Origin of the sequence: Pseudomonas sp. FSL W5-0203 (genome assembly GCF_001896155.1) — a bacterium.
Classification (GTDB): domain Bacteria; phylum Pseudomonadota; class Gammaproteobacteria; order Pseudomonadales; family Pseudomonadaceae; genus Aquipseudomonas; species Aquipseudomonas paracarnis.
This window is the reverse complement of sequence record NZ_MPOR01000017.1, coordinates 1-55,972: the sequence shown is the minus strand read 5'-3', so window position 1 is coordinate 55,972 and position 55,972 is coordinate 1. Positions and strand designations below refer to the sequence as shown.

Here is a 55,972-nt window from a genome sequence, read left to right as displayed (position 1 = left end):
CGTGGGAGCGTCGCTACGGTTTGATCCAGCCTTTACGCACCGAAAGTGGGCACAGGCTGTACTCAAGCACCGATATCGACACCGTGCACCGCATCCTCGACTGGATCGAACGTGGCGTGGCGGTGAGCAAAGTCGGCAAGCTTTTGGCGCGCGACCCACAGCCCAACGAACCGGCTACCGCGTCACGCAGCGATACCGAACTGGAGTGGCGCCAATGGCAGGCGCAATTGCGGCAGGCCATCAGTGCCTTTGATGATCGTGAGCTCGACCGGTTGTACGGCCAGATCTTCAGCGTCTATTCGACGGCCGTGGTGTTCCAGGACATTCTGGTCCCGCTGTGGCAGCAGTTGTTACGTCACCAAGGCCGCTTTGGCCAAGCCAGCGAGTGGCTGTTCTTCGATAATTTCCTGCGCTCGCGTGTCGCACGGTGCCTGCAAATGGCCTGTGCCTCGCCAGCGCCCAGGGTATTGCTGTCAGCCATTGCCGGAGAGTGCCGTGAGCTGGAGTTGCTGGTGGCGGGCTTGTTGATGTCGAGCGAGAAACTGGCGGTCAAGGTCCTGGGCGTTGGCCAGCCACTGGATGAGTTGACGCTGATCTGTGAGCGCACTCGGCCGCAAGCCCTGGTGCTGTTTTCCAACCATGCCCCTGGCGCAGAGCTGGCGTCGCGGCTCAATCGCCTGGCCTTCACCCTCGACTGCCCGTTGCTGCTGGCTGGAGAGGCGTCAGAGCTGGCGGAACACAGCCTGGAGGGGGCATCGATTGGTTGTCTGGGCAATGACGGGCGCTTGATGCCGCGCCGCTTGCAGCAACTGCTCAGCGGCCATCTGGAGTCTCAGGCATGAACGTGAGGATGAACCAGGCGATGCTGGTGCAGGATGAACTGGCGTAACCGTTCGATCTCATCGGCATCGCTCTGGCTGAGGCGATAAGCGAACAGGCCGCGGGCGGTTTCCCGCTCCAGCGTACCGCGCAGGGCGATGCGTTCGTAGCCGGAAGGGCTGAACCACAGGGAAAACGTCTTTGGCGGTTTGACCCGGCCACGCACTTCTACCAGCACCCCTTTGAATGACACTTCGTGCACCCACAGCGCGCTGGAGTAGCCCTTGATGTTTTCCAGCGCCACCGGCGTTTCAAGCGCCAGGCGCCACGGGCGGATCATCGGCCCATCTTCAAAAATGCTCGGTACGCCCAGGCGCAAATGCACGGCATGAAACTCATCTTCCACCAGGTGCAACGGGAAGGTGAGTTGCTGGTTGTCGAACTGCGCCTGGATGGTGACCTGGTCGTGAGCCGCTAGCCGCGTGAGCAAATCGCGAATCTGTGCGCCGCCATTAACCGTCAGGCTCGACCATGCATCCCGCAGGTTGAGCTGCGGGTTGTGCTGCATGTCCTGGATAAAATCCAGCTCGTCCTGCGTCAATAGCGTGTCGCGTTGCATTGATCTGGCTCAAGGCTGAGGCATTAAAAAGCCATTATCGCTCTAAAGACCGCGTTTTTTACAGTTTGTTAAATCCACTCGTCGCCTTGAGTGCCGCGAGCTCACTTTTGAGCTCGGCTAACTGGGCTTCCAGCTGGGCGACGCGCTGTTGGGCTTTGACTTGAGTGGTGACGTCTTTTTGCACGCCGACGAAATACGTTTGCTTGTCGACCTCGTTGTACACGGTCGAAAGCGACAGTTCGTTCCAGAAAGGCGTGCCGTCTTTGCGAAAGTTGCGCAGGATCTCCCGGCAGGCGCCGCCGCTGTCGAGCGCGTCACGGATGGCGATCAAGGCCGGTTGGTCGCGGTCGCCCGACTGCAGGAAGCGGCAGTCCTGATACAGGATCTCGTCGAGGGTATAGCCGGTCAGCCGTTCGAAGGCCGGGTTGACGTAGATCAGCGGTTTGTCGTTGCCTTCGCGCTCGGCAACAACGATTCCGTCGTTGGACGCATTGACGACCATTTGCAACAGTTTGGCGTTAATCATAGAGCGGTCCATGGCCTGGTTTTGACCTTGCCAGTTTATGGCAAGTCTGGAATGTTGCACGGCGCGCACTGAAATATTGGCACAGGCTGCTAATATCCCACGCTTTCACTCAACCACAGGATCAGATTGATGAAAGTCGCCATCCTCTCCGGCTCGGTCTACGGTACGGCTGAAGAAGTCGCTCGCCACGCGGAAGAAATCCTCAAGGACGCAGGTTTCAACGCCTGGCACAACGCACGTGCCACGCTGGCAGACGTGCAGGCCTTTGCTCCGGATGCATTCCTGGCAGTGACCTCGACCACCGGCATGGGCGAGTTGCCCGACAATCTGCAGCCTCTGTACTCAACCATCCGCGACCAACTGCCCGCCGCCTGGCGCGGCCTGCCGGGAGCGGTCATCGGCCTGGGCGACGCCAGCTATGGCGATACTTTCTGTGGCGGCGGTGAACAAATGCGCGAATTGTTCGCCGAACTGGGCATCCGCGAAGTGCAGCCGATGCTGCGCCTGGACGCCAGCGAAAGCGTCACCCCGGAAGCTGACGCCGAGCCTTGGCTGGCCGATTTGATCACCGCGCTGCGCGGTTGAGCCCCAGGGAGCGCCGTTATTGACGGCGCTTGTTTGACACGTATTTGTACTATTCTCTTGACTGACTCGCTCAGTCATCAAGCTGGCTGCCAAGGAAACTCCTTGCGCCTCGGCGTCTGACTAGACTGGCTCTCACTTTAGACACCATAAGAAGTGCGCCAAGGAGGTCATTGCCATGAGCCTAGCCCCTGCTCCATCGCCACAAAACGTCAAAGCCCAGGTCAGCGCCGCCGAATGGCAAACCCGCGTGGACCTCGCGGCCTGCTATCGCCTGGTGGCCATGCACGGTTGGGATGACCTGATCTTCACGCATATTTCGGCCAAGGTGCCGGGCACTGAAGATTTCCTGATCAACCCCTATGGGCTGATGTTCCACGAGATCACCGCGTCGAGCCTGGTCAAGGTTGACCAGGCCGGCAATAAGCAAATGGACAGCCCCTACGAGATCAACCCCGCGGGCTACACCATCCACAGCGCCATCCACGAAGTGCGCCACGACGTGACCTGCGTGCTGCACACCCACACTGCTGCGGGCGTGGCGGTGTGTGCGCAAAAGCAGGGTGTGTTGCCCATCAGCCAGCAATCGCTGTTCGTGCTGTCGAGCCTTGGCTATCACGCCTATGAGGGCGTGGCGCTCAATCACGAGGAAAAGGCCCGGCTGCAAGCGGATCTGGGCCAGAACAATTTCCTGATGCTGCACAACCACGGCCTGCTGACCTGCGCCGGCACCATCGCCGATACCTTCCTGATGATGTTCACCTTCCAGCGCGCCTGCGAGATCCAGGTGCTGGCCCAGAGCGGCGGCACCGAGTTGATCGCCATCGAACCGCAGATTCTCGCCGGTGCCAAGGCGATGGTGGCAGCTGTCACAAAAAGCGCCCAAGGTATGGGTGGTGCGCTGGCCTGGCCGGCGCTGCTACGCAAATTGGACCACCAGGACCCCGGGTATAAAAGCTGATGCCACTCGCCGAGATACCGCTCAGAGCCTGGCGCAAGCGCGGCCAGGACTTCGTCTTTCGTGGCCACACCGTGCGATATTGGATGGCCGGGCAGGGCGAGCCGTTGCTGCTGATCCATGGTTTCCCCACGGCCAGTTGGGACTGGCACTACCTGTGGCAACCCCTGGCCCAGCGCAATCTGGTGATTGCCTGCGACATGCTCGGCTTTGGCGACTCGGCCAAACCCATGGACCACGACTATTGCCTGTTGGAACAGGCCGATCTGCAACAGGCGCTGCTTGAGCACCTGCGCGTAGAGCAGCCGGTGCATGTGTTGGCTCATGACTACGGCGACAGTGTCGCCCAGGAATTATTGGCTCGGCATTACGAGGGCCGGTTCCCGATGGCGAGTTGTGTATTTCTCAACGGCGGGCTGTTTCCGGAAACCCATCGGCCGGCGCTGGTGCAAAAGCTGCTGCTCAGCCCGTTGGGCTGGATGATCGGTCGGGCCTTTGGGCGCAATGCCTTGGCCAGCAGTTTCAACCAGATCTTCGGCCCCCAGACGCGGCCCAGTGAAAGCGTGCTGGATGATTTCTGGAGTTTGATCAGTTGCAACGACGGCCCGCGTATCCTGCACAAACTCATCGCCTACATCCCCCAGCGCCGTCGTCTGCGCGAGCGCTGGCTCACGGCCATGCAGCGAGGTGAAGTGCCGCTGCGGGTGATCGACGGCGAAGTAGACCCGATTTCCGGGGCTCATATGGTCGAGCGCTATCGCCAACTGGTGCCCGCGCCCGACACGATAAGGCTGGCCAATATCGGCCACTACCCGCAGATCGAGGCGCCGGTCCAGGTGCTCAAGCATTACCAGGCGTTTCGTGAGCGCATCAGCCAGCCTTCACCGCGCGCGGCCTATTCCTGATTCCGCGCATCATCCCGCTGCCTTATCAAGCACCATTCAGCCCCGGCCGTCTTTATTGTGACCAAAGGCTGCGTGCGTGACACTCTGCCTATCCCATTGTCGCCAGCGGAGTTCGGTATGAGTGAGTCAGTGCAGTTCCAGGATAAGGTCGTGATCGTCACCGGCGCCGGTGGTGGCTTGGGCCAGGCCCATGCGCTGCTGTTCGCCAAGCACGGGGCCAAAGTGCTGGTCAACGACCTCGGTGGCTCAACCCAAGGCGAGGGCGCCAACGCCTCGGCGGCCGACCGGGTGGTGGCGCAGATCCGCGCGGCAGGCGGTATTGCCGAGGCCAACCATGACTCCGTCACCGACGGCGACAAGATCGTACAGAACGCCCTGGATGTTTTCGGCCGGGTCGACGTGGTGGTCAACAACGCCGGCATCCTGCGCGACAAGACCTTTCACAAAATGGACGACAACGACTGGGACCTGGTTTACCGGGTGCATGTCGAAGGTGCCTACAAAGTCACCCGCGCCGCCTGGCCGCATTTGCGCGAGCAGGGTTATGGCCGGGTGATCTTCACGGCGTCGACGTCAGGCATTTACGGCAACTTCGGCCAGTCCAACTACGGCATGGCCAAGTTGGGCCTGTATGGCTTGACCCGCACCCTGGCGCTGGAAGGGCGCAAGAACAACATCCTGGTCAACGCGATTGCCCCCACCGGCGGCACGCGCATGACCGAAGGGCTGATCCCGCCGCAGGTGTTCGAGCGCCTCAAGCCGGAACTGGTCAGCCCGCTGGTGGTGTACCTGGGCAGTGACGCCTGTGAAGAAACCGCAGGCTTGTTTGAAGTGGGTGGCGGCTGGATCGGCAAGACCCGTTGGGAGCGCAGCCTGGGTGTGGGTTTTGATCCCGAGGCCGGTTTTTCGCCGCAGGATGTGGCCGCGCACTGGCAGCAGATCTGCGATTTCGAAGGGGCTGCGCACCCCAAGGACAATATCGAGGCACTGAAGGAAATGATGGCCAACTTGCAGAAGTTCAGCCTCTGATCATTGCCGGTAAATCAATGAATCCCACGGGGCGTCGATGACGCCCCGTTTTATTGCAGGCATAAAAAAGGCCGCTGCATAGGCAGCGGCCGAAGTAAGACGTTGGATCAAGGAGCGACAAATCAACGTCAGTGAACACCGGGAACAGACTGATTACGGGATCAATCCGTTATAAATCAGCTTTTCTCCCCAATGCGGGAGCGGGCTGTTTGCCCTGAAAGCCAGGCAAGAATAGTCGGTTGTAACAAAATGAGTAATAGCGAATCAGGACAAGGACTATTACCAGATCGGCAATAATTACAGGGCGCCATCGATCCTTCTGATAACCCTTCATCCATCGCATGCATGTCATCAAGCCAACGCCCGGCCAGAGAACCCCGTCATCCTTTCGAGCGACAACACGAATACCTCCTTGGTGCGCTTATCGCTCCTCAAGGGCGGCAGTAGGGTGGGGCCTTCTGTCACTCACCGGGGAAGACGCATGACAAAAACAATAATGCGCGCCATCTTCACGCCACAGGCGCTGGCCACTGCGGTTGCGCTGGGCTGCTGTGCCCAGGCGCAGGCTGTTTCGTTCAACATCGGCGAGATCGAAGGGCAATTCGACTCCTCGCTGTCGGTCGGCGCCAGTTGGGGCATGCGCGATGCCGATAAAAGCCTGGTCGGCACGGTCAATGGCGGGACGGGCCAGGCGTCCACCGGGGATGACGGGCGCCTCAACTTCAAGAAGGGCGAGACCTTCTCCAAGATCTTCAAGGGGCTGCACGACCTTGAGTTGAAGTACGGCGACACCGGGGTATTCGTGCGTGGCAAGTATTGGTACGACTTCGAGCTCAAGGACGAAGACCGCGAGTTCAAGCCCATCAGCGATCACAACCGCAAGGAAGGCGCCAAGTCCAGCGGTGCGCAGATCCTCGATGCCTTCGTCTACCACAACTACTCCCTGGGCGACCTGCCCGGCACCGTGCGCGCCGGCAAGCAGGTGGTCAGTTGGGGCGAAAGTACCTTCATCGGTAACTCCATCAACAGCATCAACCCGATCGACGTGTCGGCGTTTCGCAGGCCCGGTGCCGAGATCAAGGAAGGCTTGATCCCGGTGAACATGCTGTTTGCCTCCCAGAGCCTGACCAATCAACTGACAGTGGAAGGTTTCTACCAACTGGAATGGGACCAGACGGTGCTCGACAACTGCGGCACCTTCTTCGGTGGGGACGTGGCGGCGGACGGCTGCACCAATAACTACACCGTGGGCAGCCCGGCGATCCGACCGCTGCAACCGGTGGCCGCTGCCTTTGGTCAAGGGTTTGGCGTGACCAATGAAGGCGTGATCGTGCGGCGTGCCGGTGACCGCGATGCGCGTGACTCCGGCCAGTTCGGCGCGGCCCTGCGCTGGCTGGGCGATGACACTGAATACGGCCTGTATTTCATGAACTACCACAGCCGTACACCGACCGTCGGCACCCTGACCGCCAATACCAACCTGGCCACCATCGGGCGCATCATCAACACCGCCAACGCCCTAGCACCCGGTTCCGGGGGCGGTTTGGCGCAAAGCACCATGCTTGGCCGCGGCCAGTACTACCTGGATTACCCGGAAGACATCCGCCTGTTCGGCGCCAGTTTCTCCACCACCTTGCCCACGGGCACGGCGTGGACCGGCGAAATCAGCTATCGGCCCAATGCGCCGGTGCAGCTCAACACCACTGACCTGACCCTGGCCCTGGTCAATCCCATTGCGGGCCAACTCGCCTCACCCATCCGCAGCAATTTCGGCGATGACAACAAAGGCTATCGCCGCAAGGAAATCACCCAGATCCAGAGCACCATGACCCAGTTCTTCGACCAGGTACTGGGCGCCGAGCGCCTGACCCTGGTGGGCGAAGCGGCGGTGGTGCACGTCGCCGGCCTGGAAGACAAAACCAAACTGCGTTACGGCCGAGACTCGGTGTACGGCGCCTACGGTTTTCAAGGTGACACCGACGGTTTTGTCACCTCCACCTCGTGGGGCTACCGGGCGCGGGCGATCCTTGACTACAACAACGCCATTGCCGGTGTGAACCTCAAGCCCAACCTGTCCTGGTCCCACGACGTGGCGGGCTACGGCCCCAACGGCCTGTTCAACAAAGGCGCCAAGGCCATCAGCGTCGGCGTGGATGCGGACTATCGCAGCACCTACACCGCAAGCCTGAGCTACACCGACTTTTTTGGCGGTGACTACAACACCCTGACCGACCGCGACTTCCTCGCCCTCAGCTTCGGCGTGAACTTCTGATCTGGCTTAAAAGAAGGACAAGACCCTATGCGTAAGATGATTGCAATGTTGGCCCTGAGCGTATTGGCCGCCAACGTAATGGCGGCGGTATCGCCCGAAGAAGCAGCCAAGCTCGGCACTTCCCTGACCCCGGTCGGCGCGGAAAAAGCCGGCAACGCCGATGGCTCGATTCCGGCCTGGACCGGCGGCATCCCCAAGAATGCAGGCGCGGTGGACAGCAAGGGGTTTCTCGCCGACCCCTTCGCCAGTGAAAAACCACTGTTCGTGATCACCGCTGCCACGGTGGACAAGTACAAGGACAAGCTCTCCGACGGCCAGGTGGCGATGTTCAAGCGCTACCCCGAGACCTACAAGATTCCGGTGTACACCAGCCACCGCACGGTCAACTTGCCGGCGGACATTTACGAGTCGATCAAGCGCAGCGCCGTGAATGTGAAGGCGATCAACGATGGCAACGGCCTGGAGAATTTTACCGGCAACCGTTACTACGCGTTCCCTATCCCGAAGAATGGCGTGGAGGTGCTGTGGAATCACATCACCCGTTACCACGGCGGCAACCTGCGGCGCATCATCACCCAGGCCACGCCACAGACCAATGGCAGCTACACGCCGATCCGTTTCGAAGAAGAAGTGGCGGTGCCGCAAGCCATCCCGGATATCGACCCGGCCAAGGCCGCCAACGTGCTCAGCTATTTCAAGCAATCGGTCACCGCCCCGGCGCGGCTGGCGGGCAACGTACTGCTGGTGCATGAAACCCTCGACCAGGTGAAGGAACCGCGCCTGGCCTGGATCTACAACGCCGGCCAGCGCCGTGTGCGGCGCGCGCCGCAGGTGTCCTACGACGGCCCAGGCACCGCCTCCGACGGCCTGCGCACCACCGACAACTTCGACATGTTCTCCGGCGCACCCGACCGTTATGACTGGAAACTGGTGGGCAAGAAGGAGATGTACATTCCCTACAATAGCTACAAGCTCGATTCGCCAAGCCTCAAGTACGACGACATCATCAAGGCCGGGCATATCAACCAGGACCTGACCCGTTACGAGTTGCACCGCGTGTGGGAAGTGGTCGGCACCGTCAAGCCCAGCGAGCGGCACATCTATGCCAAACGCCATATGTTCATCGACGAAGACAGCTGGCAAGTCGCCCTGGTGGACCACTACGACGGCCGCGGCCAACTGTGGCGCGTTGCCGAAGGCCATGCGCAGTTCTACTACGACCACCAGGTGCCGGCCTACACCGTGGAAACCCTGTACGACCTGATTGCCGGACGCTACATCGCGCTGGGCATGAAGAACGAGGAGAAAAGCAGTTTCGTGTTCGGTTTCGCAGCCAAGGCGGCGGACTACACCCCGGCTGCACTGAGGTCGGCGGGCGTTCGCTGATTCCACACTGAAATGAGGTTGGAAATGTGGGAGCTGGCTTGCCTGCGATGGCGGTGGGCCAGGCCGCTCATCGATTGCTGTTGCACCGCCATCGCAGGCAAGCCAGCTCCCACACTGAAGGACGTATACCTTGGTTTTTATGGTCTTCAATCAACCCGCTGAATACTTCTTCAACAACCGCCAACCACAGGTCTAGGGTGACGCAACAATAAAAACAGCAGGATGCAGCAATGACCGCCATGACCGGCTGCCTGGACCGTTCTGGATTTATGCCACGGCTGTCCGCCCACCATGTGTTGCGTGCGCGGCTGACTGTGCCGCTGCTGACGGCGCAGGCGCGGGTAAGGTTGCTGTGCGCGCCGGGTGGCAGTGGCAAGAGCGCGTTGCTCGCCGAGTGTGCGTTGCAGGCGCCGAAGGGGTGTCAGGTGGTGTGGATGCCACTCAACGGTGCCGCGCTCAGCCCCTTGGAATTCTGCGCACGGCTGGCGCAGCAGCTTGGCTTGCCGTTTGTGGATGAAGCCACGTTATTGCTCGACTTGGGCCGTTGGCCACACACCACGTGGTTGTTTCTGGATGATTTCTGTCGCTCACCTGCGCCTGAGCTGGATGCGCTGCTGGACCGTTTGCTCGCCGCTGGCAGCCCGCAGTTGACCTGGTGGCTGGGCGCGCGACGGCGCCCGTTGTGCAATTGGCCACGCCTGTTGCTCGACGATGAGTTGCTGGAGTGCAGCGAGTTGTTTTTCAGCGCCGAGGAAGTCGAGCAACTGCTCGCCCCGGGGCATACCGTCGACAGCCTGATGCAGTTCAGCGCCGGTTGGTGCGCCGGTGTGCGTATCGCCTTGTTGGGCGACGGCCACCCCGACAAGACCCTGCTCGATTACCTGCAGCATGAGCTGTTCAACACCTTGTCGGCACCATTGGCTGAGGCCTGGCGGGTGTTGGCCCATCTGCCGCGTTTCAACCTGAACCTGTGTGAGTACTTGTTCGGTGGTGGTGACGGCGCTGAGCATTTGCGCGAATTGCAGGCACTGGGTGCGTTTATCCAGCCCTGGGAAGACACCAGCGACTGGCTCCACATTTTCCCACCGTTGGCGCGACTGCTGCGCGACGAACCCTGGCCGGCCAAACGCTCCTGGCACCGACGCGCGTGCCAATGGTTCAGCGCCGAGGGTGACTGGCAGGCCGCGTTCGAGCAGGCGTTGCTGGCGCAGGAATATGAAGTGGCGGTGAGCCTGTTGCAGCACTTCAGTTTCGAGGATTTGTTTCGCCAGCAGAACGCCGTGCTGCTGTTGCGCCTGCATGAACAGCAGGGCGATGAATTGATGTTGGGGTCGGCGCAACTGGTGGGGCTGCTCACGGCCGCGTTGTTGTTTGCCGGGCGCTTCGAACAGGCGGCCTTGTGTATCGACCAACTGGCCCGGTTCGCCCCGCAACCGACGCCCGCCGCGCAGCGCTATCTGCTGGCGCGCTGGCAGGCGCAGTGGGGTTGGTTGCTGCATTTGAGCGGTGATGCCGAGCGTTCCCGCGAACACTTGCTCGAAGCGCTGCAAGCCTTGCCTGACAGCGCCTGGACCTCACGCCTGATGTGCCTGTCGGGCCTGACCCAGCAAGCCCTGCTGCGCGGTGAGTTGGATGTCGCCCAGAGCTTGAGCCGCGAAGCATTGTGCCTGGCACGTGCTCACGGTTCGCTGGTGCTCGAATCCCTGCTGGAATTGGACCACGCCCAGTTACTGGAGCAGCGCGGCGCGCCGTATCGGGCGCAGAGCCTGCTGGAAACGGTGCAGGCGATGCTGGCTCGCCAGCGGCTCAGGGCCGGGCCATTGGTGGGGCGCATCGTCCTGCGCCGTGGGCACCTGGCCTTGCGGCAAGGCCAGGACGCCCTGGCGTGCGAATGCTTTGAGACCGGCTTGACGCTGTGCCTGCAAAGCCAGGACAAGCGCGTGCTATATGGCTATCTCGGCCTGGCGCTGCTGGCGGCCAATCGTGGCGACTACGCCCAGGCGTTCATTCAATTGCGCGACGCCGAGCGCCTGATGCAGCAGCGCCATGTCCCGGAGACGGTGTATCGCGCGGTGTTGTTGTTGGTCAGCGGACACCTGTGGCTACAACAGGGCCGGGCTGAGTTGACGGTACAAGCGGTGCGCCGGGTGTTGCGCCATTTCCGTGGGCCCAGTGCCAAGCAGGCACCGCCGGCGACCCTGGAACTGATCCCGCGTCTGGAGTATTTGCTGGTGCTGGCCGAGGTCAGGCTGGGCTGTGCCGAGCAACCTATCGCACGGCTCAATGCCTTGCTCGAAACCTCCCGGCAGCGCGGCATGCTGTGTCTGGAAACCGAACTGCACCTGGTGTTGGGTGAGGTGACCTGGCAACTCGGTGACCCGGCGTTGGCCCGTCGTGCATTGCAGGCCGGGCTGGCGCTGGCGGCTCGTTGCCAGGTACAGCAGGCGATTCGCGAACTGCGCTTGCGTGCACCCGGGCTATTGAGTGAGCTGGGCCTGGAGCCTCAGGTCACGCCTGCCGGTGCGACGCAAAACCCTCTGAGCCAGCGCGAACTCGAAGTGTTGCAGTTGATCGCCCTGGGCAACTCCAATCTGGAAATCGCCGACCGCCTGTATATCTCCTTGCACACCGTCAAGACCCATGCACGGCGCATCCACAGCAAACTCGGGGTGGAGCGCCGCACTCAGGCGGTGGCCAAGGCCAAGACGCTGGGCTTGATGGCCTAGGCGCGCAGTGCCTGGCGATATTCACCCGGGGTGGCGCCCATGGCTTGGCGAAAGCGTTGGTTGAAATGGCTGGCGCTGGAAAAACCGCACCTCAAGGCGACCTCACCCAAGGGCAACGAGCCGCTGCGCAGCAAAGTTTGCGCGCGTGCCAGGCGGCGTGCCAGCAGGTATTGATGGGGCGGCACGCCGAAGCTCTGACGGAACATCCGGGCGAAATGGTATTCCGACAGCGCGCACATCGACGCCAACTGGCCGAGGCTGATGGGATCTTCAACATGGTGGTCGATGTACTCCACCAAACGCCGCCGTTGGTGCGCCGCCAACCCGCCTTTGAGGCGCAGGCCGTCGCGCACGCCGACCTGGTTGAGCAGGGTGTGGCTGAGCAGTTCATGGGCCAGGCTGCTGGTCAGCAGGCGCTCGCCGGGTTCGAGCCAGTTGAGGCTAATCAACTGGTGAAAGCGTCGGGCCTGACGGGCGTCCTCAAGGAAGGTCGTCTCACGCAACTGCAACTCCCGCGGCTCGCGGTCCAGCAAGGTGACGCAGCCGAGGGCAAATTGCTCCGGGCTGAAATACACATGGGCCAGGCGTATCTCGCCATTGATCACCCACGCCGACTGGTGCTCGGCCGGCAGTATGCACAATTTGTCGGGGCCGCCCTTGGTGCCTGGCCGGTCACGGCGAAAGGTGCCCGTGCCGCCGCCGATATAACAGGACAAAGTGTGATGGCTGGGCGCCTGGTAGTCCTGGGCATCGTGGTGGTTGCTCCACACGGCCGCAGACAAACCGTCACCGAGCTCGGCGCAGGCTTCCAAGCGTGCGTGAGGCGAGCGGTTGAGGGATTGAAAGACGTGCAGCGATTCCAGCTCTGGCATGGTGTGTTCTCCGACGTCTTGCATCCTACTCCCGGCGGCGGGCGCTGTGAGCCCATCGCCCGACAAAAGCGCAAGAATGTGCAAGAACCTCAGGGTGGTTGAAGGCAACACTGTGGCTCAAACGACGGAGCCTGCTATGAACCTCTTCCTGTATTTACTCACGGTGCTGATTTGGGGCACCACCTGGATTGCGCTCAAGTGGCAGCTGGGCGTGGTGGCGATTCCCGTGTCGATTGTCTATCGCTTCGGCCTGGCGGCGCTGGTGCTGTTTGCGCTGTTGCTGCTCAGCCGCAAGTTGCAGGTGATGAACCGGCGCGGGCACCTGATCTGCCTGGCCCAAGGGCTGTGCCTGTTCTGCGTCAACTTCATGTGCTTTCTCACTGCCAGCCAGTGGATCCCCAGTGGCCTGGTGGCCGTGGTGTTCTCCACGGCGACCTTGTGGAACGCGCTCAATGCCCGGGTGTTTTTCGGCCAGCGGGTGGCGCGTAACGTGTTGATGGGCGGGGCGCTTGGGTTGCTGGGGCTGGGCTTTTTATTCTGGCCGGAGCTGGTTGGGCATACCGCTAGCCCGCAAACCCTGTTGGGCCTGGGCTTGGCCCTGCTGGGCACCCTGTGCTTCTCGGCGGGCAACCTGTTGTCCAGCCTGCAACAGAAGGCTGGGCTCAAGCCGTTGACCACCAATGCCTGGGGCATGGCCTATGGGGCGGCGATGCTGGCGACCTATTGCGCGGTGCGTGGCATTCCCTTCGAGATGGACTGGAGTGCGCGGTATATCGGTGCGCTGTGGTACCTGGTGATCCCGGGTTCGGTGATTGGTTTTACCGCTTACCTCACCCTGGTGGGCCGCATGGGCCCGGAGAAGGCGGCGTATTGCACGGTGCTGTTTCCGGTGGTGGCGCTGAATGTGTCGGCCGTGGCCGAGGGCTACCAGTGGACGGCGCCGGCGTTGATGGGGCTGGTGCTGGTGATGCTGGGGAATGTGCTGGTGTTTCGTAAGCCCCGGTCCATCTTGGCGGGCCTCAAGGCTAGCCAAGCCTGAATGTGGGAGCCGGCTTGCCGATAGAAGCAGCACCTGCCACGAATCCCCTGAGGGAGCGGGCTTGCCCGCGAAGGCGGTGTGCCAGTCAATGTATCTTTAACTGACCCACCGCTTTCGCAGGCAAGCCAGCTCCCACATTGGACTGAGGTGCCTGCTTTATTTGAGGCCTAGCCGCTTGGCCATGCGCCCCAGGTTGGCGCGGTCCAGGCCCAGTTCGCGGGCGGCGCTGGCCCAGTTGCGCTGATGGCGTTCCAGGCAGGCGCTGATGAGTTGGCGCTGGTAGTGCTCGGTGGCCTGGCGCAGGTCGCCGCTGACCATGGGCAGGGCTTGGGCCGGTGCTTGTTCTGCCACCGCCGTACTCACGTCGGGCAAGTCCAGGTCCAGGGCGCTCAGGCTGAGAATTTTCGGGCGCTCGCGGCAGTTGCCCAGGGCTTTCAACGCGCTGCGGCCGATCAAGTGCTCCAGCTCGCGCACATTGCCGGGCCAGTTGTAGGCCAGCAACGCCGCCTGGGCATCGCCGGTCAGGCGCAGGCTGCCCAGGCCCATGCGCGAACGGTTCTGTTCAAGGAAGAAGCCAGCCAACAGCAGCACATCACGCCCGCGTTCACGCAGTGCCGGCACTTGCAGCGGGTACACGCTCAGGCGGTGGTAAAAATCGGCACGGTAACGACCATTGCGCACCTCTTCGGCAAGGTCGCGGTTGGTGGCGGCAATCAGGCGCACGTCCACCTGGTGTTCCTTGTCCGAACCCAGGCGCTGCAACTGGCCGCTTTGCAGCACGCGCAGCAGCTTGGCCTGTACGCTCAATGACAGTTCACCCACTTCGTCCAGGAACAACGTGCCGCCGTTGGCCAGTTCAAACTTGCCTCGGCGCTCATTCAGCGCTCCGGTGAAAGCGCCGCGTACATGGCCGAACAGCTCGCTTTCTACCAGGGTTTCCGGCAGTGCGGCGCAATTGAGGCTGATCATCGGCTTGTCGGCACGCGATGACGCGGCATGGATCGCCTGGGCCACCAGCTCCTTGCCGACCCCGGTTTCGCCGGTGATCAGCACGGTCAGGTCGCTGCCGCCTACCAGCTTGATTTCCTCGACCAGCCGTTTATGCGCCTTGCTCTGGCCGATCATTTCCTTGTGCTGCTGGCCGCTGGCCTGGCGATAGATTTCGGCGCGCTGGTGCTCGTCTTCGGCCCGCAGCGCCAGGCGCTCAATGCGTTCAGCCACATTGACCGTGGCCGCGGCGAGGCTGGCGAAGGCCTGCAGCGCGTCCAGTTCGACCCGTTCAAAGCGCTCGTTGTCGAGAGCGTCAAGGGTCAGCAGGCCCCACGGCTGGTCGTCGATAAACAGCGGGCAGCCCATGCAGTCGTGGACTTCGAGGTGGCCGTGTAAACCGGCGACCAGGCCGTCATAGGGGTCGGGCAATTGGCTGTCGCTGTCGAAGCGGGTAGGGCCGGGGCTACTCAGCAGTATTTCAAAGCGCGGGTGTTCGCTGATCTTGAAACGTCGGCCCAATGTGTCAGGGCTCAAGCCATCCACCGCCAGCGGCACCAGCCACTCGCCATCCAGCCGCAGCAGCGCGGCGGCATCGCAGGGCAACAGGGCGCGCATGGTTTGCAGCAGGCGGCGGTAGCGCTCGCCTTCGGGCAGTTCCCGGGACAGATCGGCGACCAGCGGCAGCAGGGCGGTGAGCAGCGGTTTTGCAGTCATAATGACTCCTTGTAGTCGATATGACTATAAAGCGTAGGAGGTCATACTGACTACATAATGTTTAAACTATTGAAAAACATGGGTTTATTAGTTGGCACGAATACTGACTACCTAAGGGTAATGAGTAAAAAGACCGAGGAGTCTCCCATGCTGAGTGCCCAAGACCGTGCCATTGTTAAATCCACTGTGCCCCTGCTGGAAAGCGGCGGTGAAGCACTGATCACCCATTTTTACCGCATGATGCTGTCCGAGTATCCCGAAGTCCGTCCGCTGTTCAACCAGGCCCACCAGGCCAGTGGTGACCAGCCTCGCGCCCTGGCCAATGGCGTGCTGATGTACGCGCGGCATATCGACCAGTTGGACCAACTGGGCGATCTGGTGGCCAAGATCATCAACAAGCACGTGGCCTTGCAGATTCTGCCGGAGCATTACCCCATCGTTGGGGCCTGCCTGCTGCGGGCTATTTCCGAAGTGCTGGGCAGCGAGATTGCCACCCCCGAGGTCATGAGTGCCTGGGGCGCGGCCTACGGCCAGTTGGCGGACATTCTGATCGGCGCCGAAGCGGCCATCTACGACGAAAAAGCCCAGGCGCCCGGCGGCTGGCGGGGTGCGCGGGCGTTCCTGCTGGTCAAGCGCGTGGAGGAGAGCGACGAGATCATCTCCTTCTACTTCGCCCCGGTGGACAACGGCCCGATCCTGGCCGCAGCCCCCGGCCAGTACATCGGCCTGAAACTGGTGCTCGATGGCGAAGAAGTGCGCCGCAACTATTCCCTGTCGGCCCTCACCGACACCGGGCTGTACCGCATCAGCGTCAAGCGCGAAGTGGGCGGGCGGGTCTCCAATTACCTGCACGACCAGATGCACGTCGGCGCGACCATTGACCTGTTCCCGCCGTCGGGTGAGTTCACCCTGGCCGCCAGTGATAAACCGCTGGTGTTGATCAGCGGCGGGGTAGGCATTACGCCCACACTGCCGATGCTCGAAGCCGCCCTGGCAACCGAACGCCCGGTGCACTTCATCCATTGCGCCCGTAACGGCGGGGTGCATGCGTTCCGTGATTGGGTGGATACGCTGGCGGCCCAGCATCCGCAGCTCAAGCGTTTCTACTGCTATGCCGAGGATGACGGTATCAGCCCGGCGGCAGACCAGGTCGGGATGCTCAACCAGGAGCAACTGGCAGCCTGGTTGCCTGAGCAGCGTGATATTGATGCCTACTTCTTGGGCCCCAAGGGTTTCATGGCGGCGGTCAAGCGTCATCTCAAAGCGCTGGGTGTGCCGGAGAAGCAGGCGCGCTATGAGTTCTTTGGCCCGGCGGCGGCGTTGGAATAGAATTTGGCCAATTGACCGTATCGGCATCATCGCGGGCAAGCCCGGCTCCCACAGAGGATTGCATTCCAATGTGGGAGCCGGGCTTGCCCGCGATGGCGTCCGCACGATCATTACATTTGCCACGATTAATCCGCTGTTAACCCCCCTCTGTTTTAACCACTGCCTGTGTGTAAACTCGTTGCCATCAGGCACAACCATAATCAGAGAAAGGGAAAGACGGGGATGATTGACGACATGCGTTTAGGCAGGGAGCGGCGCTTTCTGGTGTTGCTGGGCATCATCTGCCTGGCGCTGATTGGCGGGGCGCTGTACATGCAAGTGGTGCTGGGCGAAGCGCCGTGCCCGCTGTGCATTCTGCAGCGCTACGCCTTGCTGCTGATTGCGCTCTTTGCGTTCATCGGCGCCGCCATGCGCACCAAGGGCGCGCTGACGTTCTTTGAAGGGTGGGTGGTGCTCAGCGCCTTGGGTGGCGTGGCTGCGGCCGGCCACCATGTGTACACCCAGTTTTTCCCCCAAGTCAGCTGCGGCATCGATGTGTTGCAGCCGATCGTCGACGACCTGCCCCTGGCCAAGGTGTTTCCCCTGGGCTTCCAGGTCGACGGCTTCTGCAGCACCCCCTACCCACCGATCCTCGGCCTGTCCCTGGCCCAATGGGCACTGGTGGCATTCGTGCTGACGGCGATCCTGGTGCCCCTGTGCATCTATCGCAACCGTCACCCCAAAGCCTGAGTCGCCGCGGCTGCCAAACGCTCCGTTCCTTCTGAATGAAGGCCGGAGCGTTTTTGTTTGTAGGGATTTGTGAAAGCACCGTGACGAGGGGCAACGGAAGGTGCGCGCAGCGTGCGACATGTTGTCACACGGACGCTGTCGCAGGACGTTTCTGACCCGCCAAATCGGCCCTTTAATTTGCACCCGGCGCACAAATTGTGCTGTCAGTTCGTGGTTCGTGCAGTGGCCCGATTTGTGTGCGGCTCCAACCCCTGCTGCCTCTATGAATGCCTTGTTTTATGGGGACTTGGACGGCATCCGCATGCCCTTACAAGCCGTAAGGGAAGTGGCACTGTGCCCAATAACACGGCAATTTTTGTGGTTTTTGTTGAGAATCGAACACGATAAGATCGCGAATCTTTGCAACTTTGGTGAAGGATTGTTGCTGGAATCGATAAAAATTATTTCTTTATAAGACATGGTTTATACATCGCTAGCTAACTACAATCGCCCGCACTGAATGTCCGGTGCTGTTCAATATTTGAGCATTGGAGCGGTCGAGGAGCAGATGGAAGGCTCAATGCGACCCCAGGTTCCGGCAGCCTTTCAACTATCCGCACCAAATGGAATTGGTCTGTAACAAGGCCTTTAGCCACGAAATCGAATAAGAACTCACTGCAGGTCCGTGAAACGTACAGTCATGACGTGTCGGGCAGGCTCTTATTCAATCGAAGAGAAATGCCAACCCTTGGCAGGGTGAAGTGTTGGCGATCAAAACCCAACTGCATTGCGCAAGCTGCTTTAGAGGTCGTGAGATGAGTAAAAACAGGTACCCCCGATTACTAGGCTTTTTGCCGCTGCTTGGCATGATGTTAATGCTGGGAGGCTGCAAGTGGACCTTGCTCGACCCAAAAGGACAGGTCGGTCTGGATGAACGAAACCTGATCATCACCGCTACCCTGCTGATGCTGCTGGTTGTGGTGCCTGTGATCGTGATGACCTTCGCCTTCGCCTGGAAATACCGCGCGTCCAACACCAGCGCTACCTACGCGCCGAAGTGGTCGCACTCCACCAAGATCGAGATCGCGGTGTGGCTGGTTCCGATCCTCATCATCATCGCCCTGGGTTACATCACCTATAAGTCGACCCACGCGCTGGACCCGTACCGTCCGCTGGAGTCCGACGTCAAGCCTGTGAACATCCAAGTGGTCGCGCTGGATTGGAAGTGGCTGTTCATCTACCCGGACCTGGGTATCGCCACTGTCAACGAGATCCGCTTCCCGGAGCACACCCCGCTTAATTTCCGGATCACCTCCGACGCCGTGATGAACTCGTTCTTCATCCCAGCACTGGGTGGCCAGATCTACGCGATGGCAGGCATGCAGACCCGCCTGCACCTGATCGCCAACCAGAAAGCTGAAATGGAAGGCATCTCCGCCAACTACAGCGGCGCTGGCTTCACCGGCATGAAATTCAAAGCGATCTCGACAAGCCAGGAAGATTTCGACGCCTGGGTAGCTGCAGTCAAGGCCGCACCTAAACAGCTTGATCAAGCTGAATACGACGCTCTGACCAAACCGAGCCAGAACAACCCTGTCGCCTTGTACTCCGCGTATGAGCCGGACCTGTTTCAGAAAATCGTCGACAAGTACGAAGGTATGAAGCCAGGCAAGCCGGTCAAGCACGAGAAGAAAGAAGTGGCCGTGGTTGAAGGTTCTGATACGGGCGCGCATTCAACTGCTGGGGCAGAGGAGTAAACGATGTTTGGTAAATTAAGTTGGGACGCGGTCCCATTCCACGAGCCGATCGTAATGGTGACTATCGCCATGATCGCGCTGGGTGGTTTGGCGCTGGTTGCGGGTATCACCTATTTCAAGAAGTGGTCCTACTTGTGGACCGAGTGGTTGACCTCGGTCGACCACAAGAAAATCGGCGTCATGTACGTCATCGTTGCCATGGTCATGCTGCTGCGTGGTTTTGCCGACGCCATCATGATGCGTACCCAGTTGGCCATGGCCACCGAGGGTTCGCCTGGCTACCTGCCACCTGAACACTATGACCAGATCTTCACCGCTCACGGTGTGATCATGATCATCTTCATGGCGATGCCATTCTTCACCGGCTTGATGAACCTTGCCTTGCCGCTGCAGATTGGTGCGCGTGACGTTGCCTACCCGTTCCTGAACTCCCTGAGCTTCTGGCTGCTGGTTTCCGGCGTGGTGCTGATCAACGTTTCCCTGGGCGTCGGCGAATTCGCCAAGACCGGCTGGGTTGCGTATCCGCCATTGTCGGGCTTGCAATACAGTCCGGGCGTGGGTGTGGACTACTACATCTGGGCGCTACAGTTATCAGGGCTCGGGACGACATTGACGGGGGTCAACTTCCTGGCCACCGTCCTGAAAATGCGCGCCCCTGGCATGAAACTGATGGACATGCCGATCTTCACCTGGACCTGCACCTGGGCAAACGTGCTGATCGTGGCTTCGTTCCCGATCCTGGCCGCTACCATGGCGCTGCTGTCGCTTGACCGTTACCTGGATTTCCACATTTTCACCAATGAACTTGGTGGCAATCCAATGATGTACGTGAACCTGTTCTGGGCATGGGGTCACCCTGAGGTGTACATCCTGATCCTGCCGGCGTTCGGTATCTTCTCCGAAGTGATCTCGACCTTTACCGGCAAGCGCCTGTTCGGTCACCACTCGATGGTCTACGCCTCGGGCGCAATCTCCGTACTGGGCTTCATGGTATGGCTGCACCACTTCTTCACCATGGGTTCGGGGGCCAGCGTCAACGCCTTCTTCGGCCTGGCGACGATGCTGATTTCCATCCCGACGGGGGTGAAGCTATTCAACTGGCTGTTCACCATCTACCACGGTCGTCTGCGCATGACCAGCCAGGTTCTGTGGACCCTGGGCTTCATGGTGACCTTCGCCATCGGCGGCATGACCGGCGTACTGCTGGCCATCCCGGGTGCTGACTTCGTGCTGCACAACAGCCTGTTCGTGATCGCTCACTTCCACAACGTGATCATCGGTGGTGCGGTATTCGGCTACATCGCTGGTTTCAGCTTCTACTTCCCGAAAGCGTTCGGCTTCAAGCTGCACGAAGGTTGGGGCAAGGCTGCGTTCTGGTTCTGGATCTCGGGCTTCTTCGTCGCGTTCATGCCGCTCTATGCACTGGGCTTCATGGGCATGACCCGTCGTCTGAACGCCACCACCAACCCTGAGTGGGTACCGTACCTGTACGTTGCCATGTTCGGTGCGGTGATGATCGCTGTGGGCATCGCCTGCCAGCTGATCCAGCTGTATGTCAGCGTGCGTGATCGCAAGCAGAACATGTGCGAATCCGGCGACCCATGGAACGGCCACACCCTGGAATGGTCGACCTCGTCGCCACCACCGTTCTACAACTTCGCCGTGATCCCAACTGCGAACACCATTGATGCGTTCACCGAAGCCAAGGAAGACGGTACTGCGTACCAGAAGCCCAAGCACTACGAGCCGATCCACATGCCAAACAACACCGCCACTGGCGTGGTGATGGGTGCGCTGTTGACCGTGTTCGGTTTCGCGATGATCTGGCACATCTGGTGGCTGGCAATCGCGAGCCTGGTGGGCACTATCGGTTACTTCATCATTCACGCTGCCCGTGATGATCAAGGCTACATGGTGCCGGTCGAAACGATCGAACGCATCGAAGCCGAGCAGCACGCTCGCCTGGTAGCCGAGAAGAAGATCCCGGCCAACCGTGTAGAAACCTCGTTGGAACAGGCTTAAACCATGTCGAACTTAGTGACCAATGCTGGACACGCCCATGTCGATGACCATGGGCACGATGACCACCACCACGACTCGGGGCCAATAACCGTCTACGGTTTCTGGCTCTACCTGATGACCGACTGCATCTTGTTTGCGTCGATCTTCGCGGTGTACGCGGTACTGGTAAACAACGTAGCGGGTGGCCCGTCGGGCCACGACATCTTCGAACTGCCTTACGTGCTCGGCGAAACCGCCTTGCTGTTGTTCAGTTCGATCACCTACGGCTTCGCCATGTTGGCCTTCTACAAGGGCAACAAGAAGGGCGTACTGAGCTGGCTGGGCCTGACCTTCCTGTTCGGCCTGGGCTTTATCGGCATGGAGATCAACGAGTTCCACCTGCTGATCTCCGAAGGCTACGGCCCGCACCGTTCCGGTTTCCTGTCGGCGTTCTTCACGCTGGTCGGCACCCACGGTCTGCACGTATCCGCTGGCCTGCTGTGGATGGCAGTGATGATGTATCAGGTCAATAAGCACGGCCTGACCAACACCAACAAGACCCGCCTGAGCTGCCTGAGCCTGTTCTGGCACTTCCTGGACGTGGTCTGGATCTGCGTATTCACCGTCGTTTACTTGATGGGGACTCTGTAATGGCTAATGCACACTCCCATGACAGCCACGATTCAAGCCACGGCAGCGTAAAGTCTTACGCCATCGGCTTCATCCTGTCGGTCATCCTGACCCTGATCCCGTTCGGCCTGGTGATGTACCCAACCTTGCCGAAGTCGATCACCTTGATGATCGTCCTGGCGTTCGCGGTGATTCAGGTTCTGGTTCACCTGGTGTACTTCCTGCACCTGGACCGCTCCAAAGAGCAGCGCGAGAACGTGATCGCGTTTGTGTTCGCAGGCCTGGTGATCGTTCTGCTGGTTGGTCTGTCGCTGTGGATCATGTTCAGCATCCACACCTACATGATGGCGAAGTGAGGTAAGACCCGATGTCGCTTAAGCACTTTATCCAAATCACCAAACCGGGGATCATTTTCGGTAACGTGCTTTCTGTGGCGGGCGGTTTCTTCCTGGCCTCCAAGGGACATGTCGATCTGGCCATCTTCCTGGCTGCAATGATCGGTACGTCCCTGGTGGTTGCTTCCGGTTGCGTATTCAACAACTGCATCGACCGTGACATCGACATCAAGATGGAGCGCACCAAGAATCGCGTGCTGGTCCAGGGGCTTATTTCCCTGAAGCTGGCACTGATCTTTGCGACCGTCCTGGGTGTTGCCGGTGTGGCCCTGTTGTACAAGGTGGCCAACCCATTGGCGGCGCTGTTTGCCGTGATTGGCTTTGTCATCTACGTCGGTCTCTACAGCCTGTACCTCAAGCGCAAGTCGGTTCACGGCACGCTGGTGGGCAGTCTGTCGGGGGCGATGCCGCCGGTGATTGGTTATGTGGCTGTGACCAATAGCTTCGACATGGCCGCGCTGGTGCTGCTGGTGATGTTCAGCCTGTGGCAGATGCCGCACTCCTACGCCATCGCGATTTTCCGCTTCAATGACTACCTGGCTGCGTCGATTCCGGTATTGCCGGTCAAGCGTGGCATCCAGGTGGCCAAGAAACATATTCTGCTCTACATCCTGGCCTTCCTCGTGGCGACCTTGATGTTGACCTTCAGTGGCTACGCCGGCATGAGCTACCTCGCCGTCGCCGCCGCCATGGGCATGTACTGGTTGTACATGGCCTGGACCGGCTACAAGGCGGTGGATGACACCGTCTGGGCGCGCAAGCTGTTCGTGTTCTCGATTTTCACCATCACCGCGCTCAGCGTGATGATGTCCCTGGATTTCCAAGTGCCGAAAGAGCTGTTGCTGACCTACGCCCACTGAGTGGTCTTGCAGTAAAAAAGCCCCGCCTTCGAAAGTCGTGCGGGGTTTTTTATTGAGCGCTGCGCTAAACCGGATACGCTGCGTTATCGTTGACGTTTTTCGCGAGCGAGCGCACTCCTACATCCCAATTCTACAAATGCAGGAAGCAATGCAATGAGTAAAAAAGCCGTGATGGTCTTCAGTGGCGGGCAGGATTCGACCACCTGTCTGATCCAGGCCCTGCCGCTGTATGACGAAGTGCACTGCATTACCTTTGATTACGGCCAGCGCCATGTGGCAGAAATCGAAGTGGCCCAGAAGCTGGCCAAGCAGTTGGGGGCCACTGTGCACAAAGTGATGGATGTGTCCCTGCTCAATGAGCTGGCGATCAGCAGCCTGACGCGCGACAACATCCCGGTACCGACCGTGAACAGCTCGGGTGAAAGCCTGCCGAGTACCTTTGTGCCGGGGCGCAACATCCTGTTCCTGACCCTGGCTGCGATCTACGCCTACCAAGTGAAGGCCGAGACCGTCATCACCGGTGTGTGCGAAACCGACTTCTCAGGCTACCCCGATTGCCGGGATGAGTTTGTCAAAGCACTCAACCAGGCCCTCAAGCTGGGCATGGAATACGACGTGCGCCTCGACACCCCGTTGATGTGGCTGAACAAGGCCGAAACCTGGGCCCTGGCCGACTACCACGGGCAACTGGAGCTGGTGCGCGAGCAGACGCTGACTTGCTACAACGGCATCATCGGTACCGGCTGTGGCGAGTGTGACGCGTGCAACCTGCGCGCTCGGGGCTTGAATGACTACCTGCAGAACAAGACAACTGTCATGCAGAGCCTCAAGCACAAGTTGCAGCTGAAATAACCCTTGTAGGAGCGAGCTTGCTCGCGAAGAACGTCAACGATAACGCAGCGCATCGGGTTGAACGCGGCGCGCTCGGGTTCTTCGCGAGCAAGCTCGCTCTTACAGGATTATTGATAGCGCTTGAACAATGAACGTGCCCCGTAGGCAGGCAGGATGTTGAAGAACGCAAAGCCGACTTTGATCGCGATCTGTACATAGATCATGCTGAGTATGTCGCTGGTCTGCATCGCCCCGTAGAAGGCGATAAAGCAGAACAGGAAGCTGTCGATAATCACTGCAAAGAACGTACTGAGGAATATCCGCAGGTATAGGTACCTGGAGTTGGTCAGCTCCTTGATCTTGCACAGCAAATAGGAATTTATATTCTCCGACACCAGGAACGACACCGAAGAGGCCACCAGCACCGACGACACTTGCAGGATCACGTCGGTATAAGGCCCATCCAGCTTCCAGCCCGGTAGCCCCGGCAGGAACGTGGAGCCATACAGCAGGATGATGATCATCGCGTTGCTGGCAAACGCAAACAGAATGGCTCGCCTGGCCAGGCGCAAGCCAAAATTCTCGTTGAGCAAGTCCACGATCAAGAAGGTCAGTGGGTACAGGAACGTGCCCGGCGTGACGATGATGCCCAACGACTCCAGGTAAATCGGTTTGGTCGCGGCAATGCTGGTGAAGATATAGAAGGTGAACAGCAGCAAGTTCAGGATGATGTAAATCATCCAGGAGTTTTCATTGCGGTCGTTTATATCGTAGGCGGTCAGTGTCCCGCCTTGGGAGTAGAATTTTTTGTACAGATTCTTGATTTCCATCTTGTTGAAGTTGTCCATCATTTCACTGCTGAGCACTTCACTCAGCTTGATCTTGAGGACCTTGCCCGTGGCGATCACCATGATCACCGCCAGGCGTTTGTCGTTTTCAAAGCCCAGTAACTTGTATTTGCTGTTTTCCACGGCGCCCTCAGACGTTGTCATTGAAGCGCTCCTCAAGGATGTCGCCGATGACACACAAACGCTCTGAGTTCCCGCAGGGTTCGAGGGTGATGAACAGCTTCTTGGTGGCGCGGTCGTACACCAGCTTTTCTTTATCGTCGCTCGACGAGCCTTTCTGCACGATCAGCAAGTCCCCCGGTTCATTGAGGCCCGGAATCCCGTGCTCCAGGCGCACGCCGATCAAGTTGCAGGCGCTGCCGAAGTAGTACGTCAGCGGATGAAGCGTGGCCAGTTCACCGATGCGCTTGCCCAGGTTCTGCATGAGCAGGCTTTCCTTGAGCACAGGCACTGCCGCCGGGTTCTTGTTACCCAGTGGGGAAACATTGCTCTCGATGACTTCCTTGGCCTCAAAACTGATGGTCTCGATTTCTTCGTAGGAGACGCCGAAGAAGTCCGAGATTTTGCGAATGGTCGACTGCTGTACGTTAACGACCTTGCCTTCCAGGATGTTGTAGATGGTGGTCCTGGTCAGGCCGGCGGCACTGCTTAACGAAAGCTGGGTTTCGCCACGACTCTTGATCAAGTACTTGATGTTGCTCTTCAAGTGCTCGGTTTTTTCCCGTCTGTGTATCAAGTGCTCACCACTTCCATTTAGTCATCAGTCCATGCCGGCAGAACCCGTTCTTGAAGGTCCGCGGCAGTGAAAGTGTTGCATGCGCCCGCTATAACAATAAAGTGCTGAGTGCAGGGATACGCCTTGGTGGTAAATCAGGCAACGGCTTTCTCGTCATAGTCTTCTATACGGCCTGCGCGAATCCCTCGCGCCTCTACAAGGAGTAGTCACCATGGTGCGTGTCAGTCGTCGATCCCTTCTCGCGCTGGGCGCGGCCCTGCCTGTGATGGGGCAGCTCAAATGGGCCCTCGCCAGCCCAGCGCCGACAAAATCTGACCAGGTGCTGCTCAATTACAACGAAAGCCCCTACGGCCCTTCAGACGCGGCTCGCCAGGCAATGCAGCGCGCGATTGCAGCGTCCGGACGTTACCCTTACCCCGATATGTACGCATTGGCCGCGCTGTTCGCCCAACAACAGGGTATAGCCGAAGACAACGTCGGGGTGTTTGCCGGCTCGATGGCTGCCTTGCGTTACGCAGTGCTGGCGTTTGCCAGCCAGACCCGCGGCCTGGTGATGGCCACGCCGTCCTACGAAGTCCCGCGCCAGGCGGCCGAGTCGATCAAGGCGCCGGTGCATGAAGTGAACCTGGATGCCCAGCACGCCCATGATGTGCCCGCCATGCTCGCGGCTGACCCACAGGCCGGCATGTTGTACCTGTGTAACCCCAACAACCCGACCGGCACCCTGACCTCGACCGATGCCATCCGGCGGGCCCTGGCGCACAAACCCAAGGGCAGCGTGCTGGTGGTGGACGAGGCTTATATCGAATTCTGCGATACCCCCAGTTGCGTGAGTTGGGTCAACGACCACGACGACCTGCTGGTGCTGCGCACCTTCTCCAAGATCTACGGCATGGCCGGTGCGCGCCTGGGCCTGGCGATCGGCCACCCGGCGTTGCTGGAGCGGTTGGCGGTGTTTGGCGGCGACAACGTCCCGGCCGGCGCCAGCTTGCTGGCCGCCCGTGCCAGCCTGGAAGACGCGCAACTGGTGGGCCAACGCAAAGCGCTCAATGCCAGGTTGCGCGATGAAACAATCGCGTGGCTCAAGGGCCGGGGCTTTAGCTGCACCGTCTCCCACAGCAACTGCTTCATGATCGACGTGAAGCGGCCGGCAGAGCAGGTGATTGAGCAGTTGGCGGCGCAGAATGTGTTGGTTGGGCGGGTATGGAAGGACTGGCCGCATTGGGTGCGGGTGACGGTGGGCAACTCGCGGGAGATGGAGCGTTTTCGCGAGGCCTTTGCGACGCAGGTGGTCTGATCAGGCGGCGCTATAGCTGCTCACGGTCGGTTCGCCATCGGAAGCACTGGACAAGGCCGTCAGGCGTGTTTCATTCTTTCCCCTGTTTAGAGAAATTTCCTACGGAGTGGGTCGGCTCTGATCAGAAGCTTCCGGATTGAAGCACTTCCGTCAGATCGCTAGCTTCACCCCGTTGTCACTCATCAGGGATGATATTCATGCGAAGCGATGGTCAAGCCAATAACAACACGCTCATTCAGCCCGCTGATGTGCGTCAATTGCTCGATGCCGAGCTGAGTCGACGTGGCCTCGGGCATTTCGAGGTTTATCAATGCGGGCCGACGCTGGACGAAGCGGAAATCATCACCAATTACCCCGATGCGCTGGACCGCGGTGACGCGGCGGATGATTTTTACCAACGCGGTCATTTGTTGTCCTTGTCCAAGCGCCGCATAAAACCGTTTTTCTGGAGCGATGAAAACATCCTGGCCCCTGCGGCAGAAGCGGTGCCGGTGCCGGGGCCGTGTGCGCCTGTGGGCGAGGGCGCCAGTTTTATTGTGCATGGCAACCAGGGTTTTTATTCCATTCTCAACCTGTGCAGTTTCGGAGAGCATCAACAGTTTCGCGAAAGAGTGCTGGCCAACAAAAGCGAACTGCAGATGCTGCTGGTCTCGGTTTACGACGAGGCGCTGGAAAGTGGTGCAACCTCGCCTGCCCCTGTTGTACGCGAAACCGTGCTGACGCCTCGCGAAACAGAGGTATTGTCCTGGACCAGCCTGGGCAAGACCTATAACGAAATAGCGCTCTTGGTCTCCATGAGCCCGCGTACGGTAAAGTTTCATATGAAGAATATCTTCAGCAAGTTGAATGTCACCAACGGCAAGTCCGCAATCCGTAAAGCCTTGCAACTGGGCTACATCCGCGAACAGGCCTGATCCGCAGGCCCCCCTCGTAAAAATACCGCGCTCGCCGATGATTTTTCATCGGCGAGCGCGCGCGTGCGCGCGTGATTTGGCGCTACCTGTCTAAAAGGGCAGCTTGTTCACTGTTAAGCGGTGCTTTAGTTTTTTTGCAGCCGATGAGTCTAGCTCAGGCAAAAAAAACAATAGGCGCAGCACTCAAAAAATCATCTTCGCCCTGCGCGGATCGAGTGCTGCAGCGCGCCGCTTAATTATGGAGTGATTATGCTGGTCGATAAAAACAAAGAACCTGCTAGCGAATACGCTGCCGGTATTTCCCGGGAAACATTCGGGATGCTTAAACACTTGTGTAAAAAAGATAACTATCACTGGGCCATCGCACTGGGTAAGGACTATGCAATTATTGCGTTTGCCATTTACCTGTCGTTGGGCATCAGCTATTGGTTCTACCCGGTTTCGCTGTTTCTAATCGGCACCACCCAACGTGCTTTGACTAACGTACTACATGAGTCAACCCACAAGGTGTTGGCAAAAAACCGTGCGATCAACTGGTTTGCCGGTACGTTTCTTTCTGGGTATCTGGTCTTCCACTTGTACCAGTCCTACAGCACTTCGCACATCAAGAACCACCACGTGCACTTGGGGCATCCAGAAAAAGACCCTGACTACAATTTCCATCTCAAGTGCGGCCTGTATGACCTTCAACAAAGCGAGCGCGAGTTCTTCTTGAAGAACGTCGTGATGGCGCTATCCGGCTACAGAACTCTTCAGTACATCAAGTATGTGGTCAAGGACCGTGTCCAGGGGCAAGACCCGCGCATCCGCAAGGAACGCATGATGATGTGGGCTTATTGGGCGGTAATTTTTGCTGTGGTCGCCTGGTTTGGGGTGGTCGCTGAATGGGTGTTGTTCTGGCTGGTGCCGCTGTTTACCACCGCCGTGGCCGTAGGCTGGATCATCGAGTTGGCCGAGCATTATCCGATGCCGGCGGTTGAGACCGACAAGTTGTTGCTGACCCGCAACCGTAAAGGCAATGTTTTGGAGAACTTCTTTTTCGGTCGCCACGACGACAATTACCACCTCGTGCATCACCTACATCCGTCCATTCCCCACTGGAATATGCGCAAGGCTCATAAGCTGCTGATGACTCACCCTGAGTACGCGCGCTGGGACAACCTGTGGGCCGGGATCTTTACCCGTGATCGGCAGAGCCGCCACAAGGAAACGTTGCTCAGTTACGCGTCCAAGTTCCGCGCTCACAAGATTGCCAACCACACCGACGATTCGAGTTTCGCACGTCGTATGCTCAACCAGTCCTACGGGGTTTAATGCCATGAACACGACCGACAACAGCCTGCTGGCAACCCTGGCCCTGAAGAAACTGGCGGCGAACAAAACCTATCGCGATTTGTTCCTGCAGAGCGAGACGCTGCGCGATTTCCTGCGGCCCGCCGCTCTTCGTTACATCATCTCCGAAGATCGCCTGGAGATGCTTGATAAGCTTGGGGCCCTGCTGGAGAAAGGCTATCGCACCGGTGTCGAGTTCGTTGGCGAGGAAGCGACGACATTAGCCGAGGTCACCACGGCTACCGATGAGTACCTGAAACTCATCGACTTGATTGCACAGCATCCCAAGCTTGAAGAACCCCCGCAGTTGGGGTTCGACCTGTCCAACGTCGGCACCATCATTTCCCGCGAACTGGCGATTGAGAACTGCTCGAAGATCCTCACCCATGCAGCCGATAAGGATATCGGTGTGATCATCAGTATGGAGCGTTCTCAATGGACGGATTCGATCCTCGATATCTTCCTGCAACTGAGCGGGCGCTTTCCCAACGTGGGTATCACCTTGCAGGCGCAATTGAATCGAACCCCGGATGACCTCGGGGCGGTCCTGGAAACGGGCTGCAAAGTACGCTTGGTCAAAGGCGTCTATGCTGAGCCTGCCGCGATTGCTTTACCGCGTGGCAATGCGCTCAACGAGCGTTACCTGGGGTTGCTGGACCGAATCAATGGCGGCCGTGGCCCGTTCGCTTTCGCGACCCAGGACCCACAGCTGGTTGAAGAAATCCTCACCAGCCGCATCGCCGACCGAGGCGAGCTGGAGATGCTTCACGGTGTGCGCCCTGAATTGATTCAGAAGGTGAAAAACCAGGGTCAGGTCAAGGCCCGCGTGTCGGCGGTGTATGGCATCAATTGGTACCTGCACCTGTTGCACCGTGTGGCTGAGTTTCCGCAGAACATTTTCCTGGCGCTGGATGACGTGGCTTCGCCACGGGCCTCTGAAACCGCCACTCATTACTGAAAAAGGACATTCTTATGAAGCAGTACGTCGCATTGGTGGATGTCTACTCGAGCGGTAATTTCCTGCCGCAATATTTTCGGGATGCGGGCTTCAGCCTGATCCATGTACAGAGTACCCCAGAGTTGATGCCGAGCATGCTCGGGCCGAATCTGTCGGAGTTCGAACACAATTTGGCGTTCAACGACAACGCTGAAGAGATCGTGCAACGCCTGCGCGAATTCAACGTAGTCGCCGTCATTGCTGGCCAGGAGCCAGGCGTGCCATTTGCCGACTACTTGAGCGAACAACTGCAGTTGTCCACTTCCAACGGCAGCGCGGGGTCACGTGCGCGCCGCGACAAGTTTGAGATGATCAATAAAGTCGCGGCCGCGGGCCTGTTGACCGCCCGCCAGATCAAATCCTCGGACCCCCAGCAACTGCTGGCTTGGGTAGAGGCCGGCCATGTGTTTCCGTGCGTGATCAAACCGCTGAGCTCGGCTTCGACAGACGGCGTCTCGATCTGCCACAACGTCGAGGACGTCAAGCGCGCCTGTGAGGAAGTCATATCCAACCTGGATATCTTCGGCCTGGCCAACACCGAAATTCTTTGCCAGTCCTACCTCAAGGGCCCGGAGTATATCGTCGATACCGTCAGCCGTGATGGGCAGGCCTACGTCTGTGGGATCTGGCGTTATGTGAAGCGTGAAATCAGTGGCGGCAAGAACATCTATGACCGTGACGTTCTGATTGCGCCGGACAGTGCCGAGGCCAACGTACTGGTCGATTACATCGTGCAGGCGCTCAAGGCGTTGGGTATCAATAACGGCCCAGCCCATTCGGAAGTGATCCTCACTGAAGCCGGCCCTGCGCTGGTAGAAGTCGGTGCTCGCTTGAACGGCAACATGGAGCCCCGATTCCACGACATCAGCCTGGGCGGCAACCAGGCGCAGCTCACCTATCTGGCGTACTGCGATGGTGAGGCGTTCAAGGCAAACTATGCCGGCAAGCGCTATCAAAAGCTCAAGGAAGCCTGTGTCATCAACACCGATACCACGCTGCAAGGTGAGGTCACTGGCTTCAACGACTCAGCTATCCAACTGATCGAGGCGCTGCCCTCGGTGCATAAGCTGAGCGTCAAATACAAGGCCGGCAAGTTGATGAAAAAGACCGTGGACCTGCTCAGCAGCCCTCTGCGGGTGTTTCTGGTATCGGAGAGCCAGCGCAGTATCGACGAGGATTACGAGCAGATTCGCCAGAACAAAGACCACGTCTATGTGATCCGCTGATGATGGGCACCTATCGCGCTTTACGTGGGCTCAATGCCCGCTTGCAGTTGCTGTTCCTGATCACCCTGGTGTTCCGCATGGGCACCATGGCGTTCCCTTTCTATGCGGCGTACCTGATTCATCAGCACGCCGTATCGGCGGGCACCGCAGGTTTGCTGGTGGGCGTGTATGGCGCGGGTGCGTTGTTTGTGGACTTGATCATCGGCGGGGTGATCAAACGTTTTTCTGCCAATCGGGTGATCCTCGGTTCGTTACTGCTCAATGCGGTGCTGCTGCTGATCATTCCGTCGGTGGATAACACCGTGGTGTTGTTTGTGCTGTCGTTTCTATGGGGGGGCTGCTACGAAGCATTCACCCCCGCCACGTTCTCCGAAACAGTGGCTCACAGCAGTAGCGAATCGCGCAAAGTGGCGTTCTCCTGCAACCGCCTGGCGATCAACATCGGCATGGCAATCGGGCCGCTCTTGGGCAGCCTGATTTTCCTGAGTAACGCCGATGCGGTGTTCTACCTCAACGCGGCGTTGTCCCTTGTCGCCTTTATCGCCTGCCTGTGGTTTGGGCGTACGGTGCCGGTGACACAAGGGGCTGGCGTTGCCAGTAAAGGCAATGGGCTGCCGGAAAGCGCAATGCACGAGCGTTCGCGCTTGCTGGTGATTCTGCTGGCAGCGTTGCCGGTGCACATCGCCTATGCGCTGCCGCCAACGTTTCTGTCGGCCTACATCATCAACTACACCGAGTTGCCGGCCTACTACGTCGGCATCATCTTTTTTATCAATGCACTGCTGGTGATTCTATTCGAAGTACCGATTAACCAACGCATGTCGCACCTGTCGAGCAGTCGCTCACTGGTGGCGGGTTTCCTGATGGCCGGCGTAGGGTTTTTCCTGATGGGCTTCAGCCATATCGGTGCATTGTTGCTGGCCGCCACCGTGCTCTGGAGCCTGGGGGAGATGGTTGTGTTCCCCGGTATCACCCACTACGTCAGCAGTATCTCCAGCCGTCACACCGTTGACCGCAACCTCGGCTATTACTCGGCGGGGGTGAATATCGGCGTGATGATCACACCGCCGCTGGCGTTCATGCTGATGTCACAGCCATCCCTGCCGTCGCCGTGGCTGCTGGCGGGTACGGTATTGCTGTTGTTCGCAGTGGCAGTGGGCGTGATGAAAGGATCGGCTGTTTTGTGGAACAAGGAAGCATGAAATGAATAGGGTGCATTTGAACACCGCCGGTGCGGGCCTGATGTCGTCGGCCACGCTCAATGCTATACAGCGTTTTACCTCCATTGAAGCGCAGATAGGCAGCTATGAAGCCGAGCTTGCCTATGAAGAGTTGCTCAACGTCGACCTGTACCGAGTGATGGCCGGGCTGTTGAATGCTCAGCCTTCACAGATTGGTTTTTTCAGCAGTGCCACCGAAGCCTGGACCAGCATCCTCGGCAAACTGCAATTTCCCCGGGGCAAGCGGGTCTGGGTATCAACTTCTGAGTACGCGGCCAACCTGATCTTCTTCAACTACCTCAAGTTATCGAGTGACATTCGCGTCGAAGTGATCCCCACCACGGCCACCAGCCCGCTGGATCTGGAGTGGGTGCGGCGTCATTTGGACGATGATGTGTTCCTGGTCAGTGTGTCGCACCTGCCTTCGTGCTGTGGGGTGATCAATCCGGTGGAAGCGCTGGGCGCGTCGCTCAAGGACGCGAATGCGTTGTATGTGGTGGATGCCTGCCAGTCGTTGGGGCAGTTACCGCTGGATGTGCGGGATATCCATTGTGATTTGTTGACAGGTGCGGGCCGCAAGTTTCTCTGCGGGCCCCGTGGCAGTGGGGTTGCTTACGTGTCGCCACGCTTGCTTGGCCAATTGCAGCTCAATTTTGCCGACTTGCACGCCGCCAGCACCGATGGCCAGGTCAACCGGCTGGACGTGGCCAGTGCGCGGGTGCTGGAAATTGCTGAAAAAAGCCTCTCGGCTCAGGTGGGCATGCATACGGCGCTGCAGGAGTATGTGCAGGTCGGCGGCGGGCAGGTGAGTACAGAGCCCTATGCGCTGCTGGCGAAGGAGTTGCGACGCTTGCCGCAGTTGACGATTATGTGCGATCAGTTCGAGCAGACTGGAATTGTCTCGTTTGTGCCGCACAACCTGCCGGCCAAGGCATTTGTCGGCCAAGCCCGCGAGCTGGGGCTCAACTTGTGGGCAGGCACCACCGCTCACACTCCGTTGTTGCTTAAGGACCTGGGCGTCACACACTTTGTGCGTGCCTCGGTGGGCCGGCATATCACTCTCGCCCAGGTCGAGCAGGCTCTTTTGACCCTGCGAAGTTTGTAGTGTTGGGCACTTACTGGGCGGCGATGGCGTAGCCGTCAAAGGCGCTTTGCTGTTGCAGCGCGGTCACGATGCTCTTGCGCGTGACCGGCTGCTCGGCGCCGCTGTTGTCGATGAAGGTTTCGCTCGCAAGCTCCGCCTCGCTGCCTTCGCCTACAAAGGTGAAGCCCAGGAACTCCAGCGCTTCGCGGTCCACATTGAGCTTGGAGCGCGGCGTGCGCAGCGGCAGGGTGACGCTGATGCCATCTTTGCTGATTACAAACACTTCGGTGTCTTTCTTGGTGCGTGCAGCTTTGCCCTTGCCGGCGCTCGGGTTGCTGATGGCCTGGTGCGACTGGTTAAGCACCTTGAGGGCCAGGCCATAGACCAGTTCCTGGAACTCGGGATCGTCCTTGAAGCTGGACAGGATGCGGCTGATCGAGAACTGACTGCTCAGGTGTTCCAGGGCGGCGTTGTCTGCGGCTTCGGCGTCTTTCAATTGCTTGAGCTGGCCCATCAGCTCATAGGCTTTGTCATCATCGAAGGCATCGTGGGCCTGGCGGATGGCAACGCGCAGCTCGCGGATCTGGTCGCTTTCTTTGGAGGTGTGAAACGCGTCCAGCACCATCTCGCTGATGATCTTGGTGGCTGGCACATGCTGTGAAAGATTGATGGCGTTTTCGTATTCGGCTTTGGCGTGCAGGGCGACTACGGATTCTTCGGCGGATTTTTCGGTGTAGGAATCAGACATTAAAATTTCACTGCGTAGTATGCGGAGAGACAAAAAACGTCGGGCATTTTCAGCGGGTGGGGGGATCAGGTCAAGGTGGCTGGGGCGTCAGAATAATTTCAGTAGTGGTAGCGGCACATCAATATTTGTACTTCATCATCCTCGATGCCATAAACCAAACGATGCTCCGCGGTGATTCGTCGAGACCAGAAACCACTCAGGTTATGTTTGAGGGGTTCAGGCTTCCCCACGCCGCCGAACGGGTCTCTTTGTATGGCCTTGATCAAGAGATTGATGCGCTTGAGCCCGGCTTTGTCGTTCTGTTGAAACCAGAGGTAGTCGTCCCAGCCTTCAGGGGTAAAGAGTATTTTCATTCTTCAATCAACCGCCTTGGCTTGGCTTTGCCTGCTCGTAAGCTGTTGACTGAGTTAATGAGACGTTCGGCATTTTTAGGCGAGCGCAGCAGGTAAGCCGTCTCTTCCAGAGCATTGAACTCTGATAACGAGATCATCACCACGGGCTCGCCTTTTTGTCGAGTCAGTAGAAGTGGGACGTGATCATCGTTGACGCGGTCCATCGTTTCGGACAGATGGGCTCGGGCGTTGGTGTAGTTGATAGTTTCCATGGGGACTCCTTGTTGGGTGGGTTTAACGTACAGAAATAAGTACATATCCACAACGGGAATCTTATCAACGGTCATCCACCTCGCCCGGACTTCACGAACAAGCTCAACGACTGAGTGGAGCAGCGTCAAACCTGTTGATACATGTTACTCGTCCAGTTCTTCGAGGCACGCCTGGAGAATATCCAGACCTTCCTCCAACACCTCAGGCTCAATGGTCAGCGGGGCCAGCAAGCGCACGATGTGCCGCGACTTGCCGCTGGGCATCAGCAACAAGCCAGCCTCTCGCGCCAGCTCCAGCAGTTGCGCCAGTTGCTTGGGAGCGGGTGTGCCGTCGGCATGGGCCAGTTCAATGCCCCGCATCGCGCCGACACCGGTGAGGCGGCCCAGGTAGGGCGACAGTTGCTGTGCGCGCCAGGCTTCATAGCGGCCCACAATCGCGGCCGCCTGCGCGACGCCCCAGGCGTGCAGGTTTGTGTCGCTCATCACCTCAAGGGTCGCCAGCGCCGCCCCACAGGCGATGGGATTACCCGAGTAGGTACCGCCCAGGCCGCCTTTGGGCAGGTTGTCCATCAGCGCCTTGCGCCCGACCACCGCCCCCAGCGGCATGCCGCCGGCGATGCTTTTGCCGAGCAGCAGCAGGTCCGGCTCGATGCCCAGGCGCGAGAAGGCGAAACGCTGGCCGGTGCGACCAAAACCCGACTGGATTTCATCAATGATCAGCAGGATGTTGTGCTGGTCGCAGAAGCGCCGCAGCGCCTGGGCGAACTCAGTGTCCAGGGCGAGAAAACCGCCTTCGCCCTGTACCGGCTCGATGATGAAGCAGGCCACATCGGTTACGTCGATCTCCACGCTGAACAGACGCTCCATGGCCTTCAGCGCTTCGGCGCAGGACATGCCGTTATCGGTACTGGGGTAGGGCAGGTGATACACAGGGCCGGGCAGTACACCGACCTTCTGCTTGTAGGGCGCGACCTTGCCGTTGAGGTTGAGGGTCGCCAGGGTGCGCCCGTGGAAGGCGCCGTCAAAGGCGATCACCGCCGTGCGCCCGGTGGCACCACGGGCGATCTTCAGGGCGTTTTCCGCCGCCTCGGCACCGCTATTGGTGAGCATGCCGCTGACGGGGTATCCCACCGGGATAAAGGCGCTGAGACGTTGCATCAACTCGATGTAGGGCGTATGCGGTGCGGCGTTGAACGCGTAATGGGTTAGCCGGGTGGCTTGCTCGCAAATGGCCGCCACCACGGCCGGGTGGCAATGGCCCAGGTTGAGTACGCCGATACCGCCGACAAAGTCGATGTAACGCTTGCCCGCCGTGTCCCAGACTTCGGCGTTTTTACCGTGGCTCAGGCTGATGGGGTGAACGATGGAAATCGACTGGCTGATGCTAGCGTGGCTCATGACTCGGGGACTCGGCAGTGGTGGGCGCAGCGCTATCTAAGCCGCGCGCCTGGCCTTGCCGCAAACGAAATAAAGTTGCCGGGTCATTCCACCTTGGAAGGAGCTGCGGCCTATTCCGACACCCCATCCTTGCCCGCCGCCTTGGATCGGTACAAGGCTTGATCGGCCCGCGCCATCAGCGCCGCCGGAGATTCCCCCATGCGCCGCTCTACTACGCCCAGGCTCAGGGTAACGTTCAACGCGCCCAAGGGGGCCGCCGCCTTGATTTTATGGCGAATCCTTTCGGCCAACTCTTTGGCCGTGTCCAGGCTGCTTTTGGGCAGCACCACCATAAACTCGTCGCCGCCCCAACGCGCCAGCAAGTCGCTTTTACGTACGCAGGCTTCCAGGTGTTCCACTACCCGTATCAGCGTCTGGTCGCCGACGCCGTGGCCGTATTGGTCATTGATCGGCTTGAAGTCATCGACATCCATGGCCACCAGTGCCAAGGGCAGGCGGAAGCGCTCGGCGCGGTCGCATTCCTCCAGCAGCACCTTTTCCAGGCGGTACCGATTGGCGATGCGCGTCAGGGCGTCCCGCTCGGCCAAAGAGCGGTTTTCGTCCAGTTGCAATTGCAGTTGCTGGTTGACGCGCGACAACTCGAGGGTGCGCTCCGCAACCAGTGCTTCCAGGGACTGGTTGCGCTTTTGCAACTGTTCGATGGAGCATTTGCGCGTATGAATATCGCGGTGTGCGCCGACCATGCGCGCCACGGAACCGTCGGGGTTGCGGGCAATGACGTAGCCGCGGTCCTCGATCCAGAGGTACGTACCGTCTTCTTTTCGGCAACGGTATTCGGCCCGGTAATGAGCGGCGCGTTGGCTGATGTAGTCATCGAACACCGCCATCACGCGAGGGTAATCCTCGGGGTGGATCACGTTCTCCCAGGTGAAGACGCTGTTTTCCAGGGAGTGGTGGGAGTAGCCAAGCATTTCGTACCAGCCGGGATTGCGGTAGACGAAGCCGGTATTGGCGTTCCAGTCCCAGATGCCATCACTGACCAGTTCCATGATGGCGTGCAACAGGTCGACGTTAAGGTCGGACACTTCATTGCGTAGCGGTTCTTTGCCGGATGTATCGTCCATCTGCGCGCTTCCTGCGGAGGGCTGGCGCCCAAGGCCAGTCATGGTTGACGCCGATACTCCGCGGCTGGCGCTACTGTACATCGGCGCTTGCGCGCTTTGAATAGGGCAGGTGTGCTGCTTATGACGAGTGGCGAAACGCTATTTTTCTGGCGCCATCATCTTTGTCCGAGGCCTTCCATCCGCGTTGTGCTGGTAAATGGCCTGCGGTTGGCCCTGCTCATTGAAAAACACCTGGCCAATGCCCGCCGAGTTCCACAAACGCTCACCCGCTTCGGCATGCTCTGGGATATAAGGCATCACCTGCATGGTGCGGCGGCGGGTAAACCAGTTGAGGGGCGAGCGCGGGGAGTAGAGCCAGCGGTTGAGGCGATCGAACCATTCCAGCAGGCGCGGCGGGAACTCGTTCTTGATGCCACTGCTGGTGATTTGCCAGATCTTGGGGCCGCCGTTGCGGTGTCGGATCAGCACTTGGTAGACAAACGAGTAATGCACGTCACCGGAAAGGATCACGTAGTTACCTGGCGTGCGTGAGTGGCGGAAGATATTCAAAATCACTTGGGCGGCGCCGCGGTGGGCCATCCAGTTCTCGGCGTCTACCAGCAGGGGAAAACCGCACCAGCTGAAGACCTTTTGCACCGTCTCGATCAGCTTGACGCCAAAGACCGGCGCGGGCGAGACGATGATGGCGGATGGATGGTCCAGCAGCGCTTGTTGCAGTTCGCTCAAGGCTTCCCAGTCCAGCAGGCCGGAAGGTTGCTTGAGGGTGAACTTGCTGCGCCAGCGTCGGGTGCGGGTGTCGAGTACCACCAGCGCCGGGGTGGTGGGCAATACGTAGTGCCACTGCTGGAATTTCAGCAAGGCCTCCAGCAACGCGTCTTGCGCCGTCGCCTCGAGATGATTGGCCTGTACCCGGCCGGTCAGTGCCTGGGTCTGGTCCAGCAGTTCGCCAAACACCTGGGGCTGGTTGCCCCAGCCCTGGCATAACAGATACGCCAGCAAGGCATTGCCGATGATGCGCTTGGAGAAGGGGTGGCCGTAGGCGGTTTCTTCCCACTGGGCGCTGAGGTTCCAATCGTCAGTGATGTCGTGATCGTCGAACATCATCAGCGTCGACAGGTGCGCGAACACCCGCGCTACCCCAGGCAGGCCGTCGCGGAACTGATCGATATGAACCTGTTCGCGGGCATAGCGTTGTTGTTCTTGCGCACTCAGCGGCGGCGGTTCTGGTGCGATCAGCGTCCAGGGTACCGGCGACCAGGCCAGCAGGTACATGGCGATCACTTCGGCAAAGGTCACCAGGTGATTATCGGCGGTGCTGCTGGTGAAGATGGGTTTCTTCACACCGCCGAAAAAGCGTTCGCGCAAGGTCTCGTTACTGTCCAGCGCAGGGAGCAGGTCGGCCCGGTGGTAATAGCTGGCGCGATGCCCATAAAGGCTGGCGCTGTCGCTCACCACCGCACCCTCTAGAAACTCATCGAACAGGCCCAGGCGCGCAATCAGCCCGTGAATGGCTCGCAGCATGGGCCCTGCGACGTCGTCGGCGTAGATCTGGTCGCCATTCATCATCAGCAAGGCTGGGCGTTCGAGCGGTGTGCGGGCGTCCCCCAACAGACGGTCGACACACAGCAAGCCTTCGTCGGCACGATGGTGGGGTTTGCGGCACGAGCCATGCACCAAGTGATGGATGCGGCTATGCAGCACGAAGCTTGGCGTAGTCGCGTCGCCATACAGCAAGTGCGGTGCCCATTGTGCAATGCCGAGGCCGTCGATCAACAGGTCGTAACCGATGATTTCTTCCTGTGGCAGGGCGTGGCTCAGGGCTATGTCGATCAGGTGGATAACGGCATGGCGGCCGACGGGCACGACTTGGCAGTGCGTTGCATCGAGCGGGATATCCAGCGCCTCGCCCGAGGGTAATTGCAGCCGCAAGCACAGGGGCAGGGCACGACTGCCCACCAACCAGATAACCAGGCGCTGTGGTTCCAGGCGTCTTAGCAAGGGGCCGGCGATCACGGCAGGCAGGATTTCAGGTTGACCCATGAAGAATGCAGCTCATACCAAGTGGGACTGGAAAGGATAACGCAGAGGATGTCAGTGTTTTGTTAACGCAAGTGCAGCGCGTTGCGCTGCACTCGTTGCCGGTGACTCCTAACGGTTTAAAGCAGTTTGCCTCCTCCGAGAGAGGTCATACCCGAATCTTTGGGTTTTGGTCGCGTGTCCTGCCCCTGTGGGTGGCTGTCAATCGGCGAAGAGGTGGGGGCGGGATTGGCTGAAGGCTGGTTAGCTTTCATGCCTTGCTGGATGTTATAGCTCAAGCTGTCAAACGAATTGCCAATGATCATCGGTACAACCCCTTACTCAATTGGAGGACTGTTGTCGCACCAATACTCCCTTTGAGTGCGCACCGTTTCAGTGGCATTGGCCGGGTTGTTCGTTCCCGGCCAAAGGTATCCGCATGTTGGGTTTAGAAAATGGGCGCGTTTCAGGCAGGCTTTGGCACCGTAAACCTGAACTCACTACCGCACCCCAACTCACTTTCGGCCTCGATGCGCCCACCGTGAGCCTGGACAATCCCCTGGGTGATATACAGCCCCAACCCGCTGCCGGTGGGGTTGTTTTCAGTCTGGGTCCAATAGCGATCGAACACATGGGGCAAATCGTCCGGTGCAATGCCTTCACCGGAGTCTCGCACCGAAAATACAATCTCCTCGCCGTTGCTCATGGCGCTGATGCCGATGTTGCCTTGGCGTGGGGTGAACTTGATCGCATTGCCGATCAGGTTCGACAGCACCTGGAACAAGCGCTCCGGGTCGGCCTTGATCTGCAGGCCGGGCTCGACATTGAACGACAGGTCGATGCCTTTTTCCGAGGCCAGGGGGGCCAGCAACGAATACGCTTCTTCAAAGATCTGGCTGACGTCCAGCGCCACCGGCTTGACCACATAGCGCCCGGCCTCGATCTTCGAGGTGTCGAGCAAATCTTCCAGCAACACATTCATGCGCCCGGCGGCCTGTTGCATGGTGTCGATCGCGGAAGAGATACGGCGTGAGGTGTGTGGACCATCGGAGCTGAAGGCTTTTTGCATCATGCCGCAGAGCATGGAGATGACGGTCATGGGGTTGCGCAGGTCGTGGGAAACCACCGCGACCAGCTCGTCCCGCGCACGCACCGCTTGTTGCTCGCGCAGCACTTGGCGGGACAGGTCGTTCTCCAGGGCCGAGCGGCGCAAATCGTTGGCGGCAAACAGGTCGCCATGGCTCCATTTGGTGGAGATGCCGGCCATCTCCACCTTCCAGATTTCAAACGAGGTGCGTGGGCGAAGGCGCATGCCCGCGTCGCAGGTTTCCAGATTCAGCGGCTTCTGCGGGTCGCCACTCCAGTGGATGTTCTCTTTGACTTCCGGGCGAAACCACAACACACCGTTATCCACAGGCTTGGGCAAGCTCATGGCGAGCACGCCGCTGGCCACGCTCTGGAACTCAGCGGCAGGCGGGTAAACCGAGGCCAGGTTATGGCTGGAAAATACCGGTTCACCGTTGGCCTGCAACCACTTGTGCAGCGCGCGTATCTGCGCCGGTTCCGGGCAATTGCCGTAGCGGTGCAGTTGTTTATCTTCGATGATCGCCACGCCGCCGGAGAGGGTCAGGTCCATCAGCATTCGGCCTTGTTGGGCCAGGCCGTCGAAGACGTTATTGGCAGAGGCTTTCATCGCCAGGTCCAGCAGCGCCAGCGCTTGGACTTTCTCGTCGCGCTGGCGGGTCAGCTCCAGGGCCTCCATGGCACTGATCTGCAATGACAGCACCTGGCCGATGGTCTGGCAGGCCATGCGCAGGTCATTAGGTACCAGCAGCGGCTCACGGTTGCCGCAGCTGATCAGGCCCCAGAGTTTGTCGCCCTTCATCAACGAAATACTCATGGACGACAACACGCCCATGTTCTGCATGTACTGGCAGTGAATCGGCGACACGCTGCGCAGGGTGGCGAAGCTCAGGTCCAGGGGCTGCCCGGTGTCCGGGCGCAATTTGGGCACCAGCGGTACCGGTTCGTAGGACGCATTCGGGATGATCCGTAGCCAGTTGGTGCGATACAGCTCCCGAGCCTGCTCGGGGATGTCGGACGCGGGGAAGAACAGCCCGTTGAACAATTCCATTGACGGCGCCGAGGCCTCCGCGATCACCTGGCCATGGCCTTCCTCTTCGAAGCGATAGATGAGCACCCGGTCATAACCGGTCATGGCCTGGATTTCGTTGACGGTGATGGCGTAGAGCGCCTCCAAGGTCTTTGCCGATTGCAGGCGGTGCAGCATCTTGCCCAGATCGCTGGTGCGGCCATTGTGCGCTCGGGGTTTGAAATCCTTGAGCCGTGGTTCGAATTCCAGCACTAACACGCCCTGGTGGCGATGCAACAGGCCTTCGAACTGCTCACCCTTGAAGGTGATCAGCAGGGGCGGCGAGTCCAGGAATGCGCTGTCCTCGGCCATGGTTTGCACGGCCTGGGCGTACTCCTCGCCAATCAATCTGTGCAACGGTTGATCCAACAGCGCCTCGGGGGCGTGGCCGAACAACGTACCAACGTTGGCACTTACCTGAATAATGTTCAGGCCAGGTTCCGACAAAGTCAGCAGCACGCCGTGGGGCTGGATGGCCCCCGGAAAACGAATGGGTTCGTCGGCGCAGTTGGCAAGCAGCTCTTCAAAATCTTCGGGTTTCATAGCAATACCTCCTGGCTGTCGAGCCATCGCTCAAAGCCGCTGAATGTCGAACGGGCCGCCATCACCGCGCGCGCGGCGGCACCTGTATCCAGTGGCTGGCGGCTCAGATAATCGAGGAAATCTTTCCAGCGCCGTCCGGTCTCGGCGCCGTATACATTGAGAAAGGCACCGCCGTTGTCGGCGTTCACATCCAGGCGCAGGGCCATTTCCCGGCGCAGCACTTGGCCACCCAGGGTGGCGCCTTCCAGCACATACAGGGCGCCGAGACACGCAGCCGGCGTGTTTAATACGGGGAGTTGGGTACAGCGAGGCAGGGCATGGATGGCGTGGTCAGTCAGGCCGAGTGCGTGCAGGTCATGGACCAGTGTTGGCGTTTTCACACGCAACACAGGCTCATATCCATCGGGAATCAAACCGCTGTCATACAGCGCCGCTTCCATCGGCTGATAAAAGCCGTAGTACGCTTGCAGCAGGCGCCGATACCACTGGGCATCCAGGCGCTCGGAAAAAAACGGCAGGCGCTGTTCCAACGCCACATGCAGCAGGCCCGTGCCCGTGCGCAACGTTTCCAACAAGGAGGGCGCACTAACGTCATGGGCCTGTGAATGCATTCAATGAGCTCGAACTGTGGGCCTGTCGGCCATGAATGACGCGTGAAAATGGGCGACGATTCTACACAACTCATTGTCGTCAGCTGAACGCAGAAACGAAAAGGCTGACCAGCGGATCAGAAAAGTCGCTCCCTGCACCTTACATGACCGCAGAACTGGCCCTCAAGTTCGGTTGAAATGATATCGCGCTGCTATCCACGCAGGGGCAGGCCCTAGTGCGTCAATGCTGTCTGCACGCACTCAAGCAAGTGGTCGGTACTCCAGGGCTTGGGCAGAAACCGCACGGAACTGCCCAACTCGGCGGCGATTTTCGTATTACCTGAGGTCAGCACTACTTGTACTTCAGGCCAGCGGTGGGCGACCACACGGCTCAAGTCATAACCATTGAGCAAGCCGGGCATTTGAATATCACTGACAATCAAATCCACCGGGTCATCGCCGCGCTCCAGGTAAATCATCCCTTCGTCTGCCGATGCAAACGATGTCACCACCGCACCAAAGTCTTCCAGCACATCTACCATCAACGCCCGAATGATCTCGTCGTCTTCCAATACCAAAATCGATGGCTGAGCCATGATCCTTACTCCACCATCAGGGGGTTCAGTAAGGTGGAGTGGAAGGTGGCCGGATAGGTTCGATTGGATGTTTTTTAATCGATGGGTGGTCGTTTGACTGCTTGTGAGCCATGGGCACGACAATCCGTTAAGGTGAACGCCACCCCGCCGTCCCAAGGAATGCCATGTTTAACCGTAACCCGCTCGTGCCGGAACTGATTGTCACTCGCCTCAGTGTCAGCCTGGCGTTCTGGGTCGAACAGTTAGGCTTCACCATCGCCTACCAGCGCGCTGAAGAAGGCTTTGCCTACCTCGACCTGCACGGCGCGCAAATCATGCTCGAACAATACGAACCCGACGCCGGCCAGTGGCTGACCGCACCGATGCAGCCACCGTTCGGGCGCGGCATCAACCTGCAAATCGATGTGCCCGCCGTGACGCCTATCCTGCAACGGTTGGCGCACATTGGCTGGCCATTGTTCCGCGATGTTGAAGATGCCTGGTACCGAGCCGGTGACGTGGAGGCCGGGCAGCGCCAGTTCATAGTGCAAGACCCGGACGGTTATCTGGTGCGTCTGGTGCAGCGGCTGGGAGAAAGGCCGGTCGAACAGGCATAATCCACGGCAACAGCCGATAGGGATACGTGAATGAAGTATGTGTTATTGACCCTCGTCCTGACCGTTATCGCCGCACCCGCGTTCGCTGCGGGCGACGCCGACGCGGGCGGCAAACTCTTCACCAAGACCTGCGGTGGCTGCCACAGCATTGGTGAAGGCGCGCGGGGTGGTTTTGGCCCGGAACTGAACGGCATCATTGGCCGGCCTGCCGGTACTACCACGGACTATCAGTATTCGGATGCGATGAAGAACTCAGGCGTGGTGTGGACACGGGAAAAACTGGCGGCCTACATTGAAGATCCGAAGTCGGTGGTGAGTGGCACGCGGATGATCTTCTGGGGGATCAGTGACCAAGAGAAGATTGAAAATATCCTGGCGTACTTAGCGACATTCCAGCCCAAGTGAGGCGCCCAGGCTGACGGGCATCAGTAGCGAACCCGCGACGCAAGGTCCGGGTAATGGGTCGCGAGCTCAGCCAAGCACTGCCGCAGCATCTTGGCATCGTGAGGTAGGCACTCCGAAAAAATATCCCAACCAGAAAACTCAAGCGTCTCGGGCATTTCTACCAAGCCGGTGATGGCGTCCCAAAAAGCATCCCAGTTCTGGCCATACCAGGTGGGGAAGTTGAGTGAAGTGCCCAGCGTGGCGTGAAGCTCTTTGGGGTTCTGAATGCGGGTCAGGTCTATTTTGATGATGGATGATCGGGTCACTTGTGCACCATTTGCTTTTTCATCTACTACAGCTCAGGCTGAATTCTTTGAGTCTGCATTACTCGTTTGCAACTTCGTAATCAAATGCGATGAAGTAGTCACTTTCTGAAAGAGCAATTTCGTGAGAAAAGTGCGGCTGTATCACTGATAGCCATTCCCTGCGCAATTCAAACATGCCGTTATTGACGTCCACTGCGCTCAACAACCCGAGCGTGGAAATCACCGAGTAGTCATCTCCGCAGTCCGCTGAACTCTCCGTTCCGTTTAGCCTCTCTGTAGTTCTGTCGAACCATTCCAACCTTATTTTTAGTCCCATGTAGCCCTCACAGATATTTTTTGATGTTTCGTTTTCTGATTGGCCCTTTTAGCTGCTCGCCGCTTATGTGGTTGAACGCACCTATATGGCTCCCATCACTCGCTAGATAAACCTCCAGCTCTCCGTGCTGAGAGTCCCATTCATAGATCTTCCGACCTTTTTCCTCAATCCAGCGTTCTCTCAGCCCGGCGCCTCCTTGTCTGGGAGTCTTGGGTTTTGCTTTTATCAGTTTTTCAAAGCCAGTTATTTGTTCAGTGTCGGGCGCTTTGTGGTACTTGTGATCCCCAGACTTGGCACCTACCACCACATACAGCGGCCGAACCCCCGACCCCGCCGGAAACACCAGAATAAAATCCCGATAGGCCGGTGGGTAAATAGGGTTAACCAGAATCTGCGCCGCCGTCTCAGTCGGTGGGTAGATCCAGATCACGGGTGCTTGCGGCGCAGCCTCCAATGCCGGAACACCTAAGGTGTCATTTGGATCAACGGAGGGCGTCCAGATCAGCTCTACGCCATTATTCAAATCTGCTATTAACTGGCCGCTGCGGTTTTGAAACTGCACCACGTCAATCATCTGCCAATCGGCATTGTTACCTGTGTAAAACCCATACCCCTTAAGCGTGCCGTCGTCGCGTTGCTCGATATGCAGCCGCATTTGCGAACGCGCTCGTTGCAGCGAACGCAACTGTTCCTCGTTGTAGAGCGCGCTATCATTTAGATCCGACGGCCAAGCCAGCGCTACCAACCCTGTCAACAGGCTACCAGCGACGGATGCGCTGACTGTCGCCGCCGACTCCAAAAACGCTGAACGCAATGCCAACTGCCCTAAGCCGGCTGGCAGTGCGCTGCCACTGATCTTGCGCAAGGCAACCGCGCCCCGGGCGTCCACTTCGCGCCCGCCCAACAGACTTACATGGCCGTACTCCTTGATCAGTTCCAGTGGGACAAAACCGGTGGGGCTCGAGTAATGAGCGATACCGTCAGGCAGTTGGCATGGTTTTATGAAAACGCAGCTTGGAGGTTGGGATGGTGTAGGTGGCTGGGCAGGGGACGGCTCGAAAAAATCGATAGTAGGCGAATACGGCACACGCGACGGTTGCCGGGTGAGGATTCGTCGCTTGAGTAACGCTTGTTCGGTGGGTGGATAAAAGCGTTCTGACATGACCGATTCACTTCCTTGTGCGAGGGAGTGAGCCTATGAGGGGGAGTCAGAAACCGATATCAGCTCAATTTGTCAGTTGATGTGGGAAAAGTTGACTGGTACGTGAGTCGCCAGCATTGTTTCGAATATTGCGATTTTCGTTTGTTTCGTTTAGCGTTGACCTCAACTGAATTGCGTAAGGCCGGAGTTGCATCATGACCATCAACAATCTTCCCAAAACGATCCTTCCGCTGGAAAAAGAAGTCGAGGCGGCAGTGCAAGGTCAGCGTGAATTAGCGTCCCTATTGTCGACCAAATTTGAAACCCAGCGCATCGATATCTTCGACAAAGAAGACAAGCCACACAGGCTTGTCCTACCAACCTCCGCACTGCGTCTGCTGGTCGATATTCTGGGCGAATTGGCGCTGGGCAATGCCGTCAAGGTAGTGCCGGTTCATGCCGAGTTGACCTCGCAGGAGGCGGCCGACCTGCTTAATGTGTCACGCCCGCATTTGGTCAAGATGCTGGAGGAAGGCGCCATCCCCTTTACAAAAACGGGCCGACATCGGCGAGTCCGTTTTTCGGATTTGATGGCGTTCAAGCAACGGCGTGACGAGCAAAGCCAAGAGGCAATGGAAGCGCTGGTTCAACAGGCCCAAGAGTTGGGAATGGGGTATGACGGATGAGGTGTTCGCCCTTTACTGCGGTGTACGATGCTTGTGTTCTCTATCCTGCGGCACTTAGGGACTTACTCATGTGGCTTGGTTTGTCTGGTTTGTATCGAGCGCGATGGACTGGCCAGATTCAGGATGAGTGGAAGCGCAACGTACTTAAGAACCGACCCGATCTTACGGCGGCTCAGGTGGACTGCACGTCGGCGCTAATGGACATTGCTATACCTGACGCGTTGGTGACGGGATATGAGGATCTGTGTTCGAGTTTGGATTTACCAGACCCGGATGACCGGCATGTGTTGGCGGCGGCAATTCGGAGTAAAGCTGAGGTCATCGTGACCTTCAATTTGAACGACTTTCCACCTCATATATTGGCTGCCTATGACATTGAACCGATGCATCCGGATGACTTTATTTCGGATCTCTGGGATTTGGATCAGGCGGCAGTGTTGGGAGCGGCGCAGAAGCAGAGGAGGGCGTTGAAGAAGCCCGCGATGGAGGCGGGAAGTTATCTTGAGATGTTGATGCGGCAGGGCTTGGTGCAGACTAGCAAGGCAATGGGACCCTATGAAATGATGCTGTGAGCAGGATGAGCCCGGTGTACGTCAGCTGAGCCGCAATAAAAAAGACCTTGAAACACCAAGGTCTTTTGGGTGCCTGCGGATCAACTCAGCAGATGCTTGGAAATCAGCCGGGAGATTTCCACGATCGAGGTCTTGCCAGTGAACTCGAATTTCACCTTCCCCAACGACGAAAAATAAATCTCCAACTCCGAATCCAAGTCAAACGTCCCGGACGTTTCCACCGAGTACGCCACGATGTTCTTGTACGGCAATGAGGTGAAATCCTTCTTGCTGCCGGTAATCCCCTGCACGTTCACCGCGATGATGCGTTTGGTGGTGAACACGACGCCGTCGCGCATGGCCTTGTAGGCGTCGACCACTTCTTCGCCGTCCAGCAGCAGGGCCGCTACGCGTTCGGCGTATTCGTTGTTTTGCTTGAGCTTGAAGAAACCTTTGTTGTTGAAGTCGATCATGTGCCTGTCCTGGGTAAGTGGTGCCGTCGGTGTATGACGTTTTGCCTGCGGATCTGTATCTAACGCCCTGGCCTGCAAGCCCCTAGCATGACGCTCAACACGACCGCGTCGGCGAAGGATTTCACGCTGGCAGCCTAAAAAACCAGGAGCCAATCCATGCCTGATATGTCCAGCTTGCTCGCCTACGGCCTGATTTCACTCGGCATGGTACTGACTCCCGGGCCGAACATGATCTACCTGATTTCCCGCTCCATCTGCCAGGGGCGCACGGCCGGGTTGATTTCCCTGGGCGGGGTGGCGCTGGGGTTTGTGGTGTACATGGTGTGCGCGGCGCTGGGTATCACGGCGTTGGTGATGGCTGTGCCGTTTGCCTACGACGCGCTGCGGCTCGGCGGGGCGTTGTATCTGGTGTATCTGGCCTGGCAGGCGGTCAAGCCGGGTGGGCGCTCGCCATTCCAGGTGCGCGACTTGCCCAAGGACAGCCCGCGCAAGTTGGTGACCATGGGCTTGGTCACCAACTTGCTCAATCCCAAAGTGGCGGTGATGTATTTGTCGTTGCTGCCCCAGTTCATCGACCCGAACGGTCATGGCAGTGTGCTGGTGCAATCCCTGGCGCTGGGCTCCCTGCAGATTCTTATCAGCGTGAGCGTCAACGCGGTGATTGCCTGCATGGCGGGTTCCATCGCGGTGTTCTTCGTCACCCGGCCTGGTTGGCAGGTGCTGCAGCGCTGGCTGATGGGGTCGGTGTTGATGGGTTTGGCGGTGCGGATGGCGGTAGAGGGGCGCAAGTAAGGCTGCTTTCAGCGCGCCATGACGTTGACAATCACATGCAGGATGAATGCTGGCCCGTAGCAAGGCTGCCCATGTTCATCTTCGATACGCCAGATTGAGGTGACGGTACTGGTCTCCCTCGGGGCTCCGAACTCCACGGTGATATGCACTGGCTGGCCGGGCAAAGTATCTGCTATCGGAATATCGTTATTCAGGCTTCGCAGATGGCTATCCATCACCACTTCCAATGGCTCCCCCGAAGCGGTTCGACGGGCGATCACGTACTCCACGTCCACTCTCACCAATCGCCGCCCGCGCCAGGGGCGAATCCCGAGGTTCTGGATCTCCCAGGTTTTCTGAAAGGTTTCACCGGGCAGCACTACGGTCTGGTCAGGCGTGGTCACGTCTGCATTGAATACGGCAATGTCAGATGGGTCGTGCAAGCCAATGGCCCGGTTGGTGATAGCCATTGAGTAAGCATCAGTTGGAGCACCGGTCAGGTCGGCAAAGTAGCGAAACAGCAGCAGCGGGGAGACACGTAGCGCTTTGGCTAATTTGATCAGGGTACGTACGGACGGATCTTTTGAAGCACCGTCCGCCAATGCATAAAGGTAGGTTCTGGAGATGCCAGCCTCCTTAGCCAGGTTAGTCAGGGGTTTTCCCAGTTCTCGGCTGCGTCGTACAACAAGCGCTCGAAGAGTATCGCCAGTTTTGATGCTCATATTTTGCAAACCCGTTTCCAGTGGAAGTCGTCATCTTGTAAGCCAAAAAGGACAACCTGCCCGCCGTCACGGTTACATAGCGATTCAGACTTTGGTCTTGCTGGCGACGTTGTGAAAGACATGGATAGGTCCCGGTTTGGTTGGCATATCCAGTGTCGCGGTTTCTCGCATGCTTGCGAACCTTGTGTGTGTTGCATTCCTTTACATCTATCTGTGGATATAGCTATGAGTCCAATGAAAGCGTGCTGTGAATCCATTGCCCGATCAGGCTTTGGCATCCTGCAAATTCCTGATGCGATGTTGCAGGACTACAAAAAGATCATTGATGGCTATTCGGCCATTCCCCAGGCCATCAAGGATGAGTTTTCCTTTGCCCAGGACACGGATGGTTTTTTCCCTTTTGGCGCCGAGTACTCCCTTGCCGAGGAGCACCCGGACCTGTGCGAGCGGTTTTGTTACTGGCCCGCGCACGCTTCAAAAAGAACCGCTTTCGAATTCACCCGAAGTACTTTCGTTGTCGCAGTCGGCAGTTTTGAACGACAGATGAGCGAGTTGGCCCAGGGAGTTATGGATGGCATTTGCGAGGAATTTGGCGTTGCCCCCTTGGCCCCCTTTCGCGCGGCATCGTACATCCAGTTATGTGTCTATGGTCCACAGGCGAAAGACCATTCTCGTCAATATGCCCAGGATCCTCATGAAGACGGGCATATGCTTTCGTTTATCAAGCCTACCCGCGAAGGGCTGGTTTTGATGAAAGGACGATCGTTGGAGCCGGTACGCCTTCTGGAGAACGAGGTCGCGGTGCTGGCGGGTTCCTTGCTGACAGAGCTCTCCGATCATGCCGTGCCTGCCGCCTACCATGCTGTACTTGCGCCCAGCAAACCGGTCGCCAGAAGCTCATTGATCTACTTTGCAAATCCCAATCCGGATCAGTTGCTGACGACCTTTTACCGCCAGAAATCCATTGACCTGGGCAGTACTGTGAATGCTCGTCATACCGGTTTCGGTAATCAACCGATTCAACTGCGCTAAATAGTCCTGGAGGGCTCGAACAGTCCATGTTTCCTCACTTCAATGCCCTTTACATCGAAGGTTTGCTCTTGGGTATCGGACTGTTCGCCGCCCCTGGCCCGAAAGACACCTTGGTGATCCGCCAAGGTGTCGGTCGCGGGCCGATCTGGGGCGTTGTCGCTATTTGCGTAATGGCCGATATTTTCCTGATCGCTTTCGGGGTCACGGGTTTAGGTTCGTTGTTGGGAAACCGGCCTGAGGTGATGGCACTATTGCTGTTGTCCGGCGCTGCGTATCTGCTTTGGTTTGGTGGCCAACGTCTGTTGGCCTGCATCCGGGATCAGTCCATGCCGGACGCTCAAGGCGGCAACTCGCAAAGAGGGCTGTTGCGCTCGGCGGTCATACTCGGCTTTGCCAACCCTTACGCCTGGCTCGATACCGTGGTGTTGATTGGTTCCATCGGTGCCACGAAACCTGCGGGCCAACAGGCGCTGTTCGCGACAGGCGCCATGACGGCATCACTCGTGTGGTTCGTGGTGTTGGCGCTGTGCTGTCAGCGATTGACGGTATTGTTTCGCAAGCCTGCGGTCTGGCGCTGGCTGGATGCAGGGGTGGCGGTGTTGATGGTTTACCTGGCCGTTACCCTGATTACCGATTCATTGCACATCTTTCAGATAGCTCTTTAGTACGGTCAGCGGGCAGGTCAACTCATCAAGACGAGCGATGTTTTGCACATCGGTGGATAGCCTTTGCAATTCACGCCCGAGAACGCTGTCCGCTCCACCCAATGCAATCAACGCCTGGGTGATGCACTCATCGAGCTTCAACTGGATCTCGGCCAGGTTTCCCTGGCGCACCAACAACCCAAACACCTCGCGATCATAGCCCTCCATCACGGGATCATCGCGCAGCAATGGGCTGCCGTGGTCAGTCTCATGCACCAGCTTCAATGCAAACAACGCAACCGCTTCAAGCGTCAACTCCATGGTCCCGCTCCCTCCACTGCCACGCCTGGCACTTTTTTGCAGGCGAAAAAAAAGACCTTGAATTTCAAGGTCTTTCTTTAAGATGGTGCCCCGAGGGAGACTCGAACTCCCTCAAAAACACCATAAGACCCAGCAATGCCGCGAGTTTAAAGGCTTTCAGTGGCTTTGGGTAGAAATTTTGGGTAGAATTTTGGGTAGAAATGACTAGCGAAGGCTTTTGCTATGACCGATTTTTTAGTTCTGAAATCTGGCACCTACTACGTCCGTCTGGACGTTCCAGAAGACGCACGGGAAGCCTTTTCCGGGCGTAAAGTTCTGACTAAAAGTCTCAAAACGGGCAACCGTTCGGAAGCCCATATTGTCAAACTACGATGGTTGCAGCAGTGGAAAACCGAAATCGAAAAAGCCCGAAGGGGTGAAATCGGTAATTTTCGTGATGATGTTCTTCAAATAGTTGAAAAGCATCAAAGGGCAATAAACCAAGATAAAATTAAGGGGAAACCCGCAAACAATGAAACAAAAATGGGTTTTGAAGTAATCCAATATGCACAAGAAAAGAAGTTAAGCATCGACCTTGTTAATGAAGCAATTGATATTGCAGCAGGTCGTTCGGACTACTCACCCAAAACCCCATTTTTCAAAAGTCGCCTTGATGCTTTCTATAACTATGAATTAAATCAACGAAAAGTTGACTTGAATACAGTCGATAGACATATAAAGAGAATTAAAGCACTTGATGCGTTTTTGAAAGCTGAGGACTTACTGCTAGATTATGAAGCAGTTGGTTCATTTTTGATTTCAAAAAATCTTGAAGCTAAAACTAAAAAACAATATCTCTTTTCGTTTAATGCATTCTATAATTTCTTGATTAAAAAAGAACCACCATTTAAAGAGCGTTATCCTATGAATCCATTTAAAAATCATGAGCTGAGCCAAGTCCGACGCGGAACACTTAAAGAAGACGAGAGACGTGCTTTTACTACTGACGAGGTTAATACCCTGCATAGTAAAGCAATTGAAATGGGAAAGCGTAAGCTAGCAGATTTGATTGAAATAGCCGCTTACACGGGGGCACGTATTGAAGAAATTTGTCGTTTGAAAACATCGTCAGTTGTTAAAGAGGATGGCGTTGATTGTTTTCATATTACAGAAGGTAAAACACAAGCATCTGTTCGATTTGTTCCAATTCATCCGGTTCTTATGGAAACGGTCAAACGGCTTGTTAATTCATCGGACGATGGGTATTTGTTGAAGACAAGCAAAGGCGGGAAGTATGAAACTAAATCGAAAGGTTTAGGCAATCAATTTTCAATTTTCAAAACAGATTTAGGATTTGACAAAAAATGTGTTTTCCATAGCATACGGAAAACTGTAATCACTACATTGGAACGTGCAGATGTGAAGAACCTTGTCATCATCTCTTTGGTCGGTCACAAGGCTGATGGGTTATTACGAATGACTTTCGATAGATATTCGGAAGGCCCAACCCCATCATCAAAAATGGATGCTGTTAAATACCTGCAATATAAATTTTCAGTCTAGTTTTTATTGTTGTCGTCAGTTATGAGGCTACCTAATCAGGTGGCCTTTTTAATGCCTGTTATACATTGCTATACGTTACTATACGTTGTTATACGCTTTCATTCTTTGTTATCTGGCTTATTGAATGCTATACAACTTGAAAACATTTTAATATATGATAACTTGATATTAGTAGTTTGAATTCTTTATATGCGAGCAATGTAAATGTATAGCACCTCACTTCGTTCGTTGCTTACATTTACGCTCGATTTTTCGCACTACGTTTGAAAAATTAAAATCAACAACCATGAGGAATGTATGAGTGATAATAAAAAACCAAGACAGATGAATGTAAGAATATCCGAAAGTGATTACGAAAAGATTGAGCACGAAAGAAAAATGATGCACAAAAGCCAGTCCGGCTTTATTTCCCACATTATCAATAATGGCATCAATTCAATTATTGAAATCACCAATCCTGAGCTTAGACAAGACATTGATAAGATTGAAAGGTTTCTGGGCGGATATGGAAACAACCTAAATCAAATAGCTAAAAGTCTAAATGCTAATGAGATACCTCCTTTTGATATTCTAAAAAGGCTAACTGAACTCGACCAGAACATAACCATACTTACTAAAAAGTTGGACAAATTAAAAAAGGAGACATTAACCAAAGTAGGTAAGTCATGATACGCAAAAAACTCAGCACTCAAAAATCAAAATCAGCCATTTACAAAACGGCCAAGTATTTCAATAAAGAAGATGGGTGCATATTATTCGAGTCCAACATGCACACGCCCTTGAATGCTTCAAAGAAAGATATTGCGAAAGCAATATCACAATCAATTGAAAGCGACATTACTGACAGCAAGAAAGGCCGAAAGCAATCGGTTAGAACCCAGCATGATGTTGTCAGCTTTCATACCAATGACAACATCACACCAGAGCAAGCCCGAGATATTGCAAAGGAACTCTATGAGGCCACGCATAAACTTTCAAACAGAAAGTATTCGCTAGGCGTTCACATTGATACCGATGAGGTTCATGTTCATATTGTGTGGGCAATAAAAGACTTTGATGGCAAATGCTACAACGTCAGTAATGACTATCGCAAAATAGAAAGGCAGTGTGAATGCCTAGAAAAGAAGCATCACTTGATTGCTCCCCAAAATAGAATATCAAGAGACATTGATAGATTGGAAAAGCATCCAGACCTAAAAGGTAAAAGTGAATCCGTTAAGAAAAGAGCAATTGCCAACGCAATCAATAAAAAGTATTCCGAGAAGCTTCCTTCGTCCAATGAACGCATGCTTGATGTTCGAGGCATAATTTCCAACAAGCAGCAGATGAAAGACGCTTTAAACGTTTACCTTGTTAGTTCTTCAAGCCCTTCCGACTTTATCAACCAGATAGCTGCGAATGGTTTTAATGTCATTCACAATGGAAAATCATCTTTCTCCATTCAACATGAGGACCAGATATTTAAAGCATCCGAGCTTGGCCTATCTTACAAAACACTTAAATCGAAACTAGGTGAAGACACTGGCTTTGAGCAGGCTTTGAAAGATAAGCACAACGTTAAGAAATACGAAGATTGTTCTATTGCTTCCAATGAAGCTGAACCCGACTACATGAAAAAGATTAAACCGAACTCAGTTCTTGCCACCAAGTTCAAGTTTATTCAGCATAATGACAAGGTTGAATATTTCTATAATTCAGCCAGCAGCAAGAAATCATTCGAGTATTACAAAGACCCGTCAAAAGTTTCATTCCATGATTTATCAAGACAGTCAGCAAAGGCTGGTATTCAAAGGCTTGTTGCTGACGCCAAACCACCACAATCATTCACAGTGAATGGCCCGGATTTTTTTAAGAAAAATATATGGCTTGAATTTCAGTTAATGGGATTAGAAGCCAAGGGGTTCAAGCTTGAAGGTTACAAACCTACACCAGCAGATTTAGACGAGTTGAAGAAAATTCAAGAGCAATATGCTTCGATGAATAAGAAGCCAGAACCTAAACCACAACCAGCACCAGAAGCCCCTACGGTGGCCGTAGAAGCTCCCAAACCAGTTGAGCCTGTCATACGTGCACCTGTTCAAAAAGCTCCTGAAAAGCCACCAGAGCCTACAAAGCAGGTTGAACAAGAAAAGGTTACGCCAACCAATGATGGCTTAATTGATGACCTGCACGATATTTTTGGACCAGCCAAAACTAGCCCAGTCGCAAAAGCTCCTACGGACTCGGTAGAGCCATTTAAACCAGTTAATACTGTTATAGATGAACTCTACACACCGATGATACCAGAGCCGCTTGTAGAGCCTGAAAGCAATAAGGTTGAAGGTGACTATTCAACATATTCTAATGATGAACTCGTTGAAGCATTTGAAGGTATACAGAAAAAACTTGAAAAAACACTCTTCACTGGAAACAGTAAAAGCGACATTGCGGGCCATAGATACATGGACAAACAAAATCTTATCTATGAGAGAACTGGTGAAATTAAACGCCAATATAATTTAAGGCAGGACTTTTATAAGGTGTTTGATGAAATTAAGGAAAGAGACCCAGCGGCAGCAAAACAGCTTGAACAAGCTTTTAAAGCACAGATGGCAAACAAAAGAGCGGTTACGTTTGACCTAAAACCACAGTTAAAAAAATAGCCCTATCAGGGCTTTTATTTGTCTTGGGTTTGAAAGTTTCTAATCCCCACTTGTAGCATTACATCTTTGTTGAACCCGTTAACCTTGCTTACATTCAAGTATTCTTTCATGCAATCATTTATAAAGCGTGACAACGGAAATTTGTGAGCATTGGCAATTTCTCTAAATTGATTATGTGTTTCAGCGTCGAGTGTGATGGTGCAAACTTTAAGATTTGCTTTTGCTTTTGGTTTTTTCATTAGTGCCCCTTTCTTATTTATATATATTTATTAGAGCACAAATAAAAGCAAAGTCAAATAAATACATATTTTTCATGACAAAATTCAGGCACAAAAAAAACCAGCATTCGCTGGCTTTGTTATAGGTCGGCGGTTGCAGGAGCTGAGTGCAACACGGTTATTGAATTGAAGCCGGAGCATCATGCCGCATTGCCATGGAATTTTGCATGACCT

56 protein-coding genes (1 of these 56 cut by a window edge) are annotated in these 55,972 nt (G+C 57.0%); 34 read left to right on the top strand and 22 right to left on the bottom strand.

Annotated features, from left to right (window positions below; translation table 11 throughout):
• Positions 1-842: the 3' portion of a MerR family transcriptional regulator gene (locus BOP96_RS16455; RefSeq protein ID WP_032902534.1), read on the top strand. Its footprint begins 121 nt before the window's first position; only the last 842 of its 963 coding nucleotides appear in the window; the start codon falls outside the window, past its left edge; it ends in the stop codon at positions 840-842.
• On the opposite strand, the gene BOP96_RS16450 is transcribed toward BOP96_RS16455, so the two are convergent.
• Both BOP96_RS16450 and BOP96_RS16445 read right to left on the bottom strand, forming a co-directional pair.
• Complete coding sequence (locus tag BOP96_RS16450) at positions 833-1,438, bottom strand: hypothetical protein (protein WP_020302026.1); 606 nt, start codon at positions 1,436-1,438, stop codon at positions 833-835. The genes BOP96_RS16455 and BOP96_RS16450 overlap by 10 nt on opposite strands.
• Positions 1,439-1,496: 58 nt before the next feature.
• Entirely contained in the window at positions 1,497-1,964 is a 468-nt protein-coding gene (locus BOP96_RS16445) for a PAS domain-containing protein (RefSeq protein ID WP_020302025.1), read from the bottom strand.
• 129 nt (positions 1,965-2,093) lie between these two features.
• Here BOP96_RS16445 and BOP96_RS16440 point away from each other — a divergent pair, with 129 nt between their 5' ends.
• From BOP96_RS16440 to BOP96_RS16410, 7 genes are all read left to right on the top strand, one after another.
• Complete coding sequence (locus BOP96_RS16440) at positions 2,094-2,549, top strand: flavodoxin (protein WP_014719876.1); 456 nt, start codon at positions 2,094-2,096, stop codon at positions 2,547-2,549.
• Between the two features lie 175 nt (positions 2,550-2,724).
• On the top strand, positions 2,725-3,507 hold the full coding sequence (locus BOP96_RS16435) for a class II aldolase/adducin family protein (RefSeq protein WP_073453363.1): 783 nt from the start codon (positions 2,725-2,727) through the stop codon (positions 3,505-3,507).
• Positions 3,507-4,409, top strand: a complete 903-nt coding sequence (locus tag BOP96_RS16430; protein WP_058410977.1) for an alpha/beta fold hydrolase — start codon at positions 3,507-3,509, stop codon at positions 4,407-4,409. Before BOP96_RS16435 ends, BOP96_RS16430 begins: the two co-directional genes overlap by 1 nt.
• A gap of 117 nt (positions 4,410-4,526) precedes the next feature.
• Positions 4,527-5,438, top strand: a complete 912-nt coding sequence (locus BOP96_RS16425; RefSeq protein ID WP_073453361.1) for an SDR family oxidoreductase — start codon at positions 4,527-4,529, stop codon at positions 5,436-5,438.
• Positions 5,439-5,919: 481 nt separating this feature from the next.
• The gene (locus BOP96_RS16420; RefSeq protein WP_014719872.1) at positions 5,920-7,710 is read left to right on the top strand and encodes a DUF1302 domain-containing protein; all 1,791 of its coding nucleotides are present in this window, start codon (positions 5,920-5,922) and stop codon (positions 7,708-7,710) included.
• A 27-nt stretch (positions 7,711-7,737) separates the two neighbouring features.
• On the top strand, positions 7,738-9,096 hold the full coding sequence (locus tag BOP96_RS16415; RefSeq protein WP_058410978.1) for a DUF1329 domain-containing protein: 1,359 nt from the start codon (positions 7,738-7,740) through the stop codon (positions 9,094-9,096).
• 230 nt (positions 9,097-9,326) lie between these two features.
• The gene (locus BOP96_RS16410) at positions 9,327-11,822 is read left to right on the top strand and encodes a helix-turn-helix transcriptional regulator (protein WP_073453358.1); all 2,496 of its coding nucleotides are present in this window, start codon (positions 9,327-9,329) and stop codon (positions 11,820-11,822) included.
• Here BOP96_RS16410 and BOP96_RS16405 read toward each other — a convergent pair.
• Complete coding sequence (locus tag BOP96_RS16405; protein WP_060768063.1) at positions 11,819-12,694, bottom strand: helix-turn-helix domain-containing protein; 876 nt, start codon at positions 12,692-12,694, stop codon at positions 11,819-11,821. The two genes, BOP96_RS16410 and BOP96_RS16405, sit on opposite strands and share 4 nt — an antisense overlap.
• 136 nt (positions 12,695-12,830) lie before the next feature.
• Here BOP96_RS16405 and BOP96_RS16400 point away from each other — a divergent pair, with 136 nt between their 5' ends.
• Positions 12,831-13,733, top strand: coding sequence for a DMT family transporter (locus BOP96_RS16400; RefSeq protein ID WP_020302018.1), 903 nt, complete (start codon positions 12,831-12,833; stop codon positions 13,731-13,733).
• A 156-nt stretch (positions 13,734-13,889) separates the two neighbouring features.
• Here the strand turns inward: BOP96_RS16400 and norR are convergent, their stop codons facing one another.
• Positions 13,890-15,437: a nitric oxide reductase transcriptional regulator NorR gene (gene norR / locus BOP96_RS16395; protein WP_032902541.1), complete on the bottom strand. Its 1,548-nt coding sequence runs from the start codon at positions 15,435-15,437 to the stop codon at positions 13,890-13,892.
• A 147-nt stretch (positions 15,438-15,584) separates the two neighbouring features.
• Between norR and hmpA the strand changes: the two genes are divergently transcribed.
• The 8 genes from hmpA to queC all read left to right on the top strand — a co-directional run bounded on the left by hmpA (position 15,585) and on the right by queC (position 23,969).
• The gene (hmpA, locus tag BOP96_RS16390; RefSeq protein WP_014719866.1) at positions 15,585-16,766 is read left to right on the top strand and encodes an NO-inducible flavohemoprotein; all 1,182 of its coding nucleotides are present in this window, start codon (positions 15,585-15,587) and stop codon (positions 16,764-16,766) included.
• Positions 16,767-16,988: 222 nt separating this feature from the next.
• A complete protein-coding gene (locus tag BOP96_RS16385) occupies positions 16,989-17,495 on the top strand; it encodes a disulfide bond formation protein B (RefSeq protein WP_014719865.1) in 507 nt (168 codons plus the stop codon).
• 794 nt (positions 17,496-18,289) lie between these two features.
• Positions 18,290-19,231 carry a ubiquinol oxidase subunit II gene (cyoA, locus tag BOP96_RS16375; RefSeq protein ID WP_003194054.1) on the top strand — a complete coding sequence of 314 codons (942 nt, stop codon included), beginning with the start codon at positions 18,290-18,292 and terminating at the stop codon, positions 19,229-19,231.
• A 3-nt stretch (positions 19,232-19,234) separates the two neighbouring features.
• A complete protein-coding gene (gene cyoB, locus BOP96_RS16370) occupies positions 19,235-21,253 on the top strand; it encodes a cytochrome o ubiquinol oxidase subunit I (protein ID WP_003194053.1) in 2,019 nt (672 codons plus the stop codon).
• A 3-nt stretch (positions 21,254-21,256) separates the two neighbouring features.
• Positions 21,257-21,883, top strand: coding sequence for a cytochrome o ubiquinol oxidase subunit III (locus BOP96_RS16365; protein WP_003194052.1), 627 nt, complete (start codon positions 21,257-21,259; stop codon positions 21,881-21,883).
• On the top strand, positions 21,883-22,218 hold the full coding sequence (cyoD, locus tag BOP96_RS16360; RefSeq protein WP_003194051.1) for a cytochrome o ubiquinol oxidase subunit IV: 336 nt from the start codon (positions 21,883-21,885) through the stop codon (positions 22,216-22,218). Before BOP96_RS16365 ends, cyoD begins: the two co-directional genes overlap by 1 nt.
• Before the next feature lie 11 nt (positions 22,219-22,229).
• The gene (gene cyoE / locus BOP96_RS16355; protein ID WP_019817484.1) at positions 22,230-23,117 is read left to right on the top strand and encodes a heme o synthase; all 888 of its coding nucleotides are present in this window, start codon (positions 22,230-22,232) and stop codon (positions 23,115-23,117) included.
• Between the two features lie 153 nt (positions 23,118-23,270).
• Positions 23,271-23,969, top strand: a complete 699-nt coding sequence (gene queC / locus BOP96_RS16350; protein WP_014719863.1) for a 7-cyano-7-deazaguanine synthase QueC — start codon at positions 23,271-23,273, stop codon at positions 23,967-23,969.
• A 107-nt stretch (positions 23,970-24,076) separates the two neighbouring features.
• On the opposite strand, the gene BOP96_RS16340 is transcribed toward queC, so the two are convergent.
• Together BOP96_RS16340 and BOP96_RS16335 are read right to left on the bottom strand one after the other, a co-directional pair.
• A complete protein-coding gene (locus tag BOP96_RS16340; protein ID WP_014719862.1) occupies positions 24,077-24,940 on the bottom strand; it encodes a queuosine precursor transporter in 864 nt (287 codons plus the stop codon).
• Positions 24,927-25,532 (bottom strand): helix-turn-helix transcriptional regulator, encoded by a 606-nt coding sequence (locus tag BOP96_RS16335; RefSeq protein WP_003194047.1) that lies wholly within the window; start codon positions 25,530-25,532, stop codon positions 24,927-24,929. Before BOP96_RS16335 ends, BOP96_RS16340 begins: the two co-directional genes overlap by 14 nt.
• 211 nt (positions 25,533-25,743) lie before the next feature.
• On the opposite strand from BOP96_RS16335, the gene ptaA reads away from it, so the two are divergent.
• The 7 genes from ptaA to BOP96_RS16300 all read left to right on the top strand — a co-directional run bounded on the left by ptaA (position 25,744) and on the right by BOP96_RS16300 (position 33,623).
• On the top strand, positions 25,744-26,829 hold the full coding sequence (gene ptaA, locus BOP96_RS16330) for a pyoverdine biosynthesis transaminase PtaA (RefSeq protein WP_014719861.1): 1,086 nt from the start codon (positions 25,744-25,746) through the stop codon (positions 26,827-26,829).
• 197 nt (positions 26,830-27,026) lie between these two features.
• Positions 27,027-27,743 carry a helix-turn-helix transcriptional regulator gene (locus BOP96_RS16325; protein WP_014719860.1) on the top strand — a complete coding sequence of 239 codons (717 nt, stop codon included), beginning with the start codon at positions 27,027-27,029 and terminating at the stop codon, positions 27,741-27,743.
• A 249-nt stretch (positions 27,744-27,992) separates the two neighbouring features.
• A complete protein-coding gene (locus tag BOP96_RS16320; protein WP_014719859.1) occupies positions 27,993-29,057 on the top strand; it encodes a fatty acid desaturase family protein in 1,065 nt (354 codons plus the stop codon).
• Between the two features lie 4 nt (positions 29,058-29,061).
• Positions 29,062-30,033, top strand: coding sequence for a proline dehydrogenase family protein (locus tag BOP96_RS16315; protein WP_032903658.1), 972 nt, complete (start codon positions 29,062-29,064; stop codon positions 30,031-30,033).
• A gap of 14 nt (positions 30,034-30,047) precedes the next feature.
• Positions 30,048-31,298 carry an ATP-grasp domain-containing protein gene (locus BOP96_RS16310; protein WP_014719857.1) on the top strand — a complete coding sequence of 417 codons (1,251 nt, stop codon included), beginning with the start codon at positions 30,048-30,050 and terminating at the stop codon, positions 31,296-31,298.
• Positions 31,298-32,500, top strand: coding sequence for an MFS transporter (locus BOP96_RS16305; protein ID WP_019817486.1), 1,203 nt, complete (start codon positions 31,298-31,300; stop codon positions 32,498-32,500). Before BOP96_RS16310 ends, BOP96_RS16305 begins: the two co-directional genes overlap by 1 nt.
• A 1-nt stretch (position 32,501) precedes the next feature.
• Complete coding sequence (locus BOP96_RS16300; protein ID WP_073453354.1) at positions 32,502-33,623, top strand: aminotransferase class V-fold PLP-dependent enzyme; 1,122 nt, start codon at positions 32,502-32,504, stop codon at positions 33,621-33,623.
• Between the two features lie 10 nt (positions 33,624-33,633).
• Here the strand turns inward: BOP96_RS16300 and BOP96_RS16295 are convergent, their stop codons facing one another.
• The 9 genes from BOP96_RS16295 to BOP96_RS16255 all read right to left on the bottom strand — a co-directional run bounded on the left by BOP96_RS16295 (position 33,634) and on the right by BOP96_RS16255 (position 43,373).
• Complete coding sequence (locus tag BOP96_RS16295; RefSeq protein ID WP_073453352.1) at positions 33,634-34,350, bottom strand: hypothetical protein; 717 nt, start codon at positions 34,348-34,350, stop codon at positions 33,634-33,636.
• Between the two features lie 98 nt (positions 34,351-34,448).
• A complete protein-coding gene (locus tag BOP96_RS16290; protein WP_014719853.1) occupies positions 34,449-34,703 on the bottom strand; it encodes a Txe/YoeB family addiction module toxin in 255 nt (84 codons plus the stop codon).
• A complete protein-coding gene (locus tag BOP96_RS16285) occupies positions 34,700-34,954 on the bottom strand; it encodes a type II toxin-antitoxin system Phd/YefM family antitoxin (protein WP_003194039.1) in 255 nt (84 codons plus the stop codon). Before BOP96_RS16285 ends, BOP96_RS16290 begins: the two co-directional genes overlap by 4 nt.
• A gap of 144 nt (positions 34,955-35,098) precedes the next feature.
• Positions 35,099-36,352, bottom strand: a complete 1,254-nt coding sequence (locus BOP96_RS16280) for a 2-aminoadipate transaminase (protein WP_073453350.1) — start codon at positions 36,350-36,352, stop codon at positions 35,099-35,101.
• A 110-nt stretch (positions 36,353-36,462) separates the two neighbouring features.
• The gene (locus tag BOP96_RS16275; protein ID WP_019817488.1) at positions 36,463-37,476 is read right to left on the bottom strand and encodes a sensor domain-containing diguanylate cyclase; all 1,014 of its coding nucleotides are present in this window, start codon (positions 37,474-37,476) and stop codon (positions 36,463-36,465) included.
• A 138-nt stretch (positions 37,477-37,614) separates the two neighbouring features.
• Positions 37,615-39,516, bottom strand: coding sequence for an alkaline phosphatase D family protein (locus tag BOP96_RS16270; RefSeq protein WP_073453348.1), 1,902 nt, complete (start codon positions 39,514-39,516; stop codon positions 37,615-37,617).
• Between the two features lie 442 nt (positions 39,517-39,958).
• Positions 39,959-42,187 (bottom strand): ATP-binding protein, encoded by a 2,229-nt coding sequence (locus BOP96_RS16265; RefSeq protein ID WP_032903662.1) that lies wholly within the window; start codon positions 42,185-42,187, stop codon positions 39,959-39,961.
• The gene (locus tag BOP96_RS16260) at positions 42,184-42,798 is read right to left on the bottom strand and encodes a biliverdin-producing heme oxygenase (RefSeq protein ID WP_032903663.1); all 615 of its coding nucleotides are present in this window, start codon (positions 42,796-42,798) and stop codon (positions 42,184-42,186) included. Before BOP96_RS16260 ends, BOP96_RS16265 begins: the two co-directional genes overlap by 4 nt.
• A 212-nt stretch (positions 42,799-43,010) precedes the next feature.
• A complete protein-coding gene (locus tag BOP96_RS16255) occupies positions 43,011-43,373 on the bottom strand; it encodes a response regulator (RefSeq protein WP_003194033.1) in 363 nt (120 codons plus the stop codon).
• Between the two features lie 164 nt (positions 43,374-43,537).
• On the opposite strand from BOP96_RS16255, the gene BOP96_RS16250 reads away from it, so the two are divergent.
• Complete coding sequence (locus BOP96_RS16250; RefSeq protein ID WP_058410985.1) at positions 43,538-43,969, top strand: bleomycin resistance protein; 432 nt, start codon at positions 43,538-43,540, stop codon at positions 43,967-43,969.
• Positions 43,970-43,999: 30 nt separating this feature from the next.
• Positions 44,000-44,374, top strand: a complete 375-nt coding sequence (locus BOP96_RS16245; protein WP_019817492.1) for a c-type cytochrome — start codon at positions 44,000-44,002, stop codon at positions 44,372-44,374.
• A gap of 20 nt (positions 44,375-44,394) precedes the next feature.
• Here BOP96_RS16245 and BOP96_RS16240 read toward each other — a convergent pair whose 3' ends face one another.
• From BOP96_RS16240 to BOP96_RS16230, 3 genes are read right to left on the bottom strand one after another with little or no spacing between them, the layout of a single operon-like run.
• Positions 44,395-44,679, bottom strand: a complete 285-nt coding sequence (locus tag BOP96_RS16240; RefSeq protein WP_014719845.1) for a barstar family protein — start codon at positions 44,677-44,679, stop codon at positions 44,395-44,397.
• Positions 44,680-44,737: 58 nt separating this feature from the next.
• Positions 44,738-44,995 carry a colicin E3-like toxin immunity protein gene (locus BOP96_RS16235; RefSeq protein ID WP_020302007.1) on the bottom strand — a complete coding sequence of 86 codons (258 nt, stop codon included), beginning with the start codon at positions 44,993-44,995 and terminating at the stop codon, positions 44,738-44,740.
• A 7-nt stretch (positions 44,996-45,002) separates the two neighbouring features.
• Positions 45,003-46,157 carry an S-type pyocin domain-containing protein gene (locus tag BOP96_RS16230; protein ID WP_073453347.1) on the bottom strand — a complete coding sequence of 385 codons (1,155 nt, stop codon included), beginning with the start codon at positions 46,155-46,157 and terminating at the stop codon, positions 45,003-45,005.
• A 194-nt stretch (positions 46,158-46,351) separates the two neighbouring features.
• Between BOP96_RS16230 and BOP96_RS16225 the strand changes: the two genes are divergently transcribed.
• Together BOP96_RS16225 and BOP96_RS16220 are read left to right on the top strand one after the other, a co-directional pair.
• On the top strand, positions 46,352-46,822 hold the full coding sequence (locus BOP96_RS16225) for a helix-turn-helix domain-containing protein (RefSeq protein ID WP_014719842.1): 471 nt from the start codon (positions 46,352-46,354) through the stop codon (positions 46,820-46,822).
• Positions 46,819-47,394: a PIN domain-containing protein gene (locus BOP96_RS16220; protein WP_020302006.1), complete on the top strand. Its 576-nt coding sequence runs from the start codon at positions 46,819-46,821 to the stop codon at positions 47,392-47,394. The genes BOP96_RS16225 and BOP96_RS16220 overlap by 4 nt, the downstream gene beginning before the upstream one ends.
• An 80-nt stretch (positions 47,395-47,474) precedes the next feature.
• Here the strand turns inward: BOP96_RS16220 and BOP96_RS16215 are convergent, their stop codons facing one another.
• Complete coding sequence (locus BOP96_RS16215; RefSeq protein ID WP_014719840.1) at positions 47,475-47,846, bottom strand: PH domain-containing protein; 372 nt, start codon at positions 47,844-47,846, stop codon at positions 47,475-47,477.
• 156 nt (positions 47,847-48,002) lie between these two features.
• On the opposite strand from BOP96_RS16215, the gene BOP96_RS16210 reads away from it, so the two are divergent.
• Positions 48,003-48,638, top strand: a complete 636-nt coding sequence (locus BOP96_RS16210; RefSeq protein ID WP_054922017.1) for a LysE family translocator — start codon at positions 48,003-48,005, stop codon at positions 48,636-48,638.
• A gap of 8 nt (positions 48,639-48,646) precedes the next feature.
• On the opposite strand, the gene BOP96_RS16205 is transcribed toward BOP96_RS16210, so the two are convergent.
• Positions 48,647-49,339, bottom strand: a complete 693-nt coding sequence (locus tag BOP96_RS16205) for an NBR1-Ig-like domain-containing protein (RefSeq protein WP_073453346.1) — start codon at positions 49,337-49,339, stop codon at positions 48,647-48,649.
• Positions 49,340-49,564: 225 nt separating this feature from the next.
• Between BOP96_RS16205 and BOP96_RS16200 the strand changes: the two genes are divergently transcribed.
• A complete protein-coding gene (locus tag BOP96_RS16200) occupies positions 49,565-50,371 on the top strand; it encodes a 2OG-Fe(II) oxygenase family protein (RefSeq protein ID WP_038451451.1) in 807 nt (268 codons plus the stop codon).
• Between the two features lie 26 nt (positions 50,372-50,397).
• Positions 50,398-51,036, top strand: coding sequence for a LysE/ArgO family amino acid transporter (locus BOP96_RS16195; RefSeq protein ID WP_073453344.1), 639 nt, complete (start codon positions 50,398-50,400; stop codon positions 51,034-51,036).
• Here BOP96_RS16195 and BOP96_RS16190 read toward each other — a convergent pair.
• A complete protein-coding gene (locus BOP96_RS16190; RefSeq protein ID WP_020302001.1) occupies positions 51,007-51,336 on the bottom strand; it encodes a hypothetical protein in 330 nt (109 codons plus the stop codon). The genes BOP96_RS16195 and BOP96_RS16190 overlap by 30 nt on opposite strands.
• 222 nt (positions 51,337-51,558) lie before the next feature.
• Here BOP96_RS16190 and BOP96_RS16185 point away from each other — a divergent pair, with 222 nt between their 5' ends.
• From BOP96_RS16185 to BOP96_RS16175, 3 genes are all read left to right on the top strand, one after another.
• Positions 51,559-52,878, top strand: coding sequence for a DUF6538 domain-containing protein (locus BOP96_RS16185; protein WP_073453342.1), 1,320 nt, complete (start codon positions 51,559-51,561; stop codon positions 52,876-52,878).
• A gap of 297 nt (positions 52,879-53,175) precedes the next feature.
• Positions 53,176-53,547 carry a plasmid mobilization protein gene (locus tag BOP96_RS16180; RefSeq protein ID WP_019817218.1) on the top strand — a complete coding sequence of 124 codons (372 nt, stop codon included), beginning with the start codon at positions 53,176-53,178 and terminating at the stop codon, positions 53,545-53,547.
• Positions 53,544-55,520, top strand: a complete 1,977-nt coding sequence (locus tag BOP96_RS16175; RefSeq protein WP_073453340.1) for a relaxase/mobilization nuclease domain-containing protein — start codon at positions 53,544-53,546, stop codon at positions 55,518-55,520. The genes BOP96_RS16180 and BOP96_RS16175 overlap by 4 nt, the downstream gene beginning before the upstream one ends.
• A 14-nt stretch (positions 55,521-55,534) precedes the next feature.
• Here BOP96_RS16175 and BOP96_RS29695 read toward each other — a convergent pair whose 3' ends face one another.
• A complete protein-coding gene (locus tag BOP96_RS29695; protein WP_138726225.1) occupies positions 55,535-55,759 on the bottom strand; it encodes a hypothetical protein in 225 nt (74 codons plus the stop codon).
• Positions 55,760-55,972: the final 213 nt, after the last annotated feature.

Excerpts from the sequence above, each read along its gene's own strand:
- BOP96_RS16450 (WP_020302026.1), bottom strand. The coding sequence starts at position 1,438 with ATGCAACGCGACACGCTATTGACGCAGGACGAGCTGGATTTTATCCAG.
- BOP96_RS16445 (WP_020302025.1), bottom strand. The coding sequence starts at position 1,964 with ATGATTAACGCCAAACTGTTGCAAATGGTCGTCAATGCGTCCAACGAC.
- BOP96_RS16440 (WP_014719876.1), top strand. The coding sequence starts at position 2,094 with ATGAAAGTCGCCATCCTCTCCGGCTCGGTCTACGGTACGGCTGAAGAA.
- BOP96_RS16435 (WP_073453363.1), top strand. The coding sequence starts at position 2,725 with ATGAGCCTAGCCCCTGCTCCATCGCCACAAAACGTCAAAGCCCAGGTC.
- BOP96_RS16430 (WP_058410977.1), top strand. The coding sequence starts at position 3,507 with ATGCCACTCGCCGAGATACCGCTCAGAGCCTGGCGCAAGCGCGGCCAG.
- BOP96_RS16425 (WP_073453361.1), top strand. The coding sequence starts at position 4,527 with ATGAGTGAGTCAGTGCAGTTCCAGGATAAGGTCGTGATCGTCACCGGC.
- BOP96_RS16420 (WP_014719872.1), top strand. The coding sequence starts at position 5,920 with ATGACAAAAACAATAATGCGCGCCATCTTCACGCCACAGGCGCTGGCC.
- BOP96_RS16415 (WP_058410978.1), top strand. The coding sequence starts at position 7,738 with ATGCGTAAGATGATTGCAATGTTGGCCCTGAGCGTATTGGCCGCCAAC.
- BOP96_RS16410 (WP_073453358.1), top strand. The coding sequence starts at position 9,327 with ATGACCGCCATGACCGGCTGCCTGGACCGTTCTGGATTTATGCCACGG.
- BOP96_RS16405 (WP_060768063.1), bottom strand. The coding sequence starts at position 12,694 with ATGCCAGAGCTGGAATCGCTGCACGTCTTTCAATCCCTCAACCGCTCG.
- BOP96_RS16400 (WP_020302018.1), top strand. The coding sequence starts at position 12,831 with ATGAACCTCTTCCTGTATTTACTCACGGTGCTGATTTGGGGCACCACC.
- norR (WP_032902541.1), bottom strand. The coding sequence starts at position 15,437 with ATGACTGCAAAACCGCTGCTCACCGCCCTGCTGCCGCTGGTCGCCGAT.
- hmpA (WP_014719866.1), top strand. The coding sequence starts at position 15,585 with ATGCTGAGTGCCCAAGACCGTGCCATTGTTAAATCCACTGTGCCCCTG.
- BOP96_RS16385 (WP_014719865.1), top strand. The coding sequence starts at position 16,989 with ATGATTGACGACATGCGTTTAGGCAGGGAGCGGCGCTTTCTGGTGTTG.
- cyoA (WP_003194054.1), top strand. The coding sequence starts at position 18,290 with ATGAGTAAAAACAGGTACCCCCGATTACTAGGCTTTTTGCCGCTGCTT.
- cyoB (WP_003194053.1), top strand. The coding sequence starts at position 19,235 with ATGTTTGGTAAATTAAGTTGGGACGCGGTCCCATTCCACGAGCCGATC.
- BOP96_RS16365 (WP_003194052.1), top strand. The coding sequence starts at position 21,257 with ATGTCGAACTTAGTGACCAATGCTGGACACGCCCATGTCGATGACCAT.
- cyoD (WP_003194051.1), top strand. The coding sequence starts at position 21,883 with ATGGCTAATGCACACTCCCATGACAGCCACGATTCAAGCCACGGCAGC.
- cyoE (WP_019817484.1), top strand. The coding sequence starts at position 22,230 with ATGTCGCTTAAGCACTTTATCCAAATCACCAAACCGGGGATCATTTTC.
- queC (WP_014719863.1), top strand. The coding sequence starts at position 23,271 with ATGAGTAAAAAAGCCGTGATGGTCTTCAGTGGCGGGCAGGATTCGACC.
- BOP96_RS16340 (WP_014719862.1), bottom strand. The coding sequence starts at position 24,940 with ATGACAACGTCTGAGGGCGCCGTGGAAAACAGCAAATACAAGTTACTG.
- ptaA (WP_014719861.1), top strand. The coding sequence starts at position 25,744 with ATGGTGCGTGTCAGTCGTCGATCCCTTCTCGCGCTGGGCGCGGCCCTG.
- BOP96_RS16325 (WP_014719860.1), top strand. The coding sequence starts at position 27,027 with ATGCGAAGCGATGGTCAAGCCAATAACAACACGCTCATTCAGCCCGCT.
- BOP96_RS16320 (WP_014719859.1), top strand. The coding sequence starts at position 27,993 with ATGCTGGTCGATAAAAACAAAGAACCTGCTAGCGAATACGCTGCCGGT.
- BOP96_RS16315 (WP_032903658.1), top strand. The coding sequence starts at position 29,062 with ATGAACACGACCGACAACAGCCTGCTGGCAACCCTGGCCCTGAAGAAA.
- BOP96_RS16310 (WP_014719857.1), top strand. The coding sequence starts at position 30,048 with ATGAAGCAGTACGTCGCATTGGTGGATGTCTACTCGAGCGGTAATTTC.
- BOP96_RS16305 (WP_019817486.1), top strand. The coding sequence starts at position 31,298 with ATGATGGGCACCTATCGCGCTTTACGTGGGCTCAATGCCCGCTTGCAG.
- BOP96_RS16300 (WP_073453354.1), top strand. The coding sequence starts at position 32,502 with ATGAATAGGGTGCATTTGAACACCGCCGGTGCGGGCCTGATGTCGTCG.
- BOP96_RS16295 (WP_073453352.1), bottom strand. The coding sequence starts at position 34,350 with ATGTCTGATTCCTACACCGAAAAATCCGCCGAAGAATCCGTAGTCGCC.
- BOP96_RS16290 (WP_014719853.1), bottom strand. The coding sequence starts at position 34,703 with ATGAAAATACTCTTTACCCCTGAAGGCTGGGACGACTACCTCTGGTTT.
- BOP96_RS16285 (WP_003194039.1), bottom strand. The coding sequence starts at position 34,954 with ATGGAAACTATCAACTACACCAACGCCCGAGCCCATCTGTCCGAAACG.
- BOP96_RS16280 (WP_073453350.1), bottom strand. The coding sequence starts at position 36,352 with ATGAGCCACGCTAGCATCAGCCAGTCGATTTCCATCGTTCACCCCATC.
- BOP96_RS16275 (WP_019817488.1), bottom strand. The coding sequence starts at position 37,476 with ATGGACGATACATCCGGCAAAGAACCGCTACGCAATGAAGTGTCCGAC.
- BOP96_RS16270 (WP_073453348.1), bottom strand. The coding sequence starts at position 39,516 with ATGGGTCAACCTGAAATCCTGCCTGCCGTGATCGCCGGCCCCTTGCTA.
- BOP96_RS16265 (WP_032903662.1), bottom strand. The coding sequence starts at position 42,187 with ATGAAACCCGAAGATTTTGAAGAGCTGCTTGCCAACTGCGCCGACGAA.
- BOP96_RS16260 (WP_032903663.1), bottom strand. The coding sequence starts at position 42,798 with ATGCATTCACAGGCCCATGACGTTAGTGCGCCCTCCTTGTTGGAAACG.
- BOP96_RS16255 (WP_003194033.1), bottom strand. The coding sequence starts at position 43,373 with ATGGCTCAGCCATCGATTTTGGTATTGGAAGACGACGAGATCATTCGG.
- BOP96_RS16250 (WP_058410985.1), top strand. The coding sequence starts at position 43,538 with ATGTTTAACCGTAACCCGCTCGTGCCGGAACTGATTGTCACTCGCCTC.
- BOP96_RS16245 (WP_019817492.1), top strand. The coding sequence starts at position 44,000 with ATGAAGTATGTGTTATTGACCCTCGTCCTGACCGTTATCGCCGCACCC.
- BOP96_RS16235 (WP_020302007.1), bottom strand. The coding sequence starts at position 44,995 with ATGGGACTAAAAATAAGGTTGGAATGGTTCGACAGAACTACAGAGAGG.
- BOP96_RS16230 (WP_073453347.1), bottom strand. The coding sequence starts at position 46,157 with ATGTCAGAACGCTTTTATCCACCCACCGAACAAGCGTTACTCAAGCGA.
- BOP96_RS16225 (WP_014719842.1), top strand. The coding sequence starts at position 46,352 with ATGACCATCAACAATCTTCCCAAAACGATCCTTCCGCTGGAAAAAGAA.
- BOP96_RS16220 (WP_020302006.1), top strand. The coding sequence starts at position 46,819 with ATGAGGTGTTCGCCCTTTACTGCGGTGTACGATGCTTGTGTTCTCTAT.
- BOP96_RS16215 (WP_014719840.1), bottom strand. The coding sequence starts at position 47,846 with ATGATCGACTTCAACAACAAAGGTTTCTTCAAGCTCAAGCAAAACAAC.
- BOP96_RS16210 (WP_054922017.1), top strand. The coding sequence starts at position 48,003 with ATGCCTGATATGTCCAGCTTGCTCGCCTACGGCCTGATTTCACTCGGC.
- BOP96_RS16205 (WP_073453346.1), bottom strand. The coding sequence starts at position 49,339 with ATGAGCATCAAAACTGGCGATACTCTTCGAGCGCTTGTTGTACGACGC.
- BOP96_RS16200 (WP_038451451.1), top strand. The coding sequence starts at position 49,565 with ATGAGTCCAATGAAAGCGTGCTGTGAATCCATTGCCCGATCAGGCTTT.
- BOP96_RS16195 (WP_073453344.1), top strand. The coding sequence starts at position 50,398 with ATGTTTCCTCACTTCAATGCCCTTTACATCGAAGGTTTGCTCTTGGGT.
- BOP96_RS16190 (WP_020302001.1), bottom strand. The coding sequence starts at position 51,336 with ATGGAGTTGACGCTTGAAGCGGTTGCGTTGTTTGCATTGAAGCTGGTG.
- BOP96_RS16185 (WP_073453342.1), top strand. The coding sequence starts at position 51,559 with ATGACCGATTTTTTAGTTCTGAAATCTGGCACCTACTACGTCCGTCTG.
- BOP96_RS16180 (WP_019817218.1), top strand. The coding sequence starts at position 53,176 with ATGAGTGATAATAAAAAACCAAGACAGATGAATGTAAGAATATCCGAA.
- BOP96_RS16175 (WP_073453340.1), top strand. The coding sequence starts at position 53,544 with ATGATACGCAAAAAACTCAGCACTCAAAAATCAAAATCAGCCATTTAC.
- BOP96_RS29695 (WP_138726225.1), bottom strand. The coding sequence starts at position 55,759 with ATGAAAAAACCAAAAGCAAAAGCAAATCTTAAAGTTTGCACCATCACA.